This is a genomic window from Streptomyces sp. NPDC050085 (genome assembly GCF_044460595.1).
Taxonomy (GTDB): Bacteria; Actinomycetota; Actinomycetes; order Streptomycetales; family Streptomycetaceae; genus Streptomyces.
Genome location: NZ_JBITJZ010000003.1, coordinates 174,411 through 229,780, shown reverse-complemented (window position 1 = coordinate 229,780; position 55,370 = coordinate 174,411). Strand labels below are relative to the sequence as shown.

The following is a 55,370-nucleotide window of genomic DNA, read 5'->3' as shown; positions in this document are numbered from 1 at the left end:
GGTCAGGTCGAACGGGAAGCGGGCGATGACACAGCGCATGAGACCTCACAGGGAGAGGAGAGGAGAGGAGAGGGGGGCGGGACCGACAGGGGCGAGCTGATTCAGCGGCTGATGTCGCGCAGGCAGATTCGGTCCGTGTATCCGGAGCTGTCACGGACGGCGGTGAGCCGGGCCAGGGTGAGCAGATCGGTGCGCCTGCCGTCTTCGTCGCAGACGAGCAGGTGCCCGACTCGGGCCCCGGCCATGACGGACAGCGCGACCTCGACCGTCATGTCGCCCCAGACCCTCGGTCCGGCTTCCTCCGCGTGCGTCGGGCGGAGCTGCTGCATCTGAACCAGCGTCAAAGGATGTCTCCTACAGAGAGGGATCAGCTTCCCGATCGCGATCACGAAGGGGCGGACACGGCAGGCCCTAGGCCGCCTTCTCGACAGGGCGCTGCTGTACGGACGCGCGCCGGCTCGCCGAAGCGGGACGGCGACGGCCCCGGGTGGCGCCGCCGCGCCGGGGGCGCTCGACCACCGGCGCGCTGATGACGACCGGAATGCCGGAGGGGGTCCGGGCGCCGGTGATGCGGTGCAGTTCCGGCTCGCCGGAGCGGACCTGGGTGACCTGCGGGCGGATCCCGGCATCCGCCATGAGGCGGACCATGCCGCGGCGCTGGTTCGGCGTGACGAGGGTGACGACGCTGCCGGACTCGCCGGCGCGGGCGGTGCGGCCGCCGCGGTGGAGGTAGTCCTTGTGGTCGGTCGGCGGGTCGACGTTGACGACGAGGTCGAGGTTGTCGACGTGGATGCCGCGCGCGGCGACGTTCGTGGCGACGAGCACCGTGACGTGCCCGGTCTTGAACTGCTTCAGGGTGCGGGTGCGCTGGGGCTGCGACTTCCCGCCGTGCAGCGCCGCGGCGCGCACACCGCTGTCGAGCAGGTCCTGGGTCAGTCGGTCGACGGCGTGTTTGGTGTCCAGAAACATGATCACGCGGCCGTCGCGGGCAGCGATCTCGGTGGTCGCGGTGTGCTTGTCGGCGCCCTGGACGTGCAGGACATGGTGCTCCATCGTCGTGACCGCTCCGGCCGACGGGTCGACCGAGTGGACGACGGGGTCGGTCAGGTAGCGGCGCACCAGGAGATCGACGTTGCGGTCCAGCGTGGCGGAGAACAGCAGGCGCTGCCCCTCGGGGCGCACCTGGTCGAGCAGTGCGGTGACCTGGGGCATGAAGCCCATGTCCGCCATCTGGTCGGCTTCGTCCAGTACGACGACGCCGACCTGGTCCAGCCGGCACTCGCCACGGTCGATGAGGTCCTTGAGACGGCCTGGGGTCGCCACCACGATCTCGGCTCCGCCGCGCAGCGCGCCGGCCTGCCGACCGATCGACATCCCGCCGACGACCGTGGCCAGGCGGAGCCTGACGGAGCGGGCGTACGGAGTGAGGGCATCGGTCACCTGCTGGGCGAGCTCGCGGGTGGGGACGAGGACCAGTCCCAGCGGTTGGCGGGGCTCGGCGCGCTGTCCGGCGATGCGGGAGAGCAGGGCGAGCCCGAAGGCGAGGGTCTTGCCGGAGCCGGTGCGCCCGCGGCCCAGGATGTCCCGGCCCGCGAGGGAGTTCGGCAGCGTGGCGCCCTGGATCGGGAACGGCACGGTGACGCCCTGTCTGCCGAGTTCGGCCAACAATTGCGCGGACATGCCGAGATCGGCGAAGTCCTCCACGGCGGGAAGCGCGGGCGTGACGGTCGCGGGGAGCGCGAACTCACCCCGCGGCGCAGCGGTCCGACGGCCACCGAAGGGACGCCCGCCCTTTCCACGGTCGGCACTGCTTCTACGGGTGCGGGTGACGCGGTCATTCGTGCGCGTGCGGTTCATACGGGAACCTTCCTCGATGCGGTGCACATCAAGGAATTCCCGCAAAAGTGAGCGGCGCAGGGAATCACAAGAATGGACCGTTGGTAAACGACGGCGAATCTGGCCGGCGAAGAAAACGCGCGGGCGAAGGGGCGCGTCTGCGGGGTGAAACCGCGGAAAATGCATACAGCTGGGGCCCGCCACCCGAAGGATGCGGGCCCCAGCTGCAAAGTGCGCGTCAGCGTCAGGCGGGAACGATGTTCTCGGCCGTCGGGCCCTTCTGGCCCTGCGCGATGTCGAAGGTCACCTTCTGGCCTTCGAGGAGCTCACGGAAGCCCTGGGCGGCAATGTTCGAGTAGTGGGCGAACACGTCGGCGCCGCCACCATCCTGCTCGATGAAGCCGAAGCCCTTTTCCGCGTTGAACCACTTCACGGTGCCATTAGCCATGTCAATCTCCTTTGGGGCAGTGCATCGGACTCCACACTCTGTGGAAACCGTGTCGCCGTGATGATTGCCCCGCCAGAAATAATGCGAAGTGCTCCGGTCCTGGAATTGGGCCGAGGCGCTTGAAATCTTGGGAACCACAACTGCAACTGAAACGACAGTAGCACGTCCCGGTGGCCGGTGCGGATCGATAATTTCGCTCCCCTCGTTGCGTCAAAACTCTTCCTCGCGCGACTGCTTAAACTCTCCCGTGGCGAACGTAGAAATTAATTCTCCCGGAGCACAACGTTTCGAATCCGCCCCTAGGGAGCCTTGCCCGAGACCGTCATGCGAGAGGGCCCTGGCTCCGTCCGCCCGGTGATCCAGACCGGCGCCACCGCCATGGACGGGATCTTCGGCACGCCTCCGCCTCCGCCCCGCCTCCGAAGCGGTAGGCACGCAGACAGACACGCACACGAAAACAGGTGAGGCACCTAGGAACGTTCCTAGGTGCCTCACCTGGTGTTTCAGCTGTCGGGGTGGCGGGATTTGAACCCACGACCTCTTCGTCCCGAACGAGGTTCGGCCGCTGTTCTTGCCTGCGAAGATGATGTTTGCACTGGTCGGCTCCCAGACGGCTCCCAGAGTCGCTGTCCGCTGGCCGAGGGCGGTGAGGTGTTCCAACAGAGGATCCGCGTGGCTGTGGACCGTGGACCACGCCCGCGCCCTGCGCGTCTCGCGGTGGATGCCACGTCGGTGATCTAGCGGGTGGCCCCGGTGTGCTCCCGCACAGTCGCCGCCGCGTTCGCCGTCGTCCCGGCCCCCGGCTCGGCGTTGTGCTTCGCGAACCCGCGCCGGCCCGGCAGGACCGCGAGGACGATCGCCGTTCCGGCGGCCATGATGATCCCGCCGATGAGGCTGGTCTGGGCGACTCCGTGGGCGAATGCCTGGTGGACGGCGTCCACGGCGGCCTGGGCCTGCTGGGGCCCGGCGGAGGGATCCTGCGCGACCCGCTGCGCGACGGCCAGGCCGGCGCCGACGGAGTCCTTGGCGGTCTCCATCGCCTCCGCCGGGAGCCGGTTGCCCACCAGGTCGGTCAGCTCGTCCCGGTAGGCCGTGCCAAGGAGAGAGCCGAGCACCGCGATGCCCAGCGCCCCGCCCAGCTCCAGCGCGGTGTCGTTGACACCGCCGCCGACTCCCAGCTCGGACTCGGGGAAGGAGCCCATGATCGTGTCGGTCGCCGGGGAGATGGCCAGTCCGAGCGCGAGGCCCAGCATCATCAGCGGCGCCAGGAAGTCCCCGTACGTCGATCCCTTGTCGATCTGCGTGAGCAGGAACATGCCCGCCGTGCCGATGGCCAGGCCGGTCACGGCCATCACCCTCACCCCCAGCTTCGGGGCGAGCACCCCGGTCAGCGCGGACCCGAGGAACACCGCACCGCCCAGCGGCAGCAGCCGTACACCCGTGTCCAGAGGGCCGTAGCCGAGGACGAACTGCAGGAACTGCGTCGAGTAGTAGATCACTGCGAACATGCCGAAGAAGAAGAACATCACCGCGAGCATCGAGCCGCTGAAGGGCCGCAGCGCGAACCTTCGGACGTTCAGCATCGGGTGCGGGTGCCGCAGCTCCCAGGCGACGAAGGCGACCAGACCGATACCGGCGACCACGGCGGCGGTGACGGGGCCGGCGCCCCAGCCGGAGTGCGGGCCCTCGATGGCGGCGTAGATCAGGGAGCCGACGGTGACGATCGAAAGGAGACCACCGACGTAGTCGATCCGGTCCATGCCCTGTGCCTTGGACGGCGGTACCAGGGCGAGCGCGCCGAACACGGCGAGGACGGCGATCGGCACGTTGATCAGGAAGGTCGAGCCCCAGGCGTGGTCCTCGAGCAGCCAGCCGGAGACCAGCGGGCCGAGGGCCACCGCAAGGCCGGAGGTCGCGGCCCAGGCGGTGATGGCCTTGGTCCGCTCGCTCCGGGGGAAGGTCGCGACCACCAGGGACAGCGTGGCCGGCATCACGACCGCGGCACCGACACCCATGATCGCGCGGGCCACGATGACCAGCGAGGTCTCGTCGACCATGCTCCCCATCACCGAACCGCCGGCGAAGAGCAGCAGGCCGAGGACCAGCGCGCCGCGTCGGCTGTACTTGTCGCCGATCGAGCCGAGCACCAGCATCAGCGCCGCGTACGGAACGGTGTAGCTGTCGACGACCCATTGCAGATCACTGCTGCTCAGGCCCAGATCGGTGGTCATGTCGGGGGCAGCGACGATCAGCGACGTGTTCGCCATCACCGTGATCAGCAGGCTCAGGCACAGCACGAGCAGCGCCAACCAGCGCCGCGTGTACGGCCCGGTCATTTTCTCCACGGGGGTGTTCGCAAGGAAGGGCATCAGTAGCTCCTGAGGGGGACGGGGTGGACGAGCGGAATCACTCGGTTGCCCGTGAGGTGAGCGGGGGACGGGCTGAGATCCCAGGGCTTCAAGATCATCGAGTGGCCGCTTCCGGGCTTGCCTCGGCGATCTGCCGGAGGGCCGCGTCGGTGTCCGCGACGGCCAGCACCTTGTTGATGTCGATGCCGGCCAGCGCGCCGGCCGCTGCGGAGGCCCCGACCTGGGCAACCGGATCGGTGACGTTGCCGGCCACCCAGACACCCGGCACCTCGGTGGTGCCGTCGACACCGGAGGCGAAAGTGCGGCCCGTCGGCAGGTCCTGAACCGGCAGACCCAGACCTTCCAGGCCCTGGGTGCGGGCCTGCATCTGCGGGGCGACCGCGAGGATGCGGCGAGCCACGACCTGTCCGTCGGCCAGGCGCACCCCGGCGAGGGCACCGTCCTCGTCGTCGACGACCTCGGTGACCGGGGTGTCGATGACGCGGATGCCGCGGGCGGCGAAGCGGGCGCGGCTGTCCTCGTCCAGGTCGGTGCCGTGGGTGAAGTAGGTCAGGTCCTCGGTCAGCTGACGGAACAACAACGCGTGGCCGATGGAGGCCGGTCCGGTGGCGAGGATGCCGATGGGCTCATCGCGCACCTCCCAGCCGTGGCAGTACGGGCAGTGCAACACACTGTGTCCCCAGTGCTCGGCGAGCCCGGGTACCTCGGGCAGCACATCCTTCAGGCCGGTGGCCACCAGGATGCGGCGGGCGGTGATGCCGCGGCCGTCGGCCAGGGTGACGGTGAACCGCAGGTCCCCGTCCGCCGACGGGGCGGCGGACTCGGCCGAGACCACCTCGCCGGACACGACGCGCCCGCCGTACTGGCGCACCTGCTCCCGGCCCCGTCGAAGGACCTCGGACGGCGGGGTGCCGTCCAGGGCGATGAGGCCGTGCACCGCCTCCGCGGGCGCGTTGCGCGGGGAGCCGCTGTCGATCACGACGACCGAGCGGCGGGAGCGGGCGAGGATCAGTGCACCGTTCAGCCCCGCGGCGCCCCCGCCGATCACCACCGCGTCGACGGTCCCCTCGGCCAGTGCGTCGCTCTCGTACGGAGGAGTCGCCACAGCCATGGCCTCCTGCGTTTCCTTGTCAGTCATGGTTCGGTCAACCCTTCGAGTTCTGGGTGTTGGAGGGGGGCAGCTGTTCAGGAAGGAAGCCGGGGATGTGGTCGGCGACCGTCTGGGGCTGTTCGAGGTGCAGGAAGCGCCCTGCGTCGGGCATTCGGACCGGGCCTTGCCGGCCTGGAAGGCGTCGCAGCGTCGGGGCGTGGAGGAGTTCGACCGCATGGGTTGCTCTTCATCGCGCCAGGTGTGCACGCGGCCTGTCCGGTGAGCTCAGGACAGTTGTGTACTGAATAGTCAGAAACCTAGATGGTTCTGTACTGAGTTGTCAAATACGGCAGGTCGACTCTCGCTCGCCACGGCGATGTCCGGAATGTCGCATCCAGGCTTGCTGGTGATCACGGGCTCGGCCAGCAGTGATGCGCCGATCAGGGTGGGGACTGTGAAGGCGGCGTTCGCGTACACCACCCACTCGGCGTGGACCAGGCAGGGGCCGGTTTGATGCAGGTGCCGGGTGTGCCGCGAGGTCAGGCGGCCAGCCGGTTGAGCTTGCGGATTTGCCTGTCGAAGGCGCGCGAGGGCACGATCCGGCGCAGGATGCTGACGCGGGTGGCCATCGAGCCCGCGGCGTACCGGAGCTTGGGCTTGGGATCGGTGGCGGCCGCGACGATCGCCTTCGCGACAACGTCCGGGTGGTCGGCGTTGCGCACGGCCGTGGCCAGCACGTCTCGGGAGGCCTCCCGCTGTGCGGCGTAGACCGGCAGGGGTGAGTCGGGCGCCATGCTGCTCGCCTCGAAACTCGTGCTCGTGTAGGCCGGCTCGACCAGCAGCATCCGGACGCCGTGCTCGCGAAGCTCGTGGTCGACGGACTCGACGTAGCCCTCGACCGCATGCTTGGTGGCGGCATAGACGGCCATGAAGGGGGCTGGGATCAGACCCAGTATCGAGGAGACGTTGACCACGCGGCCACCGCCCTGGGCGCGCATGTGGGGCAGCACTGCGTTCGTCATCCGCATCAGACCGAAGACATTGACGTCGAAGACCTCCTTGGCCTGGTTGATCGAGCTCTCCTCGCCGGCGCCGACCGCGCCCACGCCTGCGTTGTTGACCAGGACGTCGATCCGGCCGAACCGCTCGATCACCTCCTCGACCAGGGAGCGGACCGACTCGTCGCCGGCCACGTCGAGATCGAGGAACGTCACCCCGGCGAGCGGCTCGGCGTTCGCCGCGTTGCGGCTCGTGCCGACCACCGCGAAGCCGGCCCTCACGAGGGCGAGCGCTGCTGCACGCCCGATCCCGGAGGAGGCGCCCGTCACGAGGGCCACTGGGTGAGCTTTTTGCATGGTGGTTCCTTCGGTCGTGGGCATGACTTTGTCGTGCGCTGTGCGGGGCCCCCGCACTGAGGCCGACACGGTCTGCACCGGTCCTGCAAGCCCGGACCAAGCCTGTCCGGTGAGCTCAGGACAGTTATGTACTGAACAGTCAGAAACCTAGACGGTTCTGTACTAGGTTGTCAAGAATGGTGGGTCGGCCGTACCTTTTATGTATGGCGAGACCACGAAGCTTCGACCGCGACCACGTCCTCCATGCCGCCGAGCGGCAGTTCCGCACCTCGGGCTACAACGGCACAAGCGTCGACGACATCAGCGCCGCCACCGGCCTGGGCCGCGGCAGCCTCTATGCCGCGTTCGAGGGCAAGCACGGCGTGCTGCTGCAGGCGATGGCCGGGTATTCCGCCAGGCTGGGGCAGTTCGCGCCGCAGGCGCTCGCCGGACCGGACGAGGGCGCCCTGGAACGACTGCGCGGGTTCTTGCTCCGCGCCGTCGAAGGGGTGCCGCTCGCCGACGACGTACCCCCCGCCCCTGACCGGTCGGCGGCGGCCTGCTTCGCCGCCAAGATGGCCCTGGAGATCGGCGCCTCCGACTCCGAGGTGGAACGCCTGGCCAACGACTGCTTCTCCGTGGTCGCGACGGCGGTGGCCGAGTGTGTGCGAGCGGCCCAGCGCAGCGGCGACATCGACCTCGACGCGGATCCCGACGACCTTGCGTACCTTTTGCTGACCATCGTCCGCGGGATCGATGTCGTAGGCGCGTCCGGTCACAGCCCCGCCCGCCTGACCTCGATCGCGGAGAGCGCGTTCGCCTTGCTGCCTCGCCCGCGCCACCGCTGAGAAGGGCACGGCCCACCTCGTTACGCGGGCGATGGGCATGGTGCAACTGGTCGTCAGCGAGCTGGACACCGAATGGGTCGAAGCCAGGCAGCCCTTCCCGCAGGGGTTCAACACGCTGCGCTCGACAGGGAAGTTGCGTTGTCGGAGGGCCGGTTACTGGCCGGGCCGGGCCGAGTTGAGCGGGCAGTCCGTGGGGCGCTACTGCTCCCAGCCGTTCAAGGAGACCTCCGGGCCTCCATCCAGGTCGCGATATCCAGGTAGCGATGGAGCGCACCGCCTCCGATGCGGTAGTCACTCAGTTAGTCACGCACAAAGCCAGAGGCCCGGTACCGAATCCGGTACCGGGCCTCTGACCTGGTGCTTAGCTGTCGGGGTGGCGGGATTTGAACCCACGACCTCTTCGTCCCGAATGAGGTTCGGCGAAGATCGTGACCCGCTGGGTCGCTCTCTCCGGGGCTGCCCGGACTAGATCGGCTCGTCGGCGAGGTACGGGGGAGCCGGCGCGTACTGGATGGCGCGACTCACGTGCCGTATCTGTACTTTCGGCTCCTCAACGCCCCCATCGACCGTGCGTGAGAGCTGCTCGAAGCCTCCGACGCGCGGCTGCCCGAGACCGCCGCCGTACGCCGTGGGCGTCGTCGCCCCATTCGGCCACACGAACGACCTGTTACTGGATTGAGTTAGTCTAACTTGACTTAGTCTAGATTATCCTGCTGTCGTGGACACATGACACGACCCGCCGACCTCTTCGACCGGATCACCGAGTGGGCCGACCTGGAGCGCTTCGTCGCCTCGCCTGCGCCCGGTCTGCGGATCGGGATCCTCTACGGCCGTCGCCGCACCGGGAAGAGCTTCCTGCTGCGCCGCCTGTGCAGGGCGCACGGCGGGCAGTACCACATGGCCCAGGAGGAAGAGCCGCTTCCAGCACTCCAGCGGTTCGCCGATGCGGTCGCGGCGGGGCGCGGCCTCGCCTCGGGTCAGCTGCGCTTCCGGGACTGGGACGAGGGACTCCGCACCGCGCTGCGGCCGCTCCCCGGCGCGGGCGACCAGGCAGCCGCGCCGCTCCTGGTGATCGATGAGCTCCCCTACCTTCTCGCGCACCCGCTCGGCGCCCAGATTCCCTCCGCTCTCCAGGCGCTGGTCGACGAGAGCCGTGACGACCCGGAGGCCGTACGCGGCCGGGTGATCCTCTGTGGATCCGCGCTCGCGGTGATGTCGGACCTGCTCTCCGGAGCCAGGGCCCTGCGCGGCCGCGCTGAACTCGACCTGCTCCTCAAGCCCTTCGACTACCGCACCTCGGCCTCGTACTACGGGATCGAGAACACCGAAACCGCCTTCCGTGCGTACGCCTTCTTCGGTGGCACCCCCGGCTACCGCGACCTGCTCGGCGGCGCCTCTCCCCAGACCCGTTCCGACCTCGACGAGCTACTGCTCGACACCGTCTTCAACCCCAGCCATGCACTCTTCGGCGAAGCCGGATACCTGCTGCGGGAGGACCCCCGGATTCAGGACCGGGCGCTCTACCTGTCGGTCCTCGGCGCGGTCGCTGCCGGTGCGACCACCCCCTCCAAGGTTGCTGCCGCGATCGGCCGCGACCAGCGCAGCCTGCACCACCCGCTCGATGTCCTGATCACCTCGGGCTTCCTGGTCAAGGACGAGGACTTGCTGCTCCAGCGCCGCCCCGTACTGCGCCTCGCCGATCCGGTGGTACGTCTGCATCAGCTCGTCACCGTCCCACGTCTGGCAGCCTTCGAGGAGCGCAAGGCCGCTCCGGCCTGGAAGGCCGCCGCGCAGACGGTCAGCGCGCAGATCCTGGGCCCGTCCTTCGAGCAGCTGGCCCGCGAATGGACGGCCCGGTACGCCTCGGAGCGCACGAAGGGCGGCCCGACCGGCGAGATCGGCAGCACTGTGGTGAACGACAGCGCGGGCCGTGCGCAACACGAACTCGACGTCGTCGCCCTGGGCGTGGGAGAGCGCCGGCAGGCCGGTGCCCCAGTCGTCCGGGCGATCGGCGAGGCCAAGTCGTCCGACCGCGCCCGTACTCTGTCCGACCTCGAACGCCTCGACCACATCCGCAAGTTGCTGACGGCCCGCGGCGTCCACGCCGCCGACGCGAAGCTCCTTCTCTTCGGCCGCTCCGGCTTCGACGTGAACCTGACCGAGGCGGCGAGTGGCCGCCGGGATGTGGAACTGGTGGACCTGGAGCGCGTCTGGGGCGGGGAATGACATGAGGACCTGAGCGGGAGCCCGGGGAGCGGGTCGGCTCCCAGATGGCTCCCAGGGCTGGCGCTCAACCTCAACTGGGAAGGGCTTCCCCCACCAGTGCGAGCAGCCGGTGACCCGGCCGGCCCCGTCGGGGGAAGCCGGCCGCTCTCACCGTCGACGGCACCGGACACCGTCGTCCACGTCTTCGCCAGAACCTCATCCGCCCGATGCTGAACTCGACAGAGACCGCCAACCCGTCCTCGGCGGCCTCCAGCCAATGGAGGCACTGCGGTGGATCAGCTGCGGGGCCACGCCGGTGCGGTCACTTCCAGTCGCTGTCCGATGGCGCCGTCGCTGTTGGCTCCGTTTCTTGGGCGGCCGCTTGCTTGTGCTCGATGAGGGCCGTGGTACCGGCTACCACCGCAGAAAGAGCCACGGCGGCGGACAGCATGGTCGACTTACGGCTGACGTCGCCCCGCAGGCCCGCAGCCAGGAAAGCGGCGGCATCGACCGAGTCCATGACGATGTTCACCGCAAGAAACTGCTGCTGCTGGGGCCGGGTGAAACTGTCCATCCGTTGCAGTCCAAGCCCGAGAGCGGCGTTGCGGATCGCGAACATCCGCGCGTAAGGGATCGCGGGGGTACCGCTGGCCGTGAGCTGGAAAACCCGCGCGGCCAGCCGCGGGGTGAACAAGTGGGTGGCCGCGACGATGAAGCGCCCGGTCGTCAGCGCTCTGCGGGAAGGAACCAGGTGGAGGGGGAATTTGGACATGGAGAATCCTTTCAATCCGGAACGGGCCGGTCAGTTGTTCAGGAGGTGGCGGGTCAGGAATTCGACCTGGTCCGCAACGACGGCGTCGAACGCCGGCAGGCCGCTCATGCTGGGACGCTTCAGCCTGAGTCGGGGCGGCCTCGGACACCGCGGCGGCGATCGCGGCGGCGGCCTGCCCGGCTTGTTCGGGTGTCTGGGACGGCATGACCTGTAGGCGCAGTCTGGCGGAGCCGCTTGGCGCCACGGGGTATTCGACGACCACGGCCGCCACTCCGCGCGGGCTCAGATTACGGGTCCGCGCCTGCGGCCTGCGCCGAACCCGCTACCGCGATCTGCCGAAAACGCACATCGGGCACGTCCTGACCGCACTGGCCTGCAGCGTCACCCGCATCGCCGACTGGATCGCCGAACCGACCCGTCCCCGGCGGGCACCAAGCCACTTCCGCGCCCTCTGCACCGCCCCCAGCTGACCCCGGCAAGATCACCAACAGAGTCGCGGCATCGGCCCTAGGCTGAGATGGCTGCTTGCCTTCGGCTTCGCGGGAGACGGGAGTCCATTCGGCCCACTCGGTGAGGTGTTGCTGAGGGAGGGTTTTCTGCGGGGTTCAGAGCCCGGCGACGACGCGTCGTAGTGTGCCCGGCGCGATGCGCAGCATGGCGGGCATGACTTTCGTCTGACCGGGGAATGCCATGTTCCGCCTGCGTCGAAGGGCTTTCATCGTGACCGCCGTCACCTGCTCGGGAGTCAGTTTCTTCCCCGTGGCTGCGGCGTTCATGGGTGTGTCCGTGGACGGTGGGAGGACCTCGAGGACATGGGTGCCCTTCGGGGCGAGTTGACGGCGCAAGCCATCCGCGAAGCCGTGCAGGCCGGCCTTCACCGCGCCGTGGGTAGGCGCGCGAGTGGGCGAGACCAGAGCGAACCCCGAGGTGATGAACACGATCGCGTCGGGCTCTGGCCATCGCTCGAGCACTTCACCCGTCAAGTGGATGGGGGCGGTGAGGTTCAACGCCACCTCGGCATCGAGGGTCGCATTGGGGTTCTTGCCGGCGGCGTAGTCGCGTTCCTCGAACGTGCCGGCGTTGTTGACCAGTACGTCCAGACGCCCGAAGCGATCAGCGACTGCTTGCAACAGCGCTGCCCGGTCGGCCGCGTCCGTCACATCGGCCCGCACGGCCAGCGCCTGCGGGTGGGCCTGCGCGAATCGGTCCAGCGCTGCCTGCGAACGCCCGCAGACGACGACGGACGCCCCGCGCTCCACGAAGGATTGGGCGAGGCTCAAGCCGATGCCTGAGGTTCCGCCAGTGATGAGCACGGTCTGCGACATGATGTCACCCTTCGCTATTACGTACCGATTGGTACGAAACACGTTAGCACATCCGTACCGATCGGTACCGAAGGAGTAGGATGAAGAAATGACCTCGACGACACCAGCCCCTCCTGGCAGGCCTCGCGCGTTCGACATCGACGAGGCACTTGATCGTGCCGTCCTGGTGTTCTGGTCAAAGGGTTTCGAGGGCGCCAGCCTCGACGACCTCACCGAGGCGATGGGTATCAGCCGCCCCAGCCTGTACAGGGCGTTCGGCAGCAAAGAAGACCTCTTCTACAAGGCGCTGGAGCGATACACCGAGGGCCTGACCGCCTACTTCGCTCAAGCTCTGACAGAGCCCACAAGTCGAGCAGTGGCCACCGCCGTGCTTCACGGGACGGTCGAGGCGGCGACCCTGCCGGGGTTGCCCGCGGGCTGTCTTGGCGTGCTGGGTGCGTTGGCCACCGGGGATGACAGTCGCCCGGCCCGAGACGCACTCATAGCATGGCGCGAGGAGGGGATAGCCCACTTGACGCGCCGGTTTCAACAGGCGGTGGACGCCGGTGACCTTCCGCCTTCCACAGATCCTCATCTGCTTGCGGTCTACCTGAGAACAGTCGCCAATGGGATCGCCGTCCAGGCCGCGAGTGGTAGTTCCCGCCCTGAGCTGCTGCACGTCGCGAACCTCGCGTTGGGCGGCTGGCCAAAGCCGTAGTCAGCCAGTTGGCCCGGGATCCGCGCACGCACTTCGACCTTCTGTGGTTCGCGCGAGGCCGGCGTGACTGGCGAGACGCGTCCATGGATGACCGGGCGGCGTACGCGTGGTGGCGTCGTCGCGACGAGCGTGGACCTTGTCTGTAGGACACGAGCTGGGACCGGGAGGTGTCCACGGTCAACGGGCTCAAGGAACCGCCGCGACGGGTGGCGGAGCTGCGGGTGCGTCACCTGGAGCGGTATCTGATGTCGACGCGGCAGGTGTGCGGGGAGAGGTCGGCCCGCCGGAACCTGTACGAGGAGGCCATCAGTCGGCCGGCCCTCGAAAACGACGCCCTGCGCAGCGGCGCCGCCGTTCTTTCACTGCCTGCCGCAGCACGCCCGCGCCGTCCTGAATCCGACACCGCCCCCGGAGGCGTCTGGCGTGCGAAGGGACGCTGGGCGTGGCGCGCAGCCAACTACCGATGATCAACTGTTCATCAAGCTGTGCGGGCCGGCGGCATCCCGGCTCCCGCCCTTGTCACGTCGGTGCCCCAGCTGGCCGGCAGTCGTAGTGCATCCGCCGACGGGGAACCGGGTTCGGCGCAGTACGCCGCCTCCCTGTAAGCGGGTACGTCGGGGCCGGTGGCGTATCGCCTTGCTGGGGCACCGGTTACTGCCGCTCGGCGCACGAGGTGTTGTTCGACGTGATCGAAGCCGGCCGCAAGCTGGACGCCTGGCTGCGGTGGGTCCGGTTCGTCGCGGCCGCCGAGCGATGCCTGAGCGTCAGGCGCTCTCGGCGTTCACGTAGGGCTCCACGCGGCCGACGCTCTCCTTGAGGACGAGGTCGAGCAGTCCGGGGAAGCGCTGGTCCAGATCTTCCTTGCGCAGCGTGTTGAAACGGCGGGTGCCGACGTCGTGCTGCCGGATGAGACCGGCCTCGCGCAGGACGCGGAAGTGGCGGGTGAGTACGGACGCGGTGACGTCCAGGGTGAAGCCGCTGCAGGCCAGGCCGGGGGAGACGGAGAGGGTGACGACGATGGTGAGCCGGGTCTCGTCGGTCAGCGCGCTCATGATTTTGAAGAGGTCGAGGTCGTCCGTGTCGGGGTGGACGAGGGGCGACGAGGTGCGACTGGCCATGGGGAAAGGGTAACCCCCTGCCGCATGTTCGCGTTGGCGCGTACATGGGTTACAGTGAAGGCACGGATTGATCCTTCGTCCGTCATCCACCGGTTTGTCCATCACCGGCACCACGGCATGCCCCCAATGTCTTTGACGGCGCGGCGTGCCTCAAGAACGGAGCACAACCCCATGACCGCAACACAGGGGACCGAGTCCAGGACCCACCAGACCGAAACGGCCGCGGAGGCGGTCGGCCGCCTTCGTGCCACCTTCAACACCGGCGTCACCCGCCCACTGGACTGGCGCGTCAACCAGCTGCAGCGGCTGCGGGCCCTGCTGGTCGAGAACGAGCAGGAACTGATCGAGGCGCTCTGGGCGGACCTGAGGAAGAACCCCGCCGAGGCAAAGATGGAGGAGATCGACTTCACCGTCGCCGACATCGACGAGACGCTGGCGAATCTGGAGAGCTGGCTTCAGCCCCGCCCGGTGGAGGTTCCCGCCCACTTCGGTCCCACGACCACCGCCTACACCACGTACGACCCGCTCGGGGTCGTCCTGGTGATCGCTCCGTGGAACTTCCCGCTGCACCTTCTCATCGACCCCATCATCGGCGCCCTGGCCGCCGGGAACACCGTGGTGGCCAAGCCGAGCGAGATGTCGGTGCACACCTCGGCGGTCGCCTCACGCCTCCTGCGCCAGTACTTCGACGACGACGTGCTCACTGTGGTCGAGGGAGGCGCCGAGGAGACCACGGCCCTCCTGGCACAGCGCTTCGACCACATCTTCTACACCGGCAATGGCACCGTCGGCCGGATCGTCATGGCCGCGGCCGCCCAGAACCTCACCCCCGTCACGCTCGAACTCGGGGGCAAGTCGCCGGTCTTCGTGGCACCTGACGCCGACGTGGAGGAGACCGCGAAGCGGTTGGTCGGCGCCAAGTTCGGCAACGCGGGGCAGCAGTGCGTAGCCCCGGACTATGTTCTGGCCGATCCTGCCACCGCTGCCGCGCTGGTCCCCGCCCTGCGCACGGCGGTCGAGGCCCGGTTCGGCACCAGCCCGCAGACCTCGGCCGATTTCGGCCGGGTCATCAACGAGCGGCACTTCGACCGGCTCGCCGCTCTGCTGGATTCCGGCCGGGCGGCGGTGGGAGGCCAGCACGACCGTGACGACCTGTTCATCGCACCGACGGTGCTCACCGATGTCGACCCCGCGTCGCCGGTCATGCAGGAGGAGATCTTCGGTCCGATCCTCGCCGTCGTCGAAGTCGAGGACCTCGATGCCGCCATCGCCTTCATCAACGCACGCGACAAGCCCCTCGCGCTCTACGCCTTCACCGAGTCCGAGGCCGTCAAGGCGCGCCTGGTGAACGAGACGTCCTCCGGCGGCGTCGCCTGGGGCCGGCCGGTGATGCAACTGCTCATGACCGGCCTGCCCTTCGGCGGTGTCGGCGAAAGCGGCATGGGCCGATACCACGGCCGCTACTCCCTCGAGACGTTCAGCCACCTCAAGGCCGTCGCGGACGTGCCGCTCAGCTAGGCCCGCGCCTGCGTGGAGCAGGCTGTCCGATGGGCGATCGGCCGGCCGAAGTGCCTCAGGTCAGTGAGAATGAGGAGCGCTGAGATCGCTGTTGCCCGCCACCGCCGGAAGCGCGTTCCAGGTGAAGCCGTGTATCGGTCCTCTTCGCGGGGGCGCGTCGAGGGAGTCGGTCGCGGCGCGGCCTGCAGACACCTGTCCGTACCGATTCGGGCGGCGGCACCCACGACTTCGTCACCTGGCTGGCTGCTGTACGGGCGCAAGGGGCGGACGCCTCTGCTCCGGCGGGTAGTTGGCGCCTGACCGCGTCGACACGGACGCCGACGGCATGCGGCTCTCACCGCGTCCGCCGCCAACACCACCCACACTCCGATCGCGGTCCTGGAATCGCGTTGCCGTCAGCGGGCTCGCGCCTGCGCGAGGACCGCATCCGCGCCTCGGCGGGCAAGCGTGGCCCCCTGCACCCCAGGCATTTACCCCTTTTCCCTCTATTCCAGAAAGAAAGCCATGTCTGTCAATACTTCAGAAGTTTCGCCCGTCCCGTCACTTTTCTCCCCCGTCTCTCTCGGGAAGATCGAGCTCGCCAACCGCATCGTCATGGCACCGCTGACCCGGGTCCGGGCCGGTTCCTCCGGCATCCCCGGGGACCTCATGGTCGAGTACTACCGGCAGCGGGCGAGCGTCGGAATGATCATCACCGAGGGCGCCTACCCCGACCACGCGTCGCAGGGGTACGTCGGCGAGCCGGGCATCGCCACCGACGAGCAGGCGGCCGGCTGGCAGCGGGTGTTCGAGGCGGTGCACGCCGAGGGCGGCCGCATCGTCCTGCAGATCATGCACGCCGGCCGCGGCACCCACCCCGACATCAACGGCGGCCGCCGCATCCTCGCCCCCAGCGCGATCGCCATCGACAACAAGACGTTCACCGAGAAGGGCGAGCAGCCCTACCCCGTACCGGAAGCCATGACCACCGCGGAAATCCGGGCAGCCCTGGAAGACTTCGTCACCGCGGCCCGCCGGGCCATCGACGCGGGAGCGGACGGCGTGGAAATCCACGGCGCCAACGGCTACCTGCTCCAGGAGTTCCTCTCCCCGGCGGCCAACCAGCGCACCGATGAATACGGCGGCTCGCCGCAGAACCGCGCCCGCTTCGTCGTCGAGGTCGTCACGGCGGTCGCCCAGGCCGTCGGTGCCGAGCGGGTCGGGCTGCGGATCTCGCCCGAGGTCGACCTCGGGGACGTCTTCGAGACCGACCGGGACGACGTCCTGGCCACCTACGGCACCCTGCTCGACCAGCTGCGCCCGCTGGGCCTGGCCTACCTCTCCGTACTGCACGCCGAGCCGGGAGGCGACCTGGTACAGGAGCTGCGGCGGCGCTTCGCCGGCAAGCTGATCGTCAACAGCGGCCCCTTCGGGGGGCAGACCACCCGCGAGCAGGCGCTCCAGCAGATCGAGGCCGACCACGCCGACGCCGTGGCCGTGGGCCGGGCCCTCATCGCCAACCCTGACCTCGTCGAGCGCTGGCAGGGTGACCACCCGGAGAACGAGCCGCGGCCGGAACTGTTCTACGGGCCGGGCGCCGAGGGGTACACCGACTACCCCTTCCTCGAAGCGGCTTGAGGCACACGGTCACGCCTGTCCATGCGGCAGCCCCACTCGCCCATGGACAGGCGCCCGACCAGCGACACCGTGCCCGCCCCATTGAGCCCGCGATCGGAGCCGGGTGGTGTACCGAAGGGCGCCATCGCTCAAGATCAATCTCAGCGCCAACCACGGTTCCGTTGATCAAGGCCAAGCGACCGCCTCATGATGGCGTCGCTGCGCGGCCCTCAAGCGTTGCCAGAACTCCACCAACAAGACCACGCTGGGCAAGAAATCAAGCGCCTCATCTGCTGTGCTTGACTTTATGACGCCACGTTCCACCCCCGCGCCGGACTCCCCCCGATCGCCCGCGCACCGCAGCCCGCTGCGCAGGCTCACCGCCCGTGACCGCGGTGAGGTACACCGATCCGCCACTCAGCTGGAGCTCTTCTTCGACCTGTGCTTCGTCGTGGCCGTCGCCCAGGCGGGCATCGAGTTGGTGCACGCGATCGCAGAGGGCCATGCGGGCGAGGGCATCCTCAACTACGCGCTGGTGTTCTTCGCCATCTGGTGGGCGTGGATGAACTTCACGTGGTTCGCCTCGGCCTACGACAACGACGACGTGCTCTTCCGGGTCGTCACGCTGATCCAGATCGCCGGTGTGCTGGTGCTCGCGGCCTCGGTCTCCCGGGCGTTCGAGGACCACGAGTACCGGGCGGGGGTGGCGGGCTATGTGATCATGCGGCTCGCCTCGGTGTCCCAATGGTTGCGCGTGGCCAGGTCGAGTCAGGGCAGGGAGCGCAGGATGGCCCTGCGGTACGCCGGCGGGGTGGTGCTGTGCCAGATCGGCTGGATCGGCCTCGTGGTCCTGCCCAAGGACACCCTGGTCGTGGTGTTCGTGGTGATGGCGGTTCTCGAGATGTGCGTGCCGGCGTACGCGGAGAAGGTCCAGCCCACGTCCTGGCACCCCCGCCACATCGCCGAGCGGTACGGCCTGTTCACGATCATCGTGCTCGGCGAGACCATCGCGGCGGCCACGGTCGCCGTGAAGACGGGCATCGACGAGGAGGACGCGCTGGGCGAACTGCTGCCGATCGCCGCGGGCGGGCTGCTGATCATCTTCGCCGCCTGGTGGATCTACTTCGCGGTGCCGATCCACGGTCATCTGAGATCCAACAGGCAGGCGTTCCTGTGGGGTTACGGCCATTACGTCGTCTTCGCCTCGGCGGCCGCGATCGGTGCGGGTCTGGAGGTGGCGGTCGAGCAGTCCGTGGGCAAGGCGCATATCTCGACGCTGTCCGCGTCGGCGGCCGTGACCGTGCCGACGGCGCTGTATCTGCTCACCGTCTGGGCACTGCACTCGCGTTACTTCAGGGTGGGCATCGCTCAGCAGCTGGTACTGCCGACCGCGGCCCTGCTGGTGATCTGCTGCATGTTCCTGGGCGAGTGGGCGGTGCTCTCGGCCGGTCTCGTCTGCGCGCTGACGGTGGCGACCGGCGAGACGTTGACGGCGCGCGCGACGGCCCGGGAGCGCGAGACGGCGGTGCGAGCGCCGGTCGCCTGACCGGCCCGGTCCGGACGAGGGCTGCGGGTGGGTCACGCGACGCGTACCGGCGACGGATGGCTCACCGGCACCACGGTGGTGCCGGCGCCCGAGGGCGGTGCCGTCGCCGCGGTGGACGTGCGCGGCGGCAGGCCCGGCGCCCAGAAGACCGACGCGGCGGGGTCGGCCGTGGAACCCGGGACCGGGGGCCTGTACGGGGAGTTGTCGCAGGGGCGGGTGAGCTGTCCGGCGCAGGATGTCCACCGGGCCGTGCGTCTGCGGCTGGCCGAGATCGCGGCACTGTCGGTATTCGCCGAATGGATGGTGCCATGGAGGAGGTCCGGGGCCGATCGTTTGCCTCGGTCAATCTGATGCGCTCGGGGATCCGGCTGGCCAGGAAAGACACGGTCCACGGCATGGTGACTGCGGTGAGGGCGGCGAACTCGGACCAGTCGTTGTCGCGGCGGAACGCGCACGCCACGGCGATGAGCCCGGCCGCGATCCACGTCGAGGACCACAAGGCCATCGGGCGCCAGGGCCAGTAATCGGCGTACGCCGCGGGTGTCTGGCAGCGGGTCGGCGAGCTGCACGGCCCCGTACAGGCCGACGGGGGAGCCGAGCAGCAGCAGCGACGCGCCACGGCGCCCGATACGGCAGATCAGCCGTCGGCTCACGGACTCCGGCGCGCGCAGTCATGCGAGGGCCGGTCTTCACCCGCTGGCGCCCCCGCTGCTGACCGACCACCAGAAGACGTAGGACCCCGGCGCACACACCTCGCCGGGGTCCTCCAACTTCAAGATCAATCTCACCGGTAACCGCTGTACCGATGTTCCAACTGCCGCCAATTGCATCGGATGCGAACTCGCGGCGGTTCGCGATTCGTCGTCGCGGGGAGCCGCTCTCCCCTTCGTGGCCAGGGTCGTTGGGCTCAGAACGCGGTGGCGACCGTAGCGACTCGCGGTGTGTGATCGCCAGGCCCCGTCCCTCATACGACTGACGGACCAGCAGATCGCTCATCGGCTCGCACCTGATGCGGTCTTCTCGCATCCGATGCGGGTGACGGAGGGCGGTGACTCGGTGCGGATCGATGTCTCGGCGCCGGGCCTTCGCTCTCTCCGGGCTGATCAACGACCTCGGTGTCCCGACGACCGCCAGCCGCGCTGCGGCCATCCGCCAGCAGGTGCTGGAGATGCCCGCCCCCGTGGTCGCCGACGCGCTCGGCTACCACCACGTCACCCACAACACGCCTCACATCCGAGGCCGGTGGAACCTGGAGCCGGTACGCCTCCGGCGACCACCCACGGGATGGGTTCCGCGGTGCTCAGGCTGCGAGGGCGGTGCGGCCTGCGGCGTAGACGCGGGCGACCTCGACGACGCGCTTGCCGAGCTCGGCGGCGGTGGCGATGTCGGCCTTGTGTACGCCCTCGACTCCCTGGTCCTGGTTGCTCTGGGCGGCGGCGCCGAGAAAGAAGCCGAGGCGGTTGAGGTCGTTCTCGGACGCCGTGGTGGTGTTCCAGCCGGGCATCAGGCCGAGGCCGACCCACTGCATGTGGTGCTGCCCGGCGAGCACGGTGAAGTACTGCAGGGTGTTGAGCTTGTCGCCGCTCTTGCCCCCGGAGATGGTGAAACCTGCGGCGATCTTGTCCTTCCACACCTGGTTGGACCAGCGCTTGGAGCTGGCCTCGGCGAAGGCGTGGAAGACGGCGGAGGCGGTGCCCATGTAGGTGGGCGAGCCGAAGACGATCGCGTCCGAGGCGTCGAGCAGGTTCCACTGCTCCTCGGAGATCTCCTCGACGTTGATCAGGTGGGCGGTGGCGCCGGCGGTGGTCACCCCATCGCGGACGGCCTCGGCGAGGACGGCGGTGTGGCCGAAGCCGGAGTGGTAGGCGATGGAGACGACAGGGGTGGTCACGTTACTTGCTCCTTGGGATGTGCATGTCCGGCCGCGCGGGATCCGGGCCGCGCGGCCCTTGAGTGCTCTGTGTTCAGCCGGCGTTGAACGCCTCGGCGACGGTCAGCGTGTCCTCGTACTGGTGCAGGCGAACGATCCGGCCGTCCTCGACCGTCAGGTGCATGGCCGTCGGTGTGCTGAACTCCTTGCCATTGGCCGCGACGGTGTGTGTGAAGACCGCCAGCAGCGCCACGTCACCGCCGTCGACGATGATGCGCTCCAGCACGGCCTTGCTCTTGTCGTGCGCGAAGTGCGACCACATCGTGGTGAAGTACGGCGCGACCTCCTCCCGGCGGGTACGGCGCCCGGTCCAGGGCAGCGCGCCACTGCCGGGGACATGCCAGTCGATCTCCTCGGCGAACAGTTCCTGGATGCCGTCGGCGTCATGCTTTGCGAGGCGCTCCACGAACTTCTTGGCCACGGTCCGCGAGGTCTGCGTGTCGGTTGTCATCGTCCTTGTCCTTTGTCTCTTCGTTTGCGTCAGGTGTCGGTCGGGCCTCAGCCCTGGAACAGGAAGTGCGGTCGAGCCCCTCGCCGTCATGGCCCGCGCGGCTCGTACCGCCCGCCTCGCCGGTCCGGTGCCTCAGGCCCGGCCGGCCTGCGGGTTGGTGAACATGTGGTTGCCCGCCACCGCGTCCTTCGCGGGCACTTCGTCCTGCAGGACGTCCCAGTGCTCCACCACCAGGCCCTCCTCGAAGCGGAAGATGTCGACCGCCACGAGGGGCTTCTCGGTGCTGCCGGAGTACCTGCCGTGGATCATGACCAGGTCCCCCTCGGCGATGACCGCTCCCGGCTCGTACCGGACGGCGTCGGGCAGGTCCGCGATGAACGTGCGCAGCCCGGCCCTGGACGTCGGGATGACCGGGCTGTGCTGGAGGTAGTCGGGGTGCAGGTACCGGTCCAGCGCGGTGAAGTCCTTCGCGTTGAACGCGGTCGTCAGGAATTCGAGGACGGCGGCCTTGTTCCGCTCCGTCTCCGTCTTCGTTCGGCTCTGAGCCATCAGTCCTCCACAGGGGTGCCGACTAACGCGGCTTTATTGACTAACTGGACCACAATGGAAGCATGAAGTGGTCCAGTCGGTCAACAAAGCGAAGAGCTCGGGCGATGCATCCATGTCGGCACGGGGGATTGCCGACTGTTGTGGTCCACTTGGACCACAATGAGGTACGGTGAGGCCATGGGGCGAAAACGAGGCTTCGACGAGACCACCGTGCTCGATGTTGTCCGCGACCGGTTCTGGACCACCGGATTCGACGGCACGTCCACCTACGACCTCATGGATGCGACCGGCCTGGGCAAGGGCAGCATCTACAAGGCGTTCGGCAACAAGCACGACCTTTATATGCGCGTCTTCTCCGACTACTGCCAGGGCCTCGTCGCCCAGGCCCGCGAGGACCTGCGGGACGGCCCGCACGCGGTACTCACCTCGCCGATGGGCCGCCTGGAGCGCTACGTCGTCTCACTCGCCGACGCCTTCGCCGCCGAGTCCCCCCGCCGAGGGTGCTTCCTCACCAAGGTCACCGCGGACCGCGCCGGAGAGGACGACATGGTGGCGGGCACGGCCCGTCGCGCGTTCGAGGATCTCGCCGGCGCCCTCGCGTCCGCGATACGCGACGCCCAGGACGCGGGAGAAGTGGCCGAGCACGCCGACGCCACGGCCCTGGGATATCTGCTGCTGAGCGTGATCAGGGGCATCGACAACATGGCCAAGGCGGGTATCGACGCCACGACGCTCCGACAGACGGCCCAATCGGCGCTGGAGCTGATCCCCAGGGCGGACGCACCGTACGTGCGGCGCTGACATTCCCCCCTCTCGTCCGACGACGGACATGTCGCGGCGGACATGAGCAAAATGTGCAGTTTGGCTGTGGCGAAGAGCTCGCCGCCTCTCACCGGAGTCCCCATGCGTGCCATCCAGATCACCCAGTTCGGAAAGCCGGAGGACGTCGTACGCGTCGTCGATCTCCAGGAGCCGAACGCTCCCGGCGCCGGCGAGGTCAAGGTCGCGGTCGAGTTCTCACCGCTGAACCTGCACGACCTCAAGGTCGTCAGGGGCGAGCTCGGGCGGCCACCGCTCCCGCTGGTCCTGGGCAGCGAGGGTGTCGGCCGGGTTGTCGAGGCGGGCCCCGGCGTCGACACGCTCGCGGCGGGCGAGCTGGTGGTTCTGCCGCTGCTCGCCGGTGCCTGGCGCGAGCGGCTGCTGCTGCCCGCCGACGGGCTGTTCCGGCTGCCGGAAGGCAGCGTCGAGCAGTTCTCGATGCTGGGCATCAATCCGCCCACGGCCGGTCTGATCCTGAGCGAGTACGCCGACCTGAGGCCCGGGGACTGGATCGTGCAGAACGCCGCGAACTCCGGCGTCGGACGTTCCCTGATCGCCCTGGCGAAGGCCCGCGGATTCCGGACGATCAACTTCGTCCGGGACGAGTCCGTGTTCGCCGAACTGACCGCGGCCGGCGCGGACATCGTCCGCCTCGACGGCGCGACGGCGGTCGAAGAGGTTCGCACGGCGATCGGCGATGCCCGGGTCGGGCTCGCCGTCGACTCGGTGGGCGGCGACGCTCCCGCCCGCCTGCTCGACCTGCTGTCCGAGGGCGGTGCGCTCGTCAGCTACGCCTCGGCGACCGGGCAGCCGATGTCCGTCGACGCACTGACCCTGATCGGCAAGCGCGCGACGGTACACGGATTCTTCGCCGGCCATTTCGACTACGCGACAAAGGTGCTCCCCGTCATCCGCGAGGCCGCGCCCCTGGCCGCGAGCGGAGCCCTGTTCGTTCCGCTAGGCGCCGTGTTCGACCTCGATGACATCCATGCGGCGATCGAGCAGGTCGTCCGCGGTGGAAAGACCCTGCTCAAGGTGGCCCGGTCATGACGATCGAGATGCCCGAACTGTCCTACGAAGTCCTCGTCTCTGACGGCGTTCCCCGGAAGATCGATCTTCAGCTGCCGAACGGCGACGGGATCGTGTCCTCCCCGATCTCATCCACCCTGATCACCGGAGACCGTGACGCGGTCCTGGTGGACCCGCCGCTGACGCACACCCAGATCGCGCAGGTCGCCGAGGGCTTGGCGCGCTCAGGGAAGCGTCTGGCGTACGTCTACGTCACCCACGGCCACCCCGACCACTGGTTCGGCACCGCGACGCTGCTGGAACGGTTCGGCGACGCCGACAGCGTGGTGTACGCAACCGAGGGCACCATCCGGCAGATGCGCAGCCAACTGGAGAGCAAGGACAAGGGGTTCGCGAAGACCTTCCCCGGGGTCCCGGAGAACACCCCGGTTCTCGCCGTGCCCGTGCCGACCGAGGGATTCCGGCTGGAGGGCCGAGTCCTCCGGGCCGTCGAGACCGGTCACACCGACACCGACGACTCCAGCGTCCTGCACGTGCCGTCGATCGGTCTCGTCGTCGCCGGGGACGTCGTCTACAACGGCGTGCACCTGATGATGCTCGAAGGCGGTGACGGCGGCCTTCAGGCGTGGCTGGACGGCATCGACCGGCTCGCCGCACTTCATCCGCGCCACGTGGTCGCCGGCCACAAGAAGGCAGACCTGCCCGACGACCCGAAGATCCTGGACGAGACCCGGCAGTACCTGCGCGACGCGATCCGGCTCCTGGCCGGCAAGCCGGAGCCGCTGGAGTTCTTCGAGGAGATGTCGAAGCTCCACGGTGACCGGCTCAACCCTGGACCCCTTTGGTACAGCGCCCTGGGCCTGCTCGCCTGAGCCACGCCGCGTCGCCGCCCCGCGACGACAGACGCATCACCTCGACGACATACGGAGGTTGCCGACATGGCCACCCGCATGAAGATCGCGATCCTCGACGACTATCAGAACGTCGCGACGAGCCTGGCCGACTGGGGATCGCTCGTCGCCGAGGTCGTCGTTTTCACCGAGCCGTTCGCCGATGCCGACGAGGTGGTCCGTAGCCTCGCCGGGTTCGACGTGCTCGTGGCCATGCGGGAGCGCACACGATTCCCCGCCGAGGTCCTGGAGCGGCTGCCCGACCTTCGGCTCCTGGTCAGCACCGGCCCGGCCAATGCCGCCATCGACCTTACGGCCGCCCACAGACTCGGCATCACGGTGTGCGGGACCCGCTATGAGTCCCACCCCACCATCGAGCACACCTGGGCGCTGATCCTCGGTGCCACGAGAAACCTGGTCGTCGAGGCGGAGTCGATGCGCGCCGGCGGCTGGCAGGTATCGGTCGGCGAGGGGCTGCACGGCAGGACTCTCGGCATTCTGGGCCTCGGTCGCGTCGGCTCCGGAGTGGCACGGATCGGACAGGCCTTCGGAATGGACACCATCGCATGGAGTCGGAGCCTGACTCCCGAAACCGCCGCCGAGCACGGCGTGCGGGAGGTGACGAAGGAGCGACTCTTCACTGAAAGCGATGTGCTCTCGATCCACGTACCGCTCAGCAAGCAAACACGCGGGCTGGTCGGCGCGGCGGAACTCCGGTCGATGAAGCCCTCGGCCCTCCTGGTGAACACCTCACGCGGACCGGTCGTCGATGAGGTCGCCCTGATCGATGTCCTGCGTGAGGGCGCGATCCGAGCAGCCGCCCTCGACGTGTACGACACCGAGCCGCTACCCGCGGACCACCCGTTGCGGGCGCTGCCGAACGCGCTGCTCACGGGGCACGTCGGATTCGTGAACCGCGACTTGTACGAGATTTTCTATCAGGACTCCGTCGAGGACATCGCCGCGTTCCAGGCGGGTTCTCCCGTGCGGCTGATGAAGTAGGAGCCGAAGACGACGACCCGACCGACTCACACACCGCCTCTCTCCCCTGTGACGGCTCCGACGCGGTTCGTCACGGCGAACGGGATTCGGTACGCCTGCCGGCGCTTCCGCGCCGAGACCGGCACACCGCTGGTGTTCCTGCAGCATTTCCGTGGCGGCATGGATCACTGGGATCCTGCGATGACGGACGGACTGGCCGCGAACCGTCCGGTCATGCTGTTCGACAACACAGGCGTCGCAAGCTCCAGTGGCCAGACCCCGGACACCGTGGAAGAGCAGGCCGATGACGCGGCGGCGCTCTCTGCCAGTACACGGCCTGGGAAAGGCGCTGTTCTGTCACGCCACCCCTCGGGACGATGAAGAGGTCGTTCTGGTCGACTAGTCGGCTGCCCTGCAAGCAGCGGTTGCCTCGAGAACAACGAAGGCGGTCCGCGCCGCTCTCCACGGCCGGTGGACCTCAAATCCAACCACCAACGAGAAGGCTCCGACTGGTTCATCGGCTGCTTCAGTCCAGGAGTAGTCCGCTGGTAGAGCGGGACCTGGAACTGTGACCGGGGTTCGCGAACGCGCAGGTACGAGACGGCACACACAAGGCATGCCGTCCAGGCCGGACGACCGTCTGCTGGGAGACCCCGACCAAGATCTTCTCCCAGATTTCTCCCAAACGAGCTCCGGGAACGAGTCAGGGGCCCGACCCGCGATGCGGATCAGGCCCCTGACCTGGTGTTTCAGCTGTCGGGGTGGCGGGATTTGAACCCACGACCTCTTCGTCCCGAACGAAGCGCGCTGCCAAGCTGCGCTACACCCCGATGTCGTTGCTCCGCTTCCCGCACTGCTGCAGGTCGCGGCGACATCGATTACTTTAGCGGACCGGCGGCCTGAGACGAAATCCGGTTTTCGGGGCCGCGGATCTCGGGGCGGATCCGGTCGATGCCGACCAGGGCCAGGGCCAGCAGGTAGAAGGCCAGGCCGAAGATCACCGCGTTGCCGAGGACCCCTGCGTAGCCGTGGATGTCGACGTCCAGGAACGGGTACGGGTAGCGCGCCGGAGTGCCCGGCGTCATGATCGCGCCGCGGATCAGGGCGAAGGCGAAGTAGGCGAGGGGATAGAGCAGCCACAGGCCCGCGTGACGGAGGCGCAGGGTGCCGGGGCGGGTCAGCAGGAGCCAGTTCAGGACGGCACCGATGGGGGTGACCGTGTGCAGGAGCTGGTTGGAGACCGAGCGCCAGCCCGTGATCACGTGCTCCGCGTCGTCCGTCATCGAGAAGCCGCTGGAGGAGTTCGCCAGGACGAAGTGGTAGACGAGGCCCGTGATGCAGATGAAGAGGAGCGTGCCGCCCGTGACCAGGGGTGGGAGCGGCGGGCGGGCCGTCCAGGCGCGCCACGCGGAGAGGGCGAAGACGACGGCGACCAGGATGTTCGACTGGATCGTGAAGTAGCTCAGGACGCGCAACGCGCTGTTGCTGATCGAGAGGTCGATGACGATGCCGGTGGCCGCCGCCAGCGCGACGAGGGCGCGGAAGACGGCGGCCACGGGCCGGCGGTGCTGGGGCACGACTGCCTCCGCCGGTACGGAGGCGGCAGCGGGCGGCGGCGTGATCATGCGTCCACCGTAAGACCGTGGACGCAATGACGCGAAAAGGGAGTTGGCGGGAGCCAAAGGCGGTTATAGGCAGTTATAGGCAGTCATAGGCAGTTATCGAGAGGAAGGGGTCATGCCTCAGGCGTCGCGGACGTCAGCGTCAGGAGCGTCGCCTCGGGCGGGCACGCGAAGCGGACCGGGGTGTAGCGGTTGGTGCCGCAGCCGGCCGAGACGTGCAGGTACGAGCGGTTGCCCTCCGCCTCGTGCGTCGACAGGCCCTTCACGCGGTCGGTGTCCAGGTCGCAGTTGGTGACGAGGGCGCCGTAGAAGGGGATGCAGAGCTGGCCGCCGTGGGTGTGCCCGGCGAGGACCAGCGGATAGCCGTCGGACGTGAACGCGTCCAGGACCCGCAGGTACGGGGCGTGCACCACGGCCATCGTGAAGTCGGGGCCGCTCAGCGGTCCGCCGGCCACCTGTGCGTACCGGTCGCGCTTGATGTGCGGGTCGTCGAGGCCCGTCAGGCCGATCTCGACGCCCGCGACCTTCAGCACGCCCCGGGTGTTCGTGAGGTTCAGCCAGCCCGCCTCGTCGAAGCCGTCGCGCAGGCCCTCCCACGGGTTGCGGGGGACACCGACGACGGGCGCGTTCCCGTTCAGGCCGTGCTTGCCGGACGCCTTCTCCAGCAAGTAGCGCCCGGGGTTGCGGGGCTTGGGCCCGTAGTAGTCGTTCGAGCCGAAGACGTACGCACCCGGGAACTCCATCAGCGGGCCGAGCGCGTCGAGCACCTCGGGCACGCCCTCCTGGTCGGAGAGGTTGTCGCCGGTGTTGATGACGAAGTCGGGGCGCAGCCCGGCCAGCGAGCGCAGCCAGCGCTGCTTCTTGCGCTGCCCGCTGACCATGTGGATGTCGGAGACCTGCAAGACGCGGAGGGGAGCCATGCCCGCCGGGAGGACCGGGACCGTCACCCGGCGCAGTCTGAAGGAGCGGGCTTCGAAGCCCGCCGCGTAGGCGACTCCGGCGGCGCCCGCCGCCACGATGCCAGCAGAGACCTTCAGGGGAATCCCGTATCGCGCGCGCATGGCCCCATCGTGTCAGACGGGCGGGGGCCCGGAAATCGGCGGGCGCCGCCACCCCCGCACCTGCGACAATCAAGGCATGACCACGCTCAAGTCGAAGCTGCAGGACGACCTCAACGCCGCGATCAAGGGGCGTGACGCGCTGCGCTCCTCGACGCTCCGGATGACGCTCGCCGCGATCACGACCCAGGAGGTCGCGGGCAAGGAGAAGCGCGAGCTCTCCGACGACGAGGTGCAGGCCGTGATCGTCAAGGAGGCGAAGAAGCGCCGTGAGGCGGCCGAGGCCTTCGAGAAGGGCGGGCGTGCCGAGTCCGCCGCCCAGGAGAAGGCGGAGGGCGAGGTGCTCGCCGAGTACCTGCCGCAGCAGCTGACCGACGCCGAGCTGGAGCAGATCGTCGCGCAGGCGGTCGAGGAGGCGAAGGCGGCCGGTGCCGAGGGCGGCAAGGCCATGGGCCAGGTCATGAAGATCGTGAAGCCCAAGGTCGCGGACCGCGCCGAGGGCGGCCGGGTCGCCGCGACCGTCAAGCGCCTGCTCGCGGGCTGACCGCAGCACACGTACGAAGACGACGTACGACGCGACCTCCGACGTACGGAGAAGGGGCGCCTCCACAGTGGAGGCGCCCCTTCTCATGTCATGACCGGAGGGTCAGCGGGATGGTCGGGATCAGGGTCGGGATCAGCGGTCCCAGCCGCCGATCAGGCCGCCCAGCGGGTCGTTCCCCCCGTTGTTGCCGCCGTTGTTCCCGTTGTTCCCGCCGTTGTCCCCGCCGTCGCCCGGCTTGCCGTCGCCGGGCTTTCCGTCGTCGTGGCCCTTGTCCTTGTCTTTGTCCTTGTCCTTGTCCAGGTCGGGGATGCTGACGAGGGTGAAGCCGGGTGCGGGCTTGTTGGCCAGGGCGCCGGTCATGGCGCTGCGCCAGATCGGGCCCGGGGTGTCGGCGCCGAAGACCTTGTCGTGGTACCGGCCGCCGATCGTGATGTTCTCCATCTCGACCTTCTGCGTCGGGCTGCCGACCCAGACGGCGCCGGCCAGGTTCGGCGTGTAGCCGACGAACCAGGCGTTCTTCCGGGCGTCGGTGGTACCCGTCTTACCGGCGTTGGCCCGGTCCTGCAGACCGGCCTGCTTGCCCGTACCGGAGTCGGTCACGCCGCTGAGCAGCGTATTGATCTTGTCGGCGGTCTCCGTCGACATGGCGCGCGAGCACTGCGTCTTCGGCACCTCGAGCGCCTTGCCGGTGCCCGTCTCGGTGATCGACTCGATGGCGACCGGCGTGCAGTACGTGCCCTCGTTGGCGAAGGCGGCGTACGCGGACGCGATGGTCAGGGGCGACAGACCGGTCGAACCGAGGGTCATCGAGGACGGCACCTCGTCGACCTTCGTCCCGTTGCCCTGCACCACGCCCAGCTTGTCGGTCATCTGGACGACGGGGCACATGCCCGTGTCGGCGAGCATCTGCACGAAGTACGTGTTGATGGACTTCTCCATCGCCTCCTTGAGGCGATAGGGGCCGACCTCCGACTCGTTCTCGTTCTCCACCATCGCGGGGTTCGAGCGCGAGTTGACCCACGGCTTGCCGCTGCACGACTGCACCGTCGGGTACGGCATGTCGTACGGCGCCGGGTACTCCTGCGTCACCGGCGTGCCCTGCTCGAGCGCGGCCGCCGCCAGGAACGGCTTGAACGTCGAACCCGTCGGGAAGCCGTAGTTGGAGCCGCCGTACGCCGCGTTGACCGAGTAGTTGTACTCCGTCTCGTTCTTCGCGTAGCCGTAGGGCTTCGACTGGCCCATGCCGAGGATCTTGCCGGTGCCGGGCTCGACGAGTGTGACCGCCGTCGCGACGCTGTCCGACTTGTAGACGTTCTCCTTGATGGAGGCCTGCACCGAGTCCTGCGCCACCGGGTCGAGCGTGGTCTTCACCGTCAGACCGCCGCGGTTCCACACCTTGGCCCGGTCCTCCTTGGTCTTGCCGAAGACCGGGTCGGTGAGGAAGACCTTCTTCACGTAGTCGCAGAAGAACGCGGCGCCCTTGACCGACGTGATGCATCCGTTCTGCGGCTTGCTGACCTCGAGGCCGAGCGGCGACTCCTTCGCCTTGTCGGCTTCGGCCTGCGAGATGTCGTGCACCTCGGCCATGCGCTGGAGCACCACGTTGCGCCGCTTCTTCGCCTCGGCCTCGTCGTTGACGGGGTCGTAGCGGCTGGGCGACTGCACGATGCCGGCGAGCAGCGCCGACTCCTGCAGGTTCAGGTCCTTGGCCGGCTTGGAGAAGTACCGCTGGGCGGCGGCCTCGACGCCGTAGGCCTGCTCGCCGAAGTACGTGATGTTCAGGTAGTTGGCGAGGATCTTCTTCTTGCCCAGCTCTTCCTCGACCTGGATCGCGTACTTGAGCTCGCGGACCTTGCGGCCGATCGTCTGCTGCGTGGCCTGCGCGACCTTGGTCGGGTCGTCGCCCGCCTGCTCGATGAATACGTTCTTCACGTACTGCTGGGTGAGGGTGGAGGCGCCCTGGGAGACTCCGCCGTCGCGCGCGTTGGCGTTGATGGCGCGCAGGATGCCCTTCGCGTCGACCGCCCCGTGCTCGTAGAAGCGGGAGTCCTCGATCGCGACGAGGGCCTTCTGCATGTACGGCGAGATCTTGTCGAGCGGGACGACCGTGCGGTCGCGCGAGTAGACCGTGGCGATCTTGCCGCCCTGGTTGTCCAGGATCGTGGTGCGCTGGCTCAGCGGAGGCGTCTTCAAGTCGGCGGGGATCTCGTCGAATCCCTCGACCGAACCCTTGGCCGCGAGGCCGAGCGCGCCCGCGGCGGGCAGCGCGATTCCGGCGAGCACGGCTCCTGCGAGCACGCTGACACCGAGGAACTTGGCGGCCTGCTGAGCCGGCGACAGTCCGCCTCCGGCGTTGGCCGAGCGCTTCTTTCCCATGAGGGGCAGCCTACGTTCTGATTCTCCGGACAGGCGTATATGCCTTGGCCTAAGCTGCACTCAACTGTCACAGCAGTGCGGTCTCGTATCAAGACGTGGGACGACCCCGAATCGTTCCCTAGTCATTCCCACCCTCTTCCACGGGTCATCCGTGTGGGGGTCGGAAGGTGTCCGAAATCGCCTTGTGTGTCACTCGATGGCCGTTGTGGCTCAAGTGAACTGTCCCGATTTGCCGGGGTTGTTACGCATGTCTCCCGGTCACTCCGTCGGGTGATCTGCCGCTTACGCATAGTCCGTTCGGGCCATTCAAGATTGGGCCCGAAGGGGGTGTTGCGCTGTGCCCACCTTCCGTAACGTCCTCAACTGGCGGCGGTGAATATGCCGCTGCCGCCGTGGGGGAGCCTCGATTCGGGAGAGGACGGCGCCGGTATGGGCTGGGTAGTCGACTGGAGTGCGCAGGCGGCCTGCCGCACTACCGATCCGGATGAACTGTTCGTTCAAGGAGCAGCGCAGAACCGGGCGAAGGCGGTGTGCACGGGATGCCCCGTGCGGACCGAGTGCCTCGCGGACGCGCTGGACAATCGCGTCGAGTTCGGCGTGTGGGGTGGCATGACGGAGCGGGAGCGTCGCGCACTGTTGCGCAGGCGTCCGACCGTCACCTCGTGGCGCCATCTCCTTGAGACGGCACGTACGGAGTACGAGCGCGGTGCGGGCCTGTTGCCCGCGGAGCTCGAGGACGACGAGACGTACGAGAGGTACGCGGCCGTCGGCTAGCGCCGGACGGCACCACGCGCACCAGCCGACTCACGTACGACTCACACGCGCAGGACAACCAGACGCGTAGGACTCAAGACGCGTACGGCTCACGTCGCGTACGGATCACGTACGGCGTCGTGGACGGCTCAAGACACAGCTCCGGCCGGATTGCCACCGGCCGCGAGCCGGTCTCCGATGTCCCTGAGGCCTGCCAGGTCGTGCACGTCACCGGGCAGCGCCGCGACCTCGGTCACGGCGACTTCGGGATGCAGCGCGGTGAAGCGGTCACGCGTGCGCTGTTCGCGCGCGACCACCTGCATGCGCTCGGCGTGCAACTGCAGCAGTCCGGCGGTCAGTTGCTCAACGGCGGGGTCCGGGAGAGTCTCCGCTGCGGCGGGGGAGCCTGGCGCGGGAGCTTCGGCATCGGCTTCGGCATCGGCTTCGAGAGAGGTACGAACCTCTTCCTTCCCGCCCGTCTGATCCACAATGCGGCGCTCGTCAAGATTTTCTGCGGCGGCGAGCGCGCGCTGCGCGGACAGCTGGTCGGCGCCGCTGCCGTGCACCCGGTTCAGCACGAGTCCGGCCAGCGGCATCCGCTCCGCGGCCAGGCGCTCCACGAAGTACGCGGCCTCGCGCAGGGCGTCCCGCTCGGGCGCGGCGACCACGAGGAAGGCCGTGCCGGGCGCCTGCAGCAGCTTGTACGTGGCGTCGGCCCGAGTGCGGAAACCGCCGAACATCGTGTCCATCGCGGCCACGAACGTCTGCACGTCGCGCAGCAGTTGACCGCCGAGCAGCTTGCCGAGCGCGCCGGTCATCATCGACATCCCGACGTTCAGGAACTTCATGCCGGCCCGCCCGCCGACCTTCGCCGGGGCCATGAGCAGCCGGATCAGCTTGCCGTCGAGGAACGACCCGAGCCGCTTGGGCGCGTCCAGGAAGTCGAGCGCGGAGCGCGACGGCGGGGTGTCGACCACGATCAGGTCCCACTCGTCGCGGGACCGCAGCTGGCCCAGCTTCTCCATCGCCATGTACTCCTGCGTGCCCGCGAAGCCCGCCGAGAGCGACTGGTAGAAGGGGTTCGACAGGATCGCCTCCGCGCGCTCCGTGTCCGCGTGCGCCTCGACGATCTCGTCGAAGGTCCGCTTCATGTCCAGCATCATCGCGTGCAGCTCACCGCCCTCCGCGGGGCCGGTGGAGGCGATGTCCTTCACCCGGCGCGGGGTGTTGTCGAGCGAGTCGATGCCCATGGACTGGGCGAGCCTGCGGGCCGGGTCGATGGTGAGGACGACGACCTTGCGGCCGCGCTCGGCGGCGCGCAGGCCGAGGGCCGCGGCGGTGGTGGTCTTGCCGACGCCGCCACTGCCGCAGCACACCACGATCCGGGTCTGCGGGTCGTCGAGCAGCGGGTCGATGTCGAGCGAAGCGCGTGGATCCAGCGTCATGGAAACGGTCCCCTAAATCCCTTGCTGTCGCAGTTCCTCGGCGAGCGTGTACAGGCCGGACAGGTCCAACCCCTCGGTGAGCAGCGGCAGTTCGTGCAGCGGCAGTCCCGCCCCGCCGAGCTGTTCGCGCTGGGCGTGCTCGAGCGCGTACCGCTCCGCGTACTCCCCGGCCTGTGCGAGCAGCGGCCCGGCGAGCTTCTCGGCGCTGCCGAGCCCGGCCGCGGCCAGCGCCCCGGCGACGGCCGGGCGGACGCCCTCGTCGCCGACCATCGCGAGCGCGGGTTCCCCGAGAACCGCGGGCCGCACCATGTTCACCATGATCCGTCCCACGGGCAGCTGCGCGGCCCGCAGTTCACCGACCCCGTCGAGGGTCTCCTGCACCGGCATCTCCTCCAGCAGCGTCACCAAGTGCACTGCCGTCTCACGGGACTTGAGGACGCGCATCACGGCCTGGGCCTGATTGTGTATCGGCCCGATCCTGGCGAGCCCGGCGACCTCGTCGTTCACGTTCAGGAAGCGGGTGATGCGCCCGGTGGGCGGCGCGTCCATCACCACGTAGTCGTACGCGTACGCGCCCTGTTTGTCCTTGCGCCTGACGGCCTCGCACGCCTTGCCGGTCAGCAGGACGTCCCTGAGGCCCGGCGCGATGGTGGTCGCGAAGTCGATCGCGCCCAGCTTCTTCAGGGCGCGGCCCGCGCCGCCCAGCTTGTAGAACATCTGGAGGTAGTCGAGCAGCGCCAGTTCGGGATCGATGGCGAGCGCGTACACCTCCCCGCCGCCGGGCGCGACGGCGATCTTCCGCTCCTCGTACGGGAGCGCCTCCGTCTCGAAGAGCTGCGCGATGCCTTGCCTGCCCTCCACCTCCACAAGGAGAGTGCGCTTGCCCTCGGTCGCGAGGGCGAGCGCGAGTGCGGCGGCGACCGTGGTCTTTCCGGTACCGCCCTTGCCGCTGACGACCTGGAGCCTGCTCACGTATTCGAGCCTAACCAAGGAGCGGGCCGATCACGCCAGGAGGCTGCGGAACGACGCACCCCGGTCCGGCGGCTACAGTCGGCCCCATGGCAAAGAAGTGGGAATACGCGACCGTGCCGCTCCTCGTGCACGCGACGAAGCAGATCCTCGACACCTGGGGTGAGGACGGCTGGGAGCTGGTGCAGGTCGTGCAGGGGCCGAACAACCCCGAGCAGCTGGTGGCGTACCTGAAGCGGGAGAAGGCCGCGTGAGCGGGGCCGTCGAGGCGCGGCTCGCGGAGCTCGGGCTCACGCTGCCGCCCGTGGTCCCGCCGGTCGCGGCGTACCAGCCGGCCGTGCAGTCCGGTGTGTACGTGTACACGGCAGGGCAGCTGCCCATGGTCGACGGCAAGCTGCCGCTGACCGGCAAGGTCGGCGACGAGGTCACCGCCGAGCAGGCCAAGGAGCTGGCCCGCACCTGCGCGCTGAACGCGCTGGCGGCCGTGAAGTCCGTCGCCGGTGACCTGGACCGGATCGCACGCGTGGTGAAGGTCGTCGGGTTCGTGGCGTCCGCCACCGACTTCACCGGTCAGCCCGGTGTCATCAACGGCACGAGCGAGCTGCTCGGCGAGGTCCTCGGCGACAAGGGCGTGCACGCCCGCAGTGCCGTCGGCGTCGCGGTGCTGCCGCTGGACGCGCCGGTCGAGGTCGAGATCCAGGTCGAGCTCACCGAGGCGTAGGCAGCGGGTTCTGAGCAGGTGCAGCGCCTTGTGAGGCGGTGTTTCCGGTGGCGGGTGGGTCTCGAACATCCGGCCGTCACCGGTTAGCCTCCGGCCATGGCAAACGGGCAGTGGTATCCCCCCGAGTGGCCGGACCGCATCCGCGCCCTCGCCGCCGGCACGCTGGTGCCCGCGACGCCCCGGCGCGCCGCGACCGTGATGCTGCTGCGGGACGCCGCGGCCGGCCCGGAAGTGCACATGCTCCGCAGACGTACGTCGATGGCCTTCGCCGCGGGCGCCTACGCCTACCCCGGCGGCGGCGTCGACCCGCGCGACGACGACCGCGGGGTCCGCTGGGCCGGTCCCTCGCGGGAGAGCTGGGCCGAGCGTCTCGGCGTACCGGACAAGGACCCCTTCGCCGCGCAGGCCATCGTGTGCGGCGCGGTGCGCGAGACGTTCGAGGAGGCGGGCGTGCTGTTGGCCGGGCCGACCCCGGACACCGTCGTCGACGACACCACCGGTGCCGAGTGGGAGGCCGACCGGCAGGCGCTGATCGGGCGTGAGCTGTCCTTCGCCGAGTTCCTTGAGCGCCGCGGCCTCGTCCTGCGCTCCGATCTCCTTGCGGCGTGGGCGCGTTGGATCACCCCGGAGTTCGAGCCGCGCCGCTACGACACCTGGTTCTTCGTCGCCGCGCTCCCCGCGGGCCAGCGCACCAGCGACGACTCCTCCGAGGCCGACCGCACCGTCTGGATCCGCCCCGAGCAGGCCGCATCGGCGTACGACCGGGGCGAGTTGTCGATGATGCCGCCGACCGTCGCGACGCTGCGGGCCCTGATGGCGTACGACTCCGTGCGCGGCGCCCTCGGCGGTGCGACGGGCCGCGACCTCACCCCCGTACTGGCCCAAGCGCGCCTGGACGAGGGCGAGTTGGTGCTGTCCTGGCCCGGGCACGAAGAGTTCACCAAGCACATTCCGACCGGCGGGAGCCACGACCGATGAGCCACGTCCGATGACCGAAGCAGCCGCCCTGCCCGGGCAGCCGCGCGGCGGGGTGCTTTCGGGCCCCGCCACCGCCCGCGCGGTCAACGTCCTCGCGCCGAACGCGTCCGCGATGACCCTCGACGGCACCAACACCTGGATCGTCGCCGAACCCGACAGCGACCTCGCCGTCGTCGTCGACCCGGGCCCGCTGGACGACGACCACCTGAAGAACGTCATCGCCGTCGCCGAGAAGGCGGGCCGCCGCATCGGCCTGACCCTGCTCACGCACGGGCACCCCGACCATGCCGAAGGGGCGGGCAGATTCGCCGAGTTGACGGGCACGAAGGTGCGCGCGCTCGACCCGGCGCTGCGCCTCGGCGACGAGGGACTCGCGGCCGGTGACGTGGTGACGACGGGCGGCCTGGAACTGCGGGTGGTCCCCACCCCCGGCCACACGGCCGACTCGCTCTGCTTCCATCTGCCCGCGGACCAGGCGGTGTTGACCGGCGACACGATCCTGGGCCGCGGCACCACCGTGGTCGCGCACCCGGACGGCCGCCTCGGCGACTACCTGGACACGCTGCGCCGACTGCGCTCGCTGACGGTCGACGACGGCGTGCACACGGTCCTGCCCGGACACGGGCCCGTCCTCGAGGACGCCCAGGGAGCCGTCGAGTTCTACCTCGCGCACCGCGCCCACCGCCTCGCCCAGGTGGAGACCGCCGTCGAGAACGGACACACGTCGTCGTCCGAGGTCGTCGCGCACGTGTACGCCGATGTGGACCGCTCCCTGTGGCCCGCGGCCGAGCTGTCCGTCCTGGCCCAGCTCGACTACCTGCGGGAACACGGCCTGATCTAGCGCCTGATCTGATGTCTGATCTGGTGTCTGATCTGGTGCCTGATCTAGGGAGTGGGGATGTTCAGGGCGGCGAGCCTCGGCGGGTCGGCGATGATGTCGACGCCGATGACCTTGCCGTCCTGGAACGTGAAGGCCAGCACGGCGACGGCCTGACCACGGGGCGCCTGTACGAGGCCGAGGGTGTCGCCGACCAGGGCCGCGTAGGAGCCCGACGCCAACTGCCCGTAGAACGCGGCCTGTTTGGCCACGTCGAGCGCGCCGCGCAGCAACGTGGAGGCGGTGCCGCCGCCCGCGTCGACCCGCAACAGGACGTCGGGGTCCAGGAGTTCGAGCAGCGCCTCGAAGTCGCCGACTCGGGTGGCGGCGAGCCAGGCGTCGACGACGACCCGCTGCCGGGCGATGTCGGTACCGGACGGCGCGGTGGCGCCCTGGACGCGACGCCGGGCGCGGCTGGCCAGCTGGCGGGTGGCGGCGGGGGTGCGCTCGACGATCGGCGCGAGCTCCTCGAACGGCACCGCGAACATGTCGTGCAGCACGAACACGAGCCGCTCCGCGGGCGCCAGCGTGTCCATGACGACGAGCAGCGCGACCCCGACGGTGTCCGCCAGCTCGACCTCCTGGGCCGGGTCGACGGGCCGGATCACGGGGTCCGGCACGTGCACCTCGCTCGTCCCCGGGTCCAGCGGGTCCTCACGGCGCGAGGCGCGCGTACGCAGCATGTCCAGGCAGATCCGCCCGACGACGGTGGTCAGCCAGCCGCTCAGGTTCCGTACGTCGGCGGCATCGGCGCGCTGCAGCCGCAGCCAGCTCTCCTGGACCGCGTCCTCCGCCTCGCTCAGCGAACCGAGCATGCGGTACGCGACGGACCGCAGCCGCGTGCGCTCCGCCTGGAACCGGGCGGCGAGCTCGGCCGGGTCGAGCTCGGTCCGATCGGCCTCGGACTGTGTCATGCCGGATTCCCTTCCAGGCAGCGTTTCCAGTCGGCGTTCGATGCTGTGCTCGGGGCGTTACGTGCAGGGGCCCCGCCACATCGTGTGGCGGGACCCCTGCGCGAAGGTCGTACGTACGCGGTCCGCTGCTGGCAGCTGCTCCGCTCAGCGGGAACGCTTGGCGAGGCGCTCCACGTCCAGCAGGATCACGGCGCGGGCCTCCAGGCGCAGCCAGCCGCGGCCTGCGAAGTCGGCCAGCGCCTTGTTGACCGTCTCGCGCGAGGCGCCGACCAGCTGGGCCAGCTCCTCCTGCGTCAGGTCGTGCACGACGTGGATGCCCTCTTCGGACTGCACGCCGAAGCGGCGCGACAGGTCGAGGAGCGCGCGGGCGACACGGCCCGGCACGTCCGAGAAGACGAGGTCGGACATCTGGTCGTTGGTCTTGCGCAGGCGCCGGGCGACGGCGCGCAGCAGGGCGGCGGCCACCTCCGGTCGCGCGTTGAGCCAGGGCTGGAGGTCGCCGTGGCCGAGGCCGAGCAGCTTCACCTCGGTCAGCGCGCTGGCGGTCGCGGTCCGCGGACCGGGGTCGAAGAGCGACAGCTCTCCGATGAGCTCACCCGGGCCGAGCACGGCGAGCATGTTCTCCCGGCCGTCGGGGGATGTGCGGTGGAGCTTCACCTTGCCCTCGGTGACCACGTACAGGCGGTCTCCGGGGTCGCCCTCGTGGAACAGCGCGTCGCCGCGTGCGAGGGTCACCTCACTCATGGAGGCGCGGAGCTCCGCGGCCTGCTCGTCATCGAGCGCCGCGAAGAGCGGGGCGCGCCGCAGAACGTCGTCCACGAGTTTCTCTCCTATGTCGCCTGCACTGTGGGGAACTGTCGGGAAAGGTATTTCCCGCTCCCCATTTTGCCGGACGGTCCAAACAGTGTGATCAGTCACTCAGACACAAGTCTGCCGCACCTGCGTCACAACCCGAGGGGGAGGGGGCCAATCGGGGACCGATCCGGTGGCTCCGGGGCGGATGTCGGTGGTGACCTTTAGGCTGGCCGGGTGTCCAAAAAGCCGGTGACAGCGCAGGCGGAGGGGGCTGACACGGTGCCAGCCGAACATGATTCCGCTGTGGGCGAACACCCGGTTGAGCAGCCCGTGCCCGCACTTGGAGAGGCCGCGTAGCCGATGCCCGCGAAGAAGAAGACACCCACGACCAGGACACCCGCCGCCTCCGGCGCGTCCGGCGCGACGAAGACCCCCGCGGCGGATCCGACGACCCGGAAGCCGGCCCCTGCGAAGGGGACGGCCGGACGGAAGTCCGCTGCGGCGAAGGGGGCGCCTGCGGAGGCCGCGCCTGCGGAGACGGCGTCGGCGAGTGCGGCGTCGGCCAAGGCGGCGCCTGCGGAGGCTGCGTCCGCGAAGACGGCGTCGAAGGGGGCGTCCGCGAAGGGGGCGGCTGCCAAGGCGGCGCCGACCAAGACGGTGTCTGCCACGGCGGAAGCCGCGAAGGCGGGGCGCACCAAGGCGGCGCCTGCGAAGACGGCGCCTGCGAAGACGGCGTCGAAGGGGGCGTCCGCGAAGGGGGCGGCTGCCAAGGCGGCGCCGACCAAGACGGTGTCTGCCACGGCGGAAGCCGCGAAGACGGGGCGCACCAAGTCGAAGCCTGCCAAGGCGGCGCCTGCGAAGACGGCGTCCGCGAAGACGGCGTCGAAGGGGGCGTCCGCGAAGGGGGCGGCTGCCAAGGCGGCGCCGACCAAGACGGCGTCCGCCAAGACAGCGCGCACCAAGGCAGCGCCTGCGAAGACTGCACGCACCACGGCGGAGCCTGCGAATGCGGCGCCCGGCCAGGCGGGTTCCGCCAAGGCGGAAGCCCCGAAGACGGGGCGTACCAAGGCGGCGCCCGCGAAGGCGGCGTCTGCCAAGACAGCGCCTGCGAAGTCGGTGGCCGTGCGGGCGGCGTCTGCCAAGTCGCAGCCCGCCAAGACTGCGCCTGGCCAGGCGGCGGCCGCCAAGTCGGTGCCCGCGAAGACAGCGCGTACCAAGGTGGCACCCGCCAGCACGGCGCCCGCCAAGTCGGAACCCGCGAAGACGGGGCGCACTACTGCGGCGCCCGCGAAGTCCCCAGCCGCGAAGTCCCCAGCCGCGAAGTCGACGCCTGCGAAGACAGCGCGCACCAAGACGTCGCCCGCCAAGGCAGCGCCCTCCAAGACGGGGGTCGCCAAGACGCGGCCCGCCAAGGCCGCAGCCAAGAAGCCCGCAGCCGGATCCGAGACCCGTACCGCTCTGGTCCGGCGGGCCCGCAGGATTGATCGGGAGCTTGCGGAGACGTATCCGTACGCGCACCCGGAGCTGGACTTCGAGAATCCGTTCCAGCTGGTGGTCGCCACCGTGATGTCCGCCCAGACGACCGACCTGCGGGTCAATCAGACGACCCCGGCGCTGTTCGCCAAGTACCCGACCCCGGAGGACCTGGCCGCGGCGAACCCGGAGGAGGTCGAGGAGATCATCCGGCCGACCGGGTTCTTCCGGGCCAAGACGAAGTCGATCATGGGGCTCGCGAAGGCCCTGGCGGAGGACTTCGGCGGCGAGGTGCCCGGCCGCCTCGAGGACCTGGTCAAGCTGCCCGGCGTAGGACGGAAGACGGCGTTCGTCGTGCTCGGGAACGCGTTCGGGCGGCCCGGCATCACCGTGGACACCCACTTCGGCCGTCTCGTACGGCGGTGGAAGTGGACGGAGGAGACCGACCCGGACAAGGTCGAGAAGGCGATCGGCGAGCTGTTCCCGAAGAGCGAGTGGACGATGCTGAGCCACCACGTGATCTTCCACGGCCGCCGCATCTGCCACGCCCGCAAACCGGCCTGCGGCGCCTGCCCCATCGCCCCGCTCTGCCCGGCGTTCGGCGAGGGCGAGACGGACCCGGAGAAGGCGAAGAAGCTGCTGAAGTACGAGAAGGGCGGCTTCCCCGGACAGCGGCTCAAGCCGCCGCAGTCCTACCTCGACGCGGGCGGCATCCCGGCCCCGCCGCTGGGCGGCACGACGGGCTGACGGAACGAATGGGGGGTGGCCGGGCGTTGGGCCCACACGACAAGGACGGGGGCGGCGGGATGAAGCACGTGAGCGACGTGAGCGACGTGAGTGACGTGAGTGAGTCGGACGGGATCGAGTCCATCGGAGAGGTCGAGGTCGAGGTCGAGGTCGGGGGCGAGAGCGAGAGCAGAGGGCTCCGCGCGCCCTCAGGCCCCCCATCCACCCCATCCACCCCATCCATCTCATCCACCCCATCCACCTCCGCCACCCCCAAGACGCCGCACGTCCCCGACGTCACCCTGCGCCCCGAAGGACTCCCCGACTGGCTCGCCCCCGTCGAGGAAGCGGCCCGCACCCTCCGCGGCGACCAGCTCAGCCGCTTCCTGCCCCCGGAGAGCGGCGGCGGTCGCCAGTCCGCGGTCCTGGTCCTGTTCGGCGAGGGTGCCCGCGGCCCCGAGCTGCTGCTGATGGAGCGCTCCGGCTCCCTCAGATCGCACGCGGGCCAGCCCTCCTTCCCCGGCGGCGCCCTGGACCCGGAGGACGGCGACCCGCGCACCGAGGGCCCGCTGCGCGCCGCCCTGCGCGAGGCCTGGGAGGAGACGGGCCTGGACCCGCGCGGCGTCCAGCTCTTCGGCGTGCTGCCGAAGCTGTACATCCCGGTGAGCAGTTTCGTCGTCACGCCCGTACTGGGCTGGTGGCGCGAGCCCACCCCCGTGTCCGCGGTCGACCCCGCGGAGACGGCCCGCGTCTTCACCGTGCCCGTGGCCGATCTCACGGACCCGGACAACCGCGCGACGACCGTGCACCCACGCGGCCACAAGGGCCCGGCCTTCCTCGTGGAATCGGCGCTGGTCTGGGGCTTCACGGCCGGCGTGATCGACCGGATCCTGCACTACGCGGGCTGGGAGCGGCCCTGGGACCGCTCGAAGACGGTGCCGCTCGACTGGCACGCATGACAGGCTGGCCCGCATGACAGGGTGGGCGCCGTGCCGTTGCCGTCCCGGAGTTGGTCCCGGGACCCTCGGCCGGGACGTGGTGGACCGCAAGACGAGGCGAGGCCCGATTCGGTGAACGTGCTGGACATCCTGCTGCTCGCAGCCGCGGTGTGGTTCGCGATCGTCGGCTACCGCCAGGGTTTCGTCGTCGGCATCCTGTCGGTGATCGGCTTCCTGGGCGGCGGCCTCGTCGCGGTGTACGCGCTGCCCGTCATCTGGGGCGCGGCCACCGACGACGCGGAGGTGACGACGACGGTCACGGTCGTCGCCGTGGTTGTCGTGATCGTCTGTGCCTCGATCGGCCAGGCCTTCACCACGCACTTGGGCAACAAGCTGCGCAGATACATCACTTGGTCCCCGGCCCGGGCCCTCGACGCGACGGGCGGCGCCCTCGTCAACGTAGCGGCGATGCTGCTCGTCGCGTGGCTCATAGGCTCCGCCCTCGCCGGTACGACGCTGCCGACGCTCGGCAAGGAAGTGCGCAGCTCGAAGGTGCTGCTCGGGGTGTCACGGGCGCTGCCGGCGCAGGCGGACACCTGGTTCGCCGACTTCTCCTCCACGCTCGCGCAGAACGGATTCCCCCAGGTCTTCAGCCCGTTCGCGAACGAGCCGATCACCGAGGTCCCGCCGCCCGACCCGGCCCTCGCGAACAGCCCGACCGCGCTGAACGCGAAGCGCTCGATCGTCAAGGTCGTGGGCCAGGCGCCCAGTTGCGGCAAGGTCCTGGAGGGCACGGGCTTCGTCTTCTCCGACCGCCGCGTGATGACGAACGCCCACGTGGTGGGCGGCGTCGACGAGCCGACCGTGCAGATCGGCGGCGAGGGCATCAAGTACGACGCGAAGGTCGTGCTCTACGACTACAAGCGCGACATCGCCGTCCTTGACGTACCCCAACTGAAGGCGCCCCCGCTCCAGTTCGCGTCCACGGATGCCAGGCGTGGCGGCGGCGCGATCGTCGCGGGCTTCCCGGAGAACGGCGCGTACGACGTGCGCCCCGCCCGCGTCCGCGGCCGCATCGCGGCCAAGGGCCCGGACATCTACCACCGCGGCTCGGTCGAGCGCGACGTCTACTCGCTGTACGCGACGGTCCGTCAGGGCAACTCGGGAGGCCCGCTCCTGACGCCCGACGGCCGGGTGTACGGCGTGGTGTTCGCCAAGTCCCTCGACAACGCACAGACCGGCTACGCCCTGTCCGCGGACGAGATCGGCCCCGACATCGCCCAGGGCCGCACGGCCGGCCAGCAGGTCGACACGGACGCCTGCGCGCTGTAGCAGCCGGGAGGCGCGGCCGAGGGACGTGGCCGAGGGACGTGGCCCTAAGGGGTTTTGTGGCGCAGCCGCGCCGACACCCAGCGGGCTCGACGCCGCAGAATGCGCGGAATGCCCAGTTGGGGATCGTGCGCCGCGTACCCCTCCGGCGCCCCCCTCTGGGGAGAGCCCAGCGTCATCGCTGGGCGGCGATTGCGTGCTGCGTCACTGTAGTCGTGCGTCCAGCCCATACCCCGACGTGTGCCCGGGCCTCATGGTCGGTAATCGCCCTCACGGACCCCAATTGGCGTATGCGCCAGGCATTTGGCTGTTCGACGGACAGACGTTCCCGACCGCCCCGCCGAACCTCGCCGTACCTCATCGCACCTCACCGATCCGGCTCGGGATCCTTCAGCCAGTTGACCAGTTCGCTGGAGAACGCGACCGGGTCCTCCTCGTGCGGGAAGTGCCCCAGACCGTCGAACAGTCGCCAGCGGTACGGCGCTTCGACGTACTCGCCGGATCCCGCCGCGCTGCGCGTGCGCATCACCGGGTCGAGCGAGCCGTGCAGATGCAGTGTCGGCACCCGCACGGGCCGCTTCATGCGCCGGTTGAACTGGATGCCGTCGGGCCGCGCCATCGACCGCACCATCCACCGGTACGGCTCGATGGCACAGTGCGCGGTCGACGGGATGCACATGGCGCTGCGGTACGTCTCGACGGCCTCGTCGTCCGGCTGCTGCGGCCCCGACCAGTCCCGTACGAGTCTGCCGACCAACTCCCCGTCGTCCGCGACCAGGTGACGCTCCGGCAGCCAGGGCCGCTGGAAGCCCCAGATGTACGACCCGGCGGTGGTCTGCTTCATGTCCCTGAGCATGGCCGAGCGCCAGCGCCGCGGGTGCGGCATCGACGACACGGCGAGGCGGCGCACCAGCTTGGGCCGCATCACGGCCGCGGTCCACGCCAGGTACCCGCCGAGGTCGTGCCCGACGAGCGCCGCGTCGTGCTCGCCCAGCGAGCGGACGACACCGGTGATGTCGAGCGCCAGGTTCGCCGGGTCGTAACCTCGCGGCGTCCGGTCGCTGCCGCCCACGCCCCGCAGGTCCATGGCGACGGCCCGGAACCCCGCGTCGGCGAGCGTGACGAGCTGGTGCCGCCACGTCCACCAGAACTGCGGGAAGCCGTGCAGGAGCAGCACGAGCGGCCCGTCGCCCATCTCGGCGATGTGGAACCGCGCCCCGTTGGCCGCGACGTCCCGATGGGTCCAGGGACCGTCGAGGCGTACGACTGAGGAGGGCGGCTGTGCGGCCGAAGGAATGGCGGGGTCCGTCATGAAGACGAGCGTGCCACAGCCTCGATGGCCTCGGGGACGCGGTCGCCGGCCGTCACCTGACGGGGGTGCGGCTTGGCGTTCTGCAGTACGCCCGCCGTCTCCTTGAACGAGGCGGCGACCTTCTGCGGCGCCTTGCTCTTCTTGGCCTTCTTCGCGAACACGACGCCGATCAGGCCGAGGAACACGGCGAGCGCCACGCTTGCGGCGAAGGAGAGCAGGAAGCACCAGGCCAGGTTCCAGCCGCCGTTGCCGTTGTGCCCGCCGGTCCAGCTGTTGATGCCGTACGCGAGCGCGAAGCTCAGCATCGGCAGCGAGAAGATCAGCACCGCCGCGGCCACCGTGAACATGCCGCCGCTGGTCGCCCCGCGCTTCACGTCCTGCTTGAGCTGCGCCTTGGCGAGAGCGATCTCGTCGTGCACCAGCGCGGACATCTCGGTCGTCGCCGAGGCGAAGAGCTGGCCGATGCTGCGTTCGGCGCCGACCGGCCTGCCGTCGGGTGCGCTCATCGCGTACTCCCTGTTCTTGTGTCAGTGCTCCGGATGTGCGGACTTGCTGTCAGATCATGCCGGACGCCCGTCCTCGCCGCCTTCCCCGCCTGTCACTTCGGCAAGCCTGCGGTGTTCGGCGGCCTTCTTCTCGTAGATGTCGGCCATCCGGAGGTGGTAGGCGGGCTTGTCCTTCTCGTAGATGTCGGGGATGCCGTCGTTGTCCTCGTCGCGCTCCTCCTCGTCCCACAGCGCGCGGTACTTGGCGTTGCGCATCTTCAGCAGTACGCAGCTCAGGACGGCCGCGATGAGGGAGCCGAGCAGGACCGCGGCCTTGCCCTCGGCGGTGAGCCTGGCATCCCCGGAGAAGGCGAGTTCGTCGATCAACAGGGAGACGGTGAAGCCGATTCCGGCGAGGGAGGCGACGGCGAACACGTCCGGCCACGCCAGTTCGTCGGACAGGGACGCCTTGGTGAACCGGGCCGTCAGCCAGGTGCCGCCGAAGATGCCGACGGCCTTGCCGACGACGAGCCCGAGCACGATGCCGAGCGTCTCCGGCCGGGTGAAGACGTCCCCGAGCGCCCCGCCCGACACCACGACACCGGCGCTGAACAGGGCGAACAGCGGCACCGCGAACCCGGCGGACAGCGGCCGCACCAGGTGCTCGATGTGCTCACCGGGGGAGTGCTCCTCGCCCTCCTCCTTGTGGCAGCGCAGCATCAGGCCCATCGCGACACCGGCGATGGTGGCGTGGATGCCGCTGTTGTACATCAGGCCCCAGATGACCAGGGCGAGCGGAACGTAGACGTACCAGCCGCGCACGCCCTTGCGCGTCAGCAGGTAGAAGACGCCGAGGCCGACGACGGCGCCGGCGAGCGCGGCGAAGTTGATGTCGCTGGTGAAGAAGACGGCGATGATCAGGATCGCGAACAGGTCGTCGACGACGGCGAGCGTGAGCAGGAAGGCCCGCAGGGCGCTCGGCAGTGACGTACCGATGACGGCGAGGACGGCCAGCGCGAAGGCGATGTCGGTCGCGGTCGGTACGGCCCAGCCCTCCATGGAGCCGTCGCCGATCACGTTCACCAGGGTGTAGACGAGGGCGGGCACGGCCATGCCGCAGATCGCGGCGACGACGGGGAGCGCGGCGGCCTTGGGATCGCGCAGATCACCGGCGACGAGCTCGCGCTTGAGCTCGATGCCGGCGACGAAGAAGAAGATCGCGAGGAGTCCGTCGGCGGCCCAGTGCTGCAGGGACAGGTCGAGCCCGAGCGCGGAGGGCCCGATGTGGAACTGGCTGACGGTCTCGTAACTGTGCCGCAGCGCCGGGACGTTGGCCCAGACGAGGGCGGCGATCGCGGCGATGAGGAGCAGGACGCCGCCGACGGTCTCGGCCCGCAGGGCGTCGGCCACGAAGTTCCGCTCGGGCAGGGACAGGCGTCCGAGTACTTTGCGGTCGTTCTTCTGGGGCGCGCTCACGCGTGAGACCTCCGGTCGGGTACGGCTGTTGACTCGCCGACCAGACTTCCCGGCACACCCTGTGGACTTCCTGTCGCGTTCTTGACGCGCCCTTCACCCTACCGGGTGTACGCAAGGCGTACCTGGCGATCTTCACGATACGCACGAAACGGGCACCCGGCGCGCTCGCCGGGTGCCCGTTCGTCCGTCCGTACGTTGTCCCGTACGGCGGGATCAGTCCTCGCTGGGTGCCGCCGGCAGCTTCGTCTGGATCAGGTCCATGACGGAGGAGTCGGTGAGCGTGGTGACGTCACCGAGCTCCCGGTTCTCCGCGACGTCCCGCAGCAGACGGCGCATGATCTTGCCGGACCGCGTCTTGGGCAGCTCGGCGACCGGCAGGACCCGCTTGGGCTTGGCGATCGGGCCGAGCGTGGCGCCCACGTGGTTGCGCAGATCGGCGACCAGGGCTGTGTCGTCGGTGGAGTCCGCGTTCGCGGTGCCGCGCAGGATGACGAACGCGACGATCGCCTGCCCGGTGGTCTCGTCCGCGGCGCCGACGACGGCCGCCTCGGCGACGGCCGGGTGCGAGACGAGCGCCGACTCGACCTCGGTGGTCGAGATGTTGTGCCCGGACACGAGCATCACGTCGTCGACCCGGCCGAGCAGCCAGATGTCGCCGTCGTCGTCCTTCTTGGCACCGTCACCGGCGAAGTACTTGCCCTCGAAGCGCGACCAGTACGTGTCGATGAACCGCTGGTCGTCGCCCCAGATGGTGCGCAGCATCGACGGCCACGGCTCGGTCAGGACGAGGTAGCCGCCCCCGCCGTCCGGCACCTCGTGCGCCTCGTCGTCGACGACGGTCGCGGAGATACCGGGCAGCGCGCGCTGCGCCGAACCCGGCTTCGTCTCGGTCACGCCCGGCAGCGGCGAGATCATCATCGCGCCGGTCTCGGTCTGCCACCAGGTGTCCACGATGGGGCACTTGTCGCCGCCGATGTTCTTGCGGTACCAGACCCACGCCTCGGGGTTGATCGGCTCGCCGACCGACCCGAGCACGCGCAGGCTGGACAGGTCGAACTTCGCGGGGATGTCGTCGCCCCACTTCATGAACGTACGGATCGCGGTGGGCGCCGTGTACAGGATCGTGACGCCGTACTTCTGCACGATCTCCCAGAACCGGCCCTGGTGCGGGGTGTCCGGGGTGCCCTCGTAGATGACCTGCGTCGCACCGTTCGAGAGCGGTCCGTACGTGATGTACGAGTGTCCGGTGACCCAGCCGATGTCGGCGGTGCACCAGTAGACGTCGCTCTCCGGCTTGAGGTCGAAGACGGCGTGGTGCGTGTAGCTGGCCTGCGTCAGGTAGCCGCCCGAGGTGTGCAGGATGCCCTTCGGCTTACCCGTCGTGCCCGACGTGTAGAGGATGAAGAGCGGCTGCTCGGCGTCGAACGCCTGCGGCGTGTGCTCGGCCGACTGCTTGGCGACGACGTCGTGCCACCAGACGTCGCGGCCCTCGGTCCACTCCACGTCCTGCTTCGTGCGCTGCACGACGAGGACCTTGGCGACGCCCTCGACGCGGGTGAGCGCGTCGTCGACGGCCGGCTTGAGGGCCGACGGCTTGCCGCGGCGGTAGCCGCCGTCGGCCGTGATGACGACCTTGGCGTCGGCGTCCTCGATGCGCTTGGCGATGGCGTCGGCGGAGAAGCCGCCGAAGACGACCGAGTGCGCGGCGCCGATGCGGGCGCAGGCCAGCATCGAGACGACGGCCTCGGGGATCATCGGCAGATAGACGGCGACCCGGTCACCGGCCTGAACTCCCAGCTCGGTCAGGGCGTTTGCGGCCCGGCTGACCTCGTCCTTGAGCTCGGCGTAGGTGATCGCCCGGCTGTCGCCCGGCTCGCCCTCGAAGTGGATCGCGACGCGGTCGCCGTTCCCGGCCTCCACGTGCCGGTCCACGCAGTTGTACGCGACGTTCAGCTTGCCGTCGGCGAACCACTTCGCGAACGGCGGGTTCGACCAGTCAAGCGTCTCGGTCGGCTCGGTGGCCCAGGTCAGGCGGCGGGCCTGCTCGGCCCAGAAACCGAGCCGGTCAGCCTTGGCCTGCTCGTACGCCTCGCCGGTGACGTTGGCGTTCGCGGCCAGGTCAGCGGGCGGCGCAAAGCGTCGCTCCTCCTTCAGGAGGTTGGCCAGGCTTTCGTTGCTCACGGAAGTACTCCCTTTCCCAGGGTGCCCGTTGTGTCCCAAGCCACAGCTCACCAGACGCCGACCCCTGGTGACAAGGGGGGTTGGTGAATTGGTTTAGACCTGTAGACGGTTCGGCTCCCGGCCGGACCGGCCGGGAGCCACACGTTCTCACCCCTGGCACGGGGGAGGGAAAGGGTCGGTTCAGGCGCGCGTGGCGCCACTGTCCTCGTACGTGGCGGCCTCGACCTGCCCGAACACCGGGTCCGGGTCCTGCAGCAGATACGCCTGCGCCTCACCGACGTGGAAGTACATCCCGTGCAGTTCGAGAGCGCCCTGCTCCAGCGCTCTGGCCACCGACTCGTGCCTGCGCAGATGCTCCAACTGCTGGACGACGTTGGTCAGACAGAGCTGCTCGATCGCGTCGGCGGGCGCCCGCCCGGCGAGCCGCGCCCACGGCAGGCCCTTGTCGGCCATCCGCTCCAGGCTCGGGACCCCGTGCCGCAGCCAGCGCCTGAGCGGCGTGAGCGCACCGCCCTTGCCGGGCGGCGTGCTCAGCAGCGCCTGCATGGCCCCGCATCCGGAGTGCCCGCACACGGTGATGGACCGCACCTGCAGCACGTCCACGGCGTACTCGATGGCGGCGGCCACCGAGTCGTCCCCGCTCTCGGCGCCGGGCAGGGGCACCAGATTGCCCACGTTCCGTACGACGAAGAGGTCGCCGGGGCCGCTCGACGTGATCATCGAGGTGACGACCCGGGAGTCGGCACAGGTCAGGAAGAGCTGCGTCGGCTTCTGTCCCTCGCGCGCGAGGCGGGCCAGCTCACCGCGGACCAGCGGTGCCGTGTTCCGCTGGAACGCGCTGATGCCACTGGCCAGTTGATGCCCGCCGCGCCGCGGCTCGGCCGTCTCGGGGGTGGTGTGGGTGTGCGGCCGGTCGCAGTGGTGGTTGCGCCAGGGCGTCCACGGCCGGCAGCACGCGTGCGACGCGCTCGCGGGTTCGGAGATGCGGCTCCCCGAGCGTCCCGTCAGTTCCACCTGGCCTCCCTGCGACGTGTGCGTCTTCTCCCAGTCCTGCAGTGCTTCGTACGCGGCGTGGTCCATGAAGGAACCGTCCAACTCCACGACGCAGTCCGCGCCGTGGGGAACCTGGTGCAGCACGCGGCTCAGCCGCGGCACGGCGAGGAACGTCAACTGGCCGCGGACGCGCACCTGGTGGACGCCGCGCGGATCCTCCTCGTGCGTGATGCGGGTGCGGGCGAGGCGGTGCAGCGCGACGGCGACGGCGACCGCGACGCCGAGGCCCACGCCTTCGAGGACGCCGAACACGACGACGCCGAGGGTGGTCACGACGTACACCAGGACCTCACGGTGGCGGGTGACCGTGCGGATGTGGTTCAGGGACACCATCTGGATGCCGACCGCCATCACCAGGGCGGCCAGTGAGGCGAGCGGGATCAGCTCCAGGACGGGGACCAGGAGCAAGGTGGCCACACCTACCCAAACGCCGTGCAGCATCGTGGAGTTCCTGCTGACGCCTCCCGCGTTCACATTCGCCGCCGAGCGGACCGCGACCCCGGCGACGGGCAGCCCGCCGAGCGATCCGGAGACGATGTTCGCGGCGCCCTGGCCGAGCAGCTCCCGGTCCAGGTTCGAGCGGCGCGTCTTCGGCGGCAGGTCGGTCCGCGTGGAGGCGAGCCGGTCGGTGGCGACGGCCCCGAGCAGCGACTGCACGCTGCACACCAGGGTCGTCGTCAGCACGGCGGCGGCGATCCCGAGCACGGGCCCGTCCGGCAGCCCGGCCAGTGCGTGACTGCTCCAGGACGGCAGGTCGACCTCGGGCAGCGTGAGCCCGAACACCGCGGTGACCACGGTCGCGGAGCTCACGGCGACGAGCGCGGCGGGCACCTTGCGGGTGACGCGGCCGAGCCGCCCGGGGATCCGCGGCCAGGCGAACAGCACGGCCAGCGTGAGGATGCTCATGGCCACGGCCGCGGGGTGCAGGTTCGCCAACTGGGCGGGCAGCGCGGCCAGGTTGTCGAGCACGGCGCTCTCGGGGGTGCCGCCGAGGACGATGTGCAACTGGGCGACGGCGATGGTGATGCCGATGCCGGCGAGCATGCCGTGCACGACCGCGGGGCTGACGGCGAGCGCCGTCCGGGCCACCCGCAGGCAGCCGAGCCCGATCTGTGCGAGGCCCGCCATCACGGTGATGGCGCAGGTGGTCCGCCAGCCGTAGCGCTGGATCAGCTCGGCGGTGACCACGGTCAGGCCCGCGGCGGGGCCGCTGACCTGGAGCGGGGCGCCGCCCAGGAAGCCGGCGACGATCCCGCCGACGGCGGCGGCGACGAGCCCCGATTCGAGGGGCGCGCCGGTCGCCAGGGCGATGCCCAGGGACAGGGGCAGTGCGATCAGGAAGACCGCGATGGACGCCGACAGATCGGCGCCCGCGAGGTGGAAGCGGCGGCGGGGCGCCGGTGGGGGACTGTGTGCCGTGCGGGCGGCGGCTTGCGGCTCGTCCGTCCGGTCGGAGTCATCGGCACGTGTGGGTACGCAGGCTGACATGTTTTCCCGTCTCCTCCGGGGTGCAGCGCGGTCGCGGAATGTGGGGGACCCCTGAGTGGTGGGTGGGGTCGATCGCGGCCGTGGTTCACGGCGTGCAGCGGCGGGATGAAATCAACGCTCGGTAAATGGATCGTAATGCAGAGTAAAGGTTGTGGACGGATTAACCGGGCAAATGGGGTAATCATTCACCCCGGGGAGTGAATAGGAATCTTGGTCGGCTTGTCGTACAAGTTCCGTGCGGGCCTCGTGCGACGTTGGCGGAGCCGCTCGCCAGAAAGCGGGCATTTCTCGCATTCATCACCGTCTTGCAGGCCGACTCCAAGGAAGTAGGTGGGCGGAAGATGGCCGCCACCCAGAGGACCGCCACCCTGAGGATCACCGCGGCCGTCGCCGCCGCGGCGGCGTGCGCCGCCGTCCTCGCCGGGTGCGCAACCAGCGAACAGGGGGCCGCGGGCGCGCCCAAGCAGGGCGCCCCGGGCCCGAAGAAGGCCGCGGCGCCTCCTGCCAATGCCCCCGGCAGCGTGCTCCGCCTGATCGGCGACGGCTCGACCGCGTACACGGGAACGCAGCCGCGGCTGCCACGGGCCGAGCGGCTCAGACCGGGTCAGAAGCCCCCGCAGTTCGTGGTCTTCTCGTGGGACGGCGCCGGTGAGGACAGCCAGAAGCTGTTCTCCCACTTCCGCAAGGTCGCCAAGGCGAACAACGCGACCATGACGTACTTCCTCAGCGGCGTGTACATGCTCCCCGAGAAGAAGGCGGACCTGTACCACGCGCCCCAGCACTCCCCGGGCCGCTCGGACATCGGCTTCAACGACGTCAAGGGAATCCAGGACACCGTCGAGCAACTGCGCGGCGCCTGGCTCGAGGGCAACGAGATCGGCACCCACTTCAACGGCCACTTCTGCGGCAAGGGCGGCGGCGTCGGCGAGTGGTCGGTCGCCGAGTGGAAGAGCGAGATCCAGCAGGCCAAGAACTTCGTGAAGGGCTGGAAGACCAACACCGGCCTGAAGAAGGCCGCCCCGCTGCCCTTCGACTACGACAAGGAACTCGTCGGCGCCCGCACCCCCTGCCTCGAGGGGCAGCAGAACTTCATGCGCGCGGCCCGCGACCTGGGCTTCCGCTACGACACCAGCGGCGTCAACAACCAGCTGTGGCCCAAGAAGAAGAACGGCCTGTGGGACCTGTCCATGCAGCTCGTCCCCTTCCTCGGGCACTCCTACGAGCAGCTGACCATGGACTACAACTTCATGGTCAACCAGTCGGGCACGGCGACCCAGGGCGACCCCGACAAGCAGGCGTACTGGGGCGACCAGATGCGCGACAGCCTGCTCGCGGGCTTCAATCGTGCCTACAAGGGCAACCGCGCCCCGCTGATCATCGGCAACCACTTCGAGTCCTGGAACGGCGGCAACTACATGCGCGCCGTCGAGGAGACGGTCCAGGCGGTCTGCAGCAAGCCCGAGACCCGCTGCGTCTCCTTCCGGCAGCTCGCCGACTGGCTGGACGCACAGGACCCGAAGACGCTGGCCAGGCTCACCACGCTCGAGGTCGGGCAGGCGCCCAAGCAGGGCTGGCCGGCCTTCCTCGCCGACAAGCCGGCCCCGGCCCCCAAGGGGGTACCGGGCGCACCGGCCGCCAAGTCCTAGGCTCTGTCGGTCGGTTGAGCGTCACGCGGACGCGGTGACGCTCTCCTGAAGCACGAACCCGGGGTCGACCTGAGCCGCCAGGTCGGCCCCCGTCTTCTCATTGCCCCAGCTCTGCGCGTTCTTCAGGTGGAAGTGCACCATCTGCCGCGTGTAGCGCTCCCAGTCGCGGGCCTCGTACGTCGCGTCGGCGGCGGCCTGGAGGGTGCGCAGAGCCGCCCTGTTGGTCTCCTCCAGGAGCTCGAAGCGCGGCGGGCGCCCCTTCTCCATGGCGCGCACCCAGTCCGAGTGCCCGACGGTCACGAGCAGGTCGTCGCCGACCTCCGAGCGCAGGAAGTCGAGGTCGTCCTCGCCCTGCACCTTGTTCCCCACGACCTTCAGGGCGATGCCGAAGTCCCGTGCGTACTCCTTGTACTGGCGATAGACCGAGACTCCCTTCCGTGTCGGCTCGGCGACGAGGAACGTCATGTCGAAGCGGGTGAACATGCCGGAGGCGAAGGAGTCGGAGCCCGCGGTCATGTCGACCACCACGTACTCGCCGCGGCCGTCGACGAGGTGGTTCAGGCACAGCTCCACCGCTCCGGTCTTGGAGTGGTAGCAGGCGACACCGAGGTCGGCCTCGGTGAAGGGTCCGGTGACCATCAAACGCACGGCGTCGTCGTCGAGTTCCACGGATCGGGCGCACGCGTCGTACACCGGATTGTTCTCGCGCACGCGCAGCAGCCGCGAGCCTTCTCCGGGCGGCGTCGTCTTGATCATCGTGTCGGCCGAGGCGATCCGCGGGTTCGAGCCGCGCAGATAGTCCTTGATGAGCGGCAGCCGCGCGCCCATGGCGGGCAGTTCGGCGGCGACGTCGTCGTCGAGCCCGAGCGCGGCCCCGAGGTGCTGGTTGATGTCGGCGTCGACGGCGACGACGGGGGAGCCGGTGGTGGCGAGGTGACGGATGAAGAGCGAGGACAGCGTGGTCTTGCCGCTGCCGCCCTTCCCCACGAAAGCGATCTTCATGTTCACGTAGGGTAGCGGTGTCGTCGCGATGCGTGTCCTGCTCGCGTGAAGAAGACCACTCCTTCGTGGGGCGCGGGCCCCGGGCCCGTACTGTCGTACTCATGAGTACGACAGCCGATCCCCTGGCCGCTCTCGGGACGCTCCCCGGCGTGAGCGACTCCGTGGACTCCGTGCGCAAGGCCGTGGACCGGGTCTACGGACACCGGGTCATGCGGCGTCGCAGCAACGAGGTCACCTCAGAGGCCGCGCTGCGCGGCGCGCGCGGCAGTGCGGCGCTGTCCGGCGCCGACTGGGCACTCGAAGAGGTGCGCCGGCGCTCGGACTTCAGTGGTGCGGCAGGCGACGAGGAGGCGCGCACGGTCGGCGCGGCCCTACGGCTGACCGCCGAGGCGGGTCAACTCCTGTCCATCTGGCGGCAGTCGCCGCTGCGGGTCCTCGCGCGGCTGCACCTGGTCGCGGCCGCCGACCAGTCGGACGCGGTGGGTCGCCCGCGCACGCCGGGCGAGCCCGTCGACGAACCGCTCGTCGAGCTTCCGGTGCCGGGTGCGGACGAGGTGGCGGGCCGCCTCGAAGGGCTCGCCCAGCTGATCATCGCGGGGAGCTCGGCGCCCGCCCTGGTGAGCGCCGCCGTGGTGCACGGCGAGCTCCTCGCGCTGCGCCCCTTCGGTTCCCACAACGGCCTGGTCGCGCGCGCGGCCGAGCGCATCGTCCTGGTGGGCAGCGGTCTCGACCCGAAGTCCATCTGCCCGGCCGAGGTGGGATACGCGGAGCTGGGGCGCGCCGCCTATGTGGCCGCGCTCGAGGGCTATGTCTCCGGTACGCCGGAGGGGATGGCGGCGTGGATCGCCCACTGCGGCAAGGCGGTTGAGCTCGGGGTGCGGGAGTCGACCGCGGTGTGCGAGGCGCTGCAGCGCGGCGCCGCGTAGGACGTCAGAAGGCCGGAAGGTCCCTGGAACAAGGGTGCGGCGGTACGAGTTCTCGTACCGCCGCTGGCATGATTCGCCGGGTTACCAAGCGTCCTCGATGTGTTGCCCATCAGGTCGGGAGCTTCGCCCGTCACCTGGTGCGGCTGGCCCGTAATCGACGGGTCGACGTCGCGTGGGTGCCCGGTGTTCATGCTTCGGTCCGTGGGGCCTTGGTTGCGTTTAAAGGTGATCCTCTCGGATGTCCTTGGTCTCGCGGGCCGTTGACTCCTTTGTACTCCTCCCGTGGAGGAAGCGGAAGCCCTGGCCGCACTTCTTTACTTTTACGTTCAAATAGGGGTGAATCGGGCGCCGTTCTCGCGAGCCTTCTTAGGAGGTGCCCGAGGTGCCTTAAGAAGCGCTCAGCGCGCGGCGCCTGCTGGCGTACCAGACCAGGCCTGCGGTGGCGGCCGCGGCACCTACGGCGGCCGCCGCGACGAGCGCCGGACGCGACGGAGCGGAGAGGTTCGGCAGCCGCTGCTTGAGCCGTACCGGCTGATGGAAGTCGAGAATCGGCCACTCGCGCGCGAGTGCCTCGCGGCGCAGCGCCCGGTCCGGATTGACCGCGTGCGGGTGCCCCACCGCGCTCAGCATGGGGATGTCGGTTGCCGAGTCGCTGTACGCGTAGCAGCGTGCGAGGTCGTACCCCTCGGTGCGGGCGAGCTCCTCGACGGCCTCCGCCTTGGTCGGCCCGTAGGCGTAGTACTCCACCTCGCCCGTGAAGCAGCCGTCGTCGCCGACCACCATGCGCGTGGCCACCACCCGGTCCGCGCCGAGCAGTTCACCGATCGGCTCGACGACCTCGGCGCCCGAGGTGGAGACGATGACGACGTCGCGTCCTGCCGTGTGGTGCTCCTCGATGAGGGACGCTGCCTCGTCGTAGATGATCGGGTCGA

52 protein-coding genes, 1 tRNA gene and 1 pseudogene (2 of these 54 cut by a window edge) are annotated in these 55,370 nt (G+C 69.5%); 24 read left to right on the top strand and 30 right to left on the bottom strand.

What is annotated here, in order from left to right:
• The 7 genes from ACIBUY_RS13475 to ACIBUY_RS13445 all read right to left on the bottom strand — a co-directional run.
• Window positions 1-39, bottom strand: the 5' portion of a protein-coding gene (locus ACIBUY_RS13475) for an SCO5918 family protein (protein ID WP_365564716.1). The gene continues 288 nt to the left of window position 1, outside the view; 39 of the gene's 327 nt are visible here — the first part of the coding sequence; it begins with the start codon at window positions 37-39; its stop codon lies off the left edge, out of view.
• A gap of 62 nt (window positions 40-101) precedes the next feature.
• Complete coding sequence (locus ACIBUY_RS13470) at window positions 102-329, bottom strand: hypothetical protein (RefSeq protein WP_399152615.1); 228 nt, start codon at window positions 327-329, stop codon at window positions 102-104.
• Between the two features lie 82 nt (window positions 330-411).
• Window positions 412-1,857, bottom strand: coding sequence for a DEAD/DEAH box helicase (locus ACIBUY_RS13465; RefSeq protein ID WP_365564712.1), 1,446 nt, complete (start codon window positions 1,855-1,857; stop codon window positions 412-414).
• A 223-nt stretch (window positions 1,858-2,080) separates the two neighbouring features.
• On the bottom strand, window positions 2,081-2,284 hold the full coding sequence (locus tag ACIBUY_RS13460; RefSeq protein WP_055566644.1) for a cold-shock protein: 204 nt from the start codon (window positions 2,282-2,284) through the stop codon (window positions 2,081-2,083).
• A 737-nt stretch (window positions 2,285-3,021) separates the two neighbouring features.
• Window positions 3,022-4,653, bottom strand: a complete 1,632-nt coding sequence (locus ACIBUY_RS13455) for an MFS transporter (protein ID WP_399152614.1) — start codon at window positions 4,651-4,653, stop codon at window positions 3,022-3,024.
• Window positions 4,654-4,747: 94 nt separating this feature from the next.
• Window positions 4,748-5,764, bottom strand: coding sequence for an NAD(P)/FAD-dependent oxidoreductase (locus ACIBUY_RS13450; protein WP_399152872.1), 1,017 nt, complete (start codon window positions 5,762-5,764; stop codon window positions 4,748-4,750).
• A gap of 518 nt (window positions 5,765-6,282) precedes the next feature.
• Window positions 6,283-7,098: an oxidoreductase gene (locus ACIBUY_RS13445; RefSeq protein WP_399152871.1), complete on the bottom strand. Its 816-nt coding sequence runs from the start codon at window positions 7,096-7,098 to the stop codon at window positions 6,283-6,285.
• Between the two features lie 203 nt (window positions 7,099-7,301).
• Between ACIBUY_RS13445 and ACIBUY_RS13440 the strand changes: the two genes are divergently transcribed.
• A complete protein-coding gene (locus ACIBUY_RS13440; protein ID WP_399152613.1) occupies window positions 7,302-7,925 on the top strand; it encodes a TetR/AcrR family transcriptional regulator in 624 nt (207 codons plus the stop codon).
• A gap of 726 nt (window positions 7,926-8,651) precedes the next feature.
• A complete protein-coding gene (locus ACIBUY_RS13435; protein WP_399152612.1) occupies window positions 8,652-10,151 on the top strand; it encodes an ATP-binding protein in 1,500 nt (499 codons plus the stop codon).
• Window positions 10,152-10,452: 301 nt separating this feature from the next.
• On the opposite strand, the gene ACIBUY_RS13430 is transcribed toward ACIBUY_RS13435, so the two are convergent.
• A complete protein-coding gene (locus tag ACIBUY_RS13430) occupies window positions 10,453-10,902 on the bottom strand; it encodes a hypothetical protein (RefSeq protein ID WP_399152611.1) in 450 nt (149 codons plus the stop codon).
• Between the two features lie 605 nt (window positions 10,903-11,507).
• A complete protein-coding gene (locus ACIBUY_RS13425; protein WP_399152610.1) occupies window positions 11,508-12,227 on the bottom strand; it encodes an SDR family NAD(P)-dependent oxidoreductase in 720 nt (239 codons plus the stop codon).
• Between the two features lie 88 nt (window positions 12,228-12,315).
• On the opposite strand from ACIBUY_RS13425, the gene ACIBUY_RS13420 reads away from it, so the two are divergent.
• Together ACIBUY_RS13420 and ACIBUY_RS13415 are read left to right on the top strand one after the other, a co-directional pair.
• On the top strand, window positions 12,316-12,924 hold the full coding sequence (locus ACIBUY_RS13420; protein WP_399152609.1) for a TetR/AcrR family transcriptional regulator: 609 nt from the start codon (window positions 12,316-12,318) through the stop codon (window positions 12,922-12,924).
• Window positions 12,925-13,091: 167 nt separating this feature from the next.
• Window positions 13,092-13,391: a hypothetical protein gene (locus ACIBUY_RS13415; RefSeq protein WP_399152608.1), complete on the top strand. Its 300-nt coding sequence runs from the start codon at window positions 13,092-13,094 to the stop codon at window positions 13,389-13,391.
• Window positions 13,392-13,688: 297 nt separating this feature from the next.
• Here ACIBUY_RS13415 and ACIBUY_RS13410 read toward each other — a convergent pair whose 3' ends face one another.
• Entirely contained in the window at window positions 13,689-14,042 is a 354-nt protein-coding gene (locus ACIBUY_RS13410) for an ArsR/SmtB family transcription factor (protein WP_399152607.1), read from the bottom strand.
• Window positions 14,043-14,213: 171 nt separating this feature from the next.
• On the opposite strand from ACIBUY_RS13410, the gene ACIBUY_RS13405 reads away from it, so the two are divergent.
• The 4 genes from ACIBUY_RS13405 (at window position 14,214) to ACIBUY_RS13390 (ending at window position 19,226) form a co-directional block, all read left to right on the top strand.
• Window positions 14,214-15,560, top strand: a complete 1,347-nt coding sequence (locus ACIBUY_RS13405) for an aldehyde dehydrogenase family protein (RefSeq protein ID WP_399152606.1) — start codon at window positions 14,214-14,216, stop codon at window positions 15,558-15,560.
• Window positions 15,561-16,064: 504 nt separating this feature from the next.
• Window positions 16,065-17,177, top strand: coding sequence for an alkene reductase (locus ACIBUY_RS13400; RefSeq protein WP_399152605.1), 1,113 nt, complete (start codon window positions 16,065-16,067; stop codon window positions 17,175-17,177).
• Window positions 17,178-17,463: 286 nt separating this feature from the next.
• Window positions 17,464-18,702 carry a low temperature requirement protein A gene (locus ACIBUY_RS13395; RefSeq protein ID WP_399152604.1) on the top strand — a complete coding sequence of 413 codons (1,239 nt, stop codon included), beginning with the start codon at window positions 17,464-17,466 and terminating at the stop codon, window positions 18,700-18,702.
• Between the two features lie 395 nt (window positions 18,703-19,097).
• Window positions 19,098-19,226 (top strand): hypothetical protein, encoded by a 129-nt coding sequence (locus ACIBUY_RS13390; RefSeq protein ID WP_399152603.1) that lies wholly within the window; start codon window positions 19,098-19,100, stop codon window positions 19,224-19,226.
• A gap of 776 nt (window positions 19,227-20,002) precedes the next feature.
• Here ACIBUY_RS13390 and ACIBUY_RS13385 read toward each other — a convergent pair.
• From ACIBUY_RS13385 to ACIBUY_RS13375, 3 genes are all read right to left on the bottom strand, one after another.
• Complete coding sequence (locus ACIBUY_RS13385) at window positions 20,003-20,593, bottom strand: flavodoxin family protein (RefSeq protein WP_399152602.1); 591 nt, start codon at window positions 20,591-20,593, stop codon at window positions 20,003-20,005.
• A 73-nt stretch (window positions 20,594-20,666) separates the two neighbouring features.
• Window positions 20,667-21,083, bottom strand: a complete 417-nt coding sequence (locus tag ACIBUY_RS13380; RefSeq protein ID WP_399152601.1) for a nuclear transport factor 2 family protein — start codon at window positions 21,081-21,083, stop codon at window positions 20,667-20,669.
• A gap of 132 nt (window positions 21,084-21,215) precedes the next feature.
• Window positions 21,216-21,632, bottom strand: a complete 417-nt coding sequence (locus tag ACIBUY_RS13375; RefSeq protein WP_399152600.1) for a nuclear transport factor 2 family protein — start codon at window positions 21,630-21,632, stop codon at window positions 21,216-21,218.
• Window positions 21,633-21,809: 177 nt separating this feature from the next.
• Here ACIBUY_RS13375 and ACIBUY_RS13370 point away from each other — a divergent pair, with 177 nt between their 5' ends.
• From ACIBUY_RS13370 to ACIBUY_RS13350, 5 genes and pseudogenes are all read left to right on the top strand, one after another.
• Window positions 21,810-22,433, top strand: a complete 624-nt coding sequence (locus ACIBUY_RS13370; RefSeq protein ID WP_399152599.1) for a TetR/AcrR family transcriptional regulator — start codon at window positions 21,810-21,812, stop codon at window positions 22,431-22,433.
• A gap of 102 nt (window positions 22,434-22,535) precedes the next feature.
• Window positions 22,536-23,501 carry a zinc-dependent alcohol dehydrogenase family protein gene (locus tag ACIBUY_RS13365; RefSeq protein WP_399152598.1) on the top strand — a complete coding sequence of 322 codons (966 nt, stop codon included), beginning with the start codon at window positions 22,536-22,538 and terminating at the stop codon, window positions 23,499-23,501.
• Complete coding sequence (locus ACIBUY_RS13360) at window positions 23,498-24,352, top strand: MBL fold metallo-hydrolase (protein ID WP_399152597.1); 855 nt, start codon at window positions 23,498-23,500, stop codon at window positions 24,350-24,352. The genes ACIBUY_RS13365 and ACIBUY_RS13360 overlap by 4 nt, the downstream gene beginning before the upstream one ends.
• 66 nt (window positions 24,353-24,418) lie before the next feature.
• A complete protein-coding gene (locus tag ACIBUY_RS13355; RefSeq protein ID WP_399152596.1) occupies window positions 24,419-25,372 on the top strand; it encodes a D-2-hydroxyacid dehydrogenase family protein in 954 nt (317 codons plus the stop codon).
• Between the two features lie 298 nt (window positions 25,373-25,670).
• Window positions 25,671-25,751 (top strand): annotated as a pseudogene (locus ACIBUY_RS13350) (metallophosphoesterase); the annotation flags it as partial.
• 356 nt (window positions 25,752-26,107) lie between these two features.
• Here the strand turns inward: ACIBUY_RS13350 and ACIBUY_RS13345 are convergent.
• The 3 genes from ACIBUY_RS13345 to ACIBUY_RS13335 form a co-directional block, all read right to left on the bottom strand.
• Window positions 26,108-26,181 (bottom strand) — tRNA-Pro (locus tag ACIBUY_RS13345).
• Window positions 26,182-26,229: 48 nt separating this feature from the next.
• Window positions 26,230-26,976 carry a Pr6Pr family membrane protein gene (locus tag ACIBUY_RS13340; protein WP_399152595.1) on the bottom strand — a complete coding sequence of 249 codons (747 nt, stop codon included), beginning with the start codon at window positions 26,974-26,976 and terminating at the stop codon, window positions 26,230-26,232.
• Window positions 26,977-27,086: 110 nt separating this feature from the next.
• Entirely contained in the window at window positions 27,087-28,034 is a 948-nt protein-coding gene (locus tag ACIBUY_RS13335) for a metallophosphoesterase (protein WP_399152594.1), read from the bottom strand.
• 76 nt (window positions 28,035-28,110) lie between these two features.
• Here ACIBUY_RS13335 and ACIBUY_RS13330 point away from each other — a divergent pair, with 76 nt between their 5' ends.
• Entirely contained in the window at window positions 28,111-28,575 is a 465-nt protein-coding gene (locus tag ACIBUY_RS13330; RefSeq protein WP_255975013.1) for a GatB/YqeY domain-containing protein, read from the top strand.
• Between the two features lie 132 nt (window positions 28,576-28,707).
• On the opposite strand, the gene ACIBUY_RS13325 is transcribed toward ACIBUY_RS13330, so the two are convergent.
• Entirely contained in the window at window positions 28,708-30,951 is a 2,244-nt protein-coding gene (locus ACIBUY_RS13325) for a transglycosylase domain-containing protein (RefSeq protein ID WP_399152593.1), read from the bottom strand.
• Between the two features lie 429 nt (window positions 30,952-31,380).
• Here ACIBUY_RS13325 and ACIBUY_RS13320 point away from each other — a divergent pair, with 429 nt between their 5' ends.
• Window positions 31,381-31,725: a WhiB family transcriptional regulator gene (locus tag ACIBUY_RS13320; protein WP_365564675.1), complete on the top strand. Its 345-nt coding sequence runs from the start codon at window positions 31,381-31,383 to the stop codon at window positions 31,723-31,725.
• Between the two features lie 128 nt (window positions 31,726-31,853).
• On the opposite strand, the gene ACIBUY_RS13315 is transcribed toward ACIBUY_RS13320, so the two are convergent.
• Together ACIBUY_RS13315 and ACIBUY_RS13310 are read right to left on the bottom strand one after the other, a co-directional pair.
• The gene (locus ACIBUY_RS13315; protein WP_399152592.1) at window positions 31,854-33,149 is read right to left on the bottom strand and encodes an ArsA family ATPase; all 1,296 of its coding nucleotides are present in this window, start codon (window positions 33,147-33,149) and stop codon (window positions 31,854-31,856) included.
• A 12-nt stretch (window positions 33,150-33,161) separates the two neighbouring features.
• A complete protein-coding gene (locus tag ACIBUY_RS13310; protein WP_365564670.1) occupies window positions 33,162-34,121 on the bottom strand; it encodes an ArsA-related P-loop ATPase in 960 nt (319 codons plus the stop codon).
• Window positions 34,122-34,207: 86 nt separating this feature from the next.
• On the opposite strand from ACIBUY_RS13310, the gene ACIBUY_RS13305 reads away from it, so the two are divergent.
• The 4 genes from ACIBUY_RS13305 to ACIBUY_RS13290 all read left to right on the top strand — a co-directional run bounded on the left by ACIBUY_RS13305 (window position 34,208) and on the right by ACIBUY_RS13290 (window position 36,658).
• Window positions 34,208-34,372 carry a DUF4177 domain-containing protein gene (locus ACIBUY_RS13305; RefSeq protein ID WP_399152591.1) on the top strand — a complete coding sequence of 55 codons (165 nt, stop codon included), beginning with the start codon at window positions 34,208-34,210 and terminating at the stop codon, window positions 34,370-34,372.
• Window positions 34,369-34,839: a RidA family protein gene (locus ACIBUY_RS13300; RefSeq protein WP_365564667.1), complete on the top strand. Its 471-nt coding sequence runs from the start codon at window positions 34,369-34,371 to the stop codon at window positions 34,837-34,839. The genes ACIBUY_RS13305 and ACIBUY_RS13300 overlap by 4 nt, the downstream gene beginning before the upstream one ends.
• Window positions 34,840-34,935: 96 nt before the next feature.
• Window positions 34,936-35,817: an NUDIX hydrolase gene (locus tag ACIBUY_RS13295; protein WP_365564665.1), complete on the top strand. Its 882-nt coding sequence runs from the start codon at window positions 34,936-34,938 to the stop codon at window positions 35,815-35,817.
• 10 nt (window positions 35,818-35,827) lie between these two features.
• Window positions 35,828-36,658, top strand: coding sequence for an MBL fold metallo-hydrolase (locus ACIBUY_RS13290; RefSeq protein WP_365564662.1), 831 nt, complete (start codon window positions 35,828-35,830; stop codon window positions 36,656-36,658).
• A 44-nt stretch (window positions 36,659-36,702) separates the two neighbouring features.
• On the opposite strand, the gene ACIBUY_RS13285 is transcribed toward ACIBUY_RS13290, so the two are convergent.
• The 3 genes from ACIBUY_RS13285 to ACIBUY_RS13275 form a co-directional block, all read right to left on the bottom strand.
• Window positions 36,703-37,608, bottom strand: coding sequence for a sigma-70 family RNA polymerase sigma factor (locus tag ACIBUY_RS13285; protein ID WP_399152590.1), 906 nt, complete (start codon window positions 37,606-37,608; stop codon window positions 36,703-36,705).
• Between the two features lie 144 nt (window positions 37,609-37,752).
• The gene (locus ACIBUY_RS13280; protein ID WP_016642758.1) at window positions 37,753-38,427 is read right to left on the bottom strand and encodes a Crp/Fnr family transcriptional regulator; all 675 of its coding nucleotides are present in this window, start codon (window positions 38,425-38,427) and stop codon (window positions 37,753-37,755) included.
• A gap of 197 nt (window positions 38,428-38,624) precedes the next feature.
• Entirely contained in the window at window positions 38,625-39,638 is a 1,014-nt protein-coding gene (locus ACIBUY_RS13275; RefSeq protein WP_399152589.1) for a hypothetical protein, read from the bottom strand.
• Here ACIBUY_RS13275 and nth point away from each other — a divergent pair.
• The 3 genes from nth (at window position 39,526) to ACIBUY_RS13260 (ending at window position 42,872) form a co-directional block, all read left to right on the top strand.
• Entirely contained in the window at window positions 39,526-40,623 is a 1,098-nt protein-coding gene (gene nth, locus ACIBUY_RS13270) for an endonuclease III (protein WP_399152588.1), read from the top strand. The two genes, ACIBUY_RS13275 and nth, sit on opposite strands and share 113 nt — an antisense overlap.
• 281 nt (window positions 40,624-40,904) lie before the next feature.
• Window positions 40,905-41,561, top strand: coding sequence for an NUDIX hydrolase (locus tag ACIBUY_RS13265; RefSeq protein WP_399152870.1), 657 nt, complete (start codon window positions 40,905-40,907; stop codon window positions 41,559-41,561).
• Between the two features lie 111 nt (window positions 41,562-41,672).
• Window positions 41,673-42,872, top strand: a complete 1,200-nt coding sequence (locus ACIBUY_RS13260; protein ID WP_365564654.1) for a MarP family serine protease — start codon at window positions 41,673-41,675, stop codon at window positions 42,870-42,872.
• Window positions 42,873-42,916: 44 nt separating this feature from the next.
• On the opposite strand, the gene ACIBUY_RS13255 is transcribed toward ACIBUY_RS13260, so the two are convergent.
• The 6 genes from ACIBUY_RS13255 to ACIBUY_RS13230 all read right to left on the bottom strand — a co-directional run bounded on the left by ACIBUY_RS13255 (window position 42,917) and on the right by ACIBUY_RS13230 (window position 50,864).
• Window positions 42,917-43,099 carry a hypothetical protein gene (locus ACIBUY_RS13255; RefSeq protein WP_365564652.1) on the bottom strand — a complete coding sequence of 61 codons (183 nt, stop codon included), beginning with the start codon at window positions 43,097-43,099 and terminating at the stop codon, window positions 42,917-42,919.
• Window positions 43,100-43,236: 137 nt separating this feature from the next.
• A complete protein-coding gene (locus ACIBUY_RS13250; RefSeq protein ID WP_399152587.1) occupies window positions 43,237-44,181 on the bottom strand; it encodes an alpha/beta fold hydrolase in 945 nt (314 codons plus the stop codon).
• Window positions 44,178-44,687 (bottom strand): phage holin family protein, encoded by a 510-nt coding sequence (locus ACIBUY_RS13245; protein ID WP_365564647.1) that lies wholly within the window; start codon window positions 44,685-44,687, stop codon window positions 44,178-44,180. The genes ACIBUY_RS13250 and ACIBUY_RS13245 overlap by 4 nt, the downstream gene beginning before the upstream one ends.
• Before the next feature lie 54 nt (window positions 44,688-44,741).
• Window positions 44,742-46,142 (bottom strand): Na+/H+ antiporter NhaA, encoded by a 1,401-nt coding sequence (gene nhaA, locus ACIBUY_RS13240; RefSeq protein WP_365564646.1) that lies wholly within the window; start codon window positions 46,140-46,142, stop codon window positions 44,742-44,744.
• A 213-nt stretch (window positions 46,143-46,355) separates the two neighbouring features.
• Window positions 46,356-48,323, bottom strand: a complete 1,968-nt coding sequence (gene acs, locus ACIBUY_RS13235) for an acetate--CoA ligase (RefSeq protein WP_365564643.1) — start codon at window positions 48,321-48,323, stop codon at window positions 46,356-46,358.
• A gap of 180 nt (window positions 48,324-48,503) precedes the next feature.
• Window positions 48,504-50,864 carry a bifunctional SulP family inorganic anion transporter/carbonic anhydrase gene (locus tag ACIBUY_RS13230; protein ID WP_365564641.1) on the bottom strand — a complete coding sequence of 787 codons (2,361 nt, stop codon included), beginning with the start codon at window positions 50,862-50,864 and terminating at the stop codon, window positions 48,504-48,506.
• A 341-nt stretch (window positions 50,865-51,205) separates the two neighbouring features.
• Between ACIBUY_RS13230 and ACIBUY_RS13225 the strand changes: the two genes are divergently transcribed.
• On the top strand, window positions 51,206-52,510 hold the full coding sequence (locus ACIBUY_RS13225) for a hypothetical protein (protein ID WP_365564638.1): 1,305 nt from the start codon (window positions 51,206-51,208) through the stop codon (window positions 52,508-52,510).
• 21 nt (window positions 52,511-52,531) lie between these two features.
• On the opposite strand, the gene ACIBUY_RS13220 is transcribed toward ACIBUY_RS13225, so the two are convergent.
• On the bottom strand, window positions 52,532-53,512 hold the full coding sequence (locus ACIBUY_RS13220; protein ID WP_399152586.1) for an ATP-binding protein: 981 nt from the start codon (window positions 53,510-53,512) through the stop codon (window positions 52,532-52,534).
• A gap of 101 nt (window positions 53,513-53,613) precedes the next feature.
• On the opposite strand from ACIBUY_RS13220, the gene ACIBUY_RS13215 reads away from it, so the two are divergent.
• Window positions 53,614-54,438 carry an oxidoreductase gene (locus ACIBUY_RS13215; protein WP_365579580.1) on the top strand — a complete coding sequence of 275 codons (825 nt, stop codon included), beginning with the start codon at window positions 53,614-53,616 and terminating at the stop codon, window positions 54,436-54,438.
• A 387-nt stretch (window positions 54,439-54,825) separates the two neighbouring features.
• On the opposite strand, the gene ACIBUY_RS13210 is transcribed toward ACIBUY_RS13215, so the two are convergent.
• Window positions 54,826-55,370 carry the 3' portion of an HAD-IB family hydrolase gene (locus ACIBUY_RS13210; RefSeq protein WP_365579582.1) on the bottom strand. 304 nt of this gene lie beyond the right edge of the window, so 545 of the gene's 849 nt are visible here — the last part of the coding sequence; the start codon falls outside the window, past its right edge — the gene reads right to left on this strand; it ends in the stop codon at window positions 54,826-54,828.

Coding starts and splice junctions, on each gene's coding strand:
- ACIBUY_RS13470 (WP_399152615.1), bottom strand. CDS start 329: ATGCAGCAGCTCCGCCCGACGCACGCGGAGGAAGCCGGACCGAGGGTC.
- ACIBUY_RS13465 (WP_365564712.1), bottom strand. CDS start 1,857: ATGAACCGCACGCGCACGAATGACCGCGTCACCCGCACCCGTAGAAGC.
- ACIBUY_RS13460 (WP_055566644.1), bottom strand. CDS start 2,284: ATGGCTAATGGCACCGTGAAGTGGTTCAACGCGGAAAAGGGCTTCGGC.
- ACIBUY_RS13455 (WP_399152614.1), bottom strand. CDS start 4,653: ATGCCCTTCCTTGCGAACACCCCCGTGGAGAAAATGACCGGGCCGTAC.
- ACIBUY_RS13450 (WP_399152872.1), bottom strand. CDS start 5,764: ATGGCTGTGGCGACTCCTCCGTACGAGAGCGACGCACTGGCCGAGGGG.
- ACIBUY_RS13445 (WP_399152871.1), bottom strand. CDS start 7,098: ATGCAAAAAGCTCACCCAGTGGCCCTCGTGACGGGCGCCTCCTCCGGG.
- ACIBUY_RS13440 (WP_399152613.1), top strand. CDS start 7,302: ATGGCGAGACCACGAAGCTTCGACCGCGACCACGTCCTCCATGCCGCC.
- ACIBUY_RS13435 (WP_399152612.1), top strand. CDS start 8,652: ATGACACGACCCGCCGACCTCTTCGACCGGATCACCGAGTGGGCCGAC.
- ACIBUY_RS13430 (WP_399152611.1), bottom strand. CDS start 10,902: ATGTCCAAATTCCCCCTCCACCTGGTTCCTTCCCGCAGAGCGCTGACG.
- ACIBUY_RS13425 (WP_399152610.1), bottom strand. CDS start 12,227: ATGTCGCAGACCGTGCTCATCACTGGCGGAACCTCAGGCATCGGCTTG.
- ACIBUY_RS13420 (WP_399152609.1), top strand. CDS start 12,316: ATGACCTCGACGACACCAGCCCCTCCTGGCAGGCCTCGCGCGTTCGAC.
- ACIBUY_RS13410 (WP_399152607.1), bottom strand. CDS start 14,042: ATGGCCAGTCGCACCTCGTCGCCCCTCGTCCACCCCGACACGGACGAC.
- ACIBUY_RS13405 (WP_399152606.1), top strand. CDS start 14,214: ATGACCGCAACACAGGGGACCGAGTCCAGGACCCACCAGACCGAAACG.
- ACIBUY_RS13400 (WP_399152605.1), top strand. CDS start 16,065: ATGTCTGTCAATACTTCAGAAGTTTCGCCCGTCCCGTCACTTTTCTCC.
- ACIBUY_RS13395 (WP_399152604.1), top strand. CDS start 17,464: ATGACGCCACGTTCCACCCCCGCGCCGGACTCCCCCCGATCGCCCGCG.
- ACIBUY_RS13390 (WP_399152603.1), top strand. CDS start 19,098: ATGGTGACTGCGGTGAGGGCGGCGAACTCGGACCAGTCGTTGTCGCGG.
- ACIBUY_RS13380 (WP_399152601.1), bottom strand. CDS start 21,083: ATGACAACCGACACGCAGACCTCGCGGACCGTGGCCAAGAAGTTCGTG.
- ACIBUY_RS13375 (WP_399152600.1), bottom strand. CDS start 21,632: ATGGCTCAGAGCCGAACGAAGACGGAGACGGAGCGGAACAAGGCCGCC.
- ACIBUY_RS13370 (WP_399152599.1), top strand. CDS start 21,810: ATGGGGCGAAAACGAGGCTTCGACGAGACCACCGTGCTCGATGTTGTC.
- ACIBUY_RS13365 (WP_399152598.1), top strand. CDS start 22,536: ATGCGTGCCATCCAGATCACCCAGTTCGGAAAGCCGGAGGACGTCGTA.
- ACIBUY_RS13360 (WP_399152597.1), top strand. CDS start 23,498: ATGACGATCGAGATGCCCGAACTGTCCTACGAAGTCCTCGTCTCTGAC.
- ACIBUY_RS13355 (WP_399152596.1), top strand. CDS start 24,419: ATGGCCACCCGCATGAAGATCGCGATCCTCGACGACTATCAGAACGTC.
- ACIBUY_RS13340 (WP_399152595.1), bottom strand. CDS start 26,976: ATGATCACGCCGCCGCCCGCTGCCGCCTCCGTACCGGCGGAGGCAGTC.
- ACIBUY_RS13335 (WP_399152594.1), bottom strand. CDS start 28,034: ATGCGCGCGCGATACGGGATTCCCCTGAAGGTCTCTGCTGGCATCGTG.
- ACIBUY_RS13330 (WP_255975013.1), top strand. CDS start 28,111: ATGACCACGCTCAAGTCGAAGCTGCAGGACGACCTCAACGCCGCGATC.
- ACIBUY_RS13325 (WP_399152593.1), bottom strand. CDS start 30,951: ATGGGAAAGAAGCGCTCGGCCAACGCCGGAGGCGGACTGTCGCCGGCT.
- ACIBUY_RS13320 (WP_365564675.1), top strand. CDS start 31,381: ATGGGCTGGGTAGTCGACTGGAGTGCGCAGGCGGCCTGCCGCACTACC.
- ACIBUY_RS13315 (WP_399152592.1), bottom strand. CDS start 33,149: ATGACGCTGGATCCACGCGCTTCGCTCGACATCGACCCGCTGCTCGAC.
- ACIBUY_RS13305 (WP_399152591.1), top strand. CDS start 34,208: ATGGCAAAGAAGTGGGAATACGCGACCGTGCCGCTCCTCGTGCACGCG.
- ACIBUY_RS13295 (WP_365564665.1), top strand. CDS start 34,936: ATGGCAAACGGGCAGTGGTATCCCCCCGAGTGGCCGGACCGCATCCGC.
- ACIBUY_RS13290 (WP_365564662.1), top strand. CDS start 35,828: ATGACCGAAGCAGCCGCCCTGCCCGGGCAGCCGCGCGGCGGGGTGCTT.
- ACIBUY_RS13285 (WP_399152590.1), bottom strand. CDS start 37,608: ATGACACAGTCCGAGGCCGATCGGACCGAGCTCGACCCGGCCGAGCTC.
- ACIBUY_RS13255 (WP_365564652.1), bottom strand. CDS start 43,099: ATGGGCTGGACGCACGACTACAGTGACGCAGCACGCAATCGCCGCCCA.
- ACIBUY_RS13250 (WP_399152587.1), bottom strand. CDS start 44,181: ATGACGGACCCCGCCATTCCTTCGGCCGCACAGCCGCCCTCCTCAGTC.
- ACIBUY_RS13245 (WP_365564647.1), bottom strand. CDS start 44,687: ATGAGCGCACCCGACGGCAGGCCGGTCGGCGCCGAACGCAGCATCGGC.
- ACIBUY_RS13230 (WP_365564641.1), bottom strand. CDS start 50,864: ATGTCAGCCTGCGTACCCACACGTGCCGATGACTCCGACCGGACGGAC.
- ACIBUY_RS13225 (WP_365564638.1), top strand. CDS start 51,206: ATGGCCGCCACCCAGAGGACCGCCACCCTGAGGATCACCGCGGCCGTC.
- ACIBUY_RS13220 (WP_399152586.1), bottom strand. CDS start 53,512: ATGAAGATCGCTTTCGTGGGGAAGGGCGGCAGCGGCAAGACCACGCTG.
- ACIBUY_RS13215 (WP_365579580.1), top strand. CDS start 53,614: ATGAGTACGACAGCCGATCCCCTGGCCGCTCTCGGGACGCTCCCCGGC.